General features: G+C 58.8%; 69 protein-coding genes (1 of these 69 running past the window's edge). 34 read left to right on the top strand and 35 right to left on the bottom strand.

All coding sequences use genetic code 11. The features are described 5' to 3' along the window. A protein-coding gene (locus tag ACFQI8_RS14135; RefSeq protein WP_390245847.1) for a DUF7521 family protein crosses the window boundary here: on the top strand, positions 1–16 show its final stretch. It extends 260 nt beyond the left edge of the window; 16 of the gene's 276 nt are visible here — the last part of the coding sequence; its start codon lies beyond the left edge, outside the window; its stop codon occupies positions 14–16. A 90-nt stretch (positions 17–106) separates the two neighbouring features. Here the strand turns inward: ACFQI8_RS14135 and ACFQI8_RS14130 are convergent, their stop codons facing one another. From ACFQI8_RS14130 to ACFQI8_RS14115, 4 genes are all read right to left on the bottom strand, one after another. Beyond that, entirely contained in the window at positions 107–1,225 is a 1,119-nt protein-coding gene (locus ACFQI8_RS14130) for a succinylglutamate desuccinylase/aspartoacylase family protein (RefSeq protein ID WP_390245845.1), read from the bottom strand. A gap of 10 nt (positions 1,226–1,235) precedes the next feature. Further along, positions 1,236–2,342, bottom strand: coding sequence for a saccharopine dehydrogenase family protein (locus ACFQI8_RS14125; protein ID WP_390245844.1), 1,107 nt, complete (start codon positions 2,340–2,342; stop codon positions 1,236–1,238). Next, positions 2,339–4,288: a copper-translocating P-type ATPase gene (locus tag ACFQI8_RS14120; protein WP_390245842.1), complete on the bottom strand. Its 1,950-nt coding sequence runs from the start codon at positions 4,286–4,288 to the stop codon at positions 2,339–2,341. The genes ACFQI8_RS14125 and ACFQI8_RS14120 overlap by 4 nt, the downstream gene beginning before the upstream one ends. 425 nt (positions 4,289–4,713) lie before the next feature. Then, entirely contained in the window at positions 4,714–4,911 is a 198-nt protein-coding gene (locus ACFQI8_RS14115; RefSeq protein WP_390245840.1) for a heavy-metal-associated domain-containing protein, read from the bottom strand. 132 nt (positions 4,912–5,043) lie between these two features. On the opposite strand from ACFQI8_RS14115, the gene ACFQI8_RS14110 reads away from it, so the two are divergent. From ACFQI8_RS14110 to ACFQI8_RS14095, 5 genes are all read left to right on the top strand, one after another. Further along, positions 5,044–5,643: an AsnC family transcriptional regulator gene (locus ACFQI8_RS14110; protein ID WP_390245838.1), complete on the top strand. Its 600-nt coding sequence runs from the start codon at positions 5,044–5,046 to the stop codon at positions 5,641–5,643. 109 nt (positions 5,644–5,752) lie between these two features. Beyond that, on the top strand, positions 5,753–8,359 hold the full coding sequence (locus ACFQI8_RS14105; RefSeq protein WP_390245836.1) for a heavy metal translocating P-type ATPase: 2,607 nt from the start codon (positions 5,753–5,755) through the stop codon (positions 8,357–8,359). A gap of 18 nt (positions 8,360–8,377) precedes the next feature. After that, on the top strand, positions 8,378–8,602 hold the full coding sequence (locus tag ACFQI8_RS19500) for a DUF7123 family protein (RefSeq protein WP_465261716.1): 225 nt from the start codon (positions 8,378–8,380) through the stop codon (positions 8,600–8,602). After that, complete coding sequence (locus ACFQI8_RS14100) at positions 8,599–9,600, top strand: DUF63 family protein (RefSeq protein ID WP_390245834.1); 1,002 nt, start codon at positions 8,599–8,601, stop codon at positions 9,598–9,600. The genes ACFQI8_RS19500 and ACFQI8_RS14100 overlap by 4 nt, the downstream gene beginning before the upstream one ends. Positions 9,601–9,602: 2 nt before the next feature. Next, positions 9,603–10,055 carry a hypothetical protein gene (locus tag ACFQI8_RS14095; RefSeq protein ID WP_390245832.1) on the top strand — a complete coding sequence of 151 codons (453 nt, stop codon included), beginning with the start codon at positions 9,603–9,605 and terminating at the stop codon, positions 10,053–10,055. 197 nt (positions 10,056–10,252) lie between these two features. Here ACFQI8_RS14095 and ACFQI8_RS14090 read toward each other — a convergent pair whose 3' ends face one another. Beyond that, positions 10,253–10,987 carry a S16 family serine protease gene (locus tag ACFQI8_RS14090; RefSeq protein WP_390245830.1) on the bottom strand — a complete coding sequence of 245 codons (735 nt, stop codon included), beginning with the start codon at positions 10,985–10,987 and terminating at the stop codon, positions 10,253–10,255. Positions 10,988–11,181: 194 nt separating this feature from the next. Here ACFQI8_RS14090 and ACFQI8_RS14085 point away from each other — a divergent pair, with 194 nt between their 5' ends. Next, positions 11,182–11,664, top strand: a complete 483-nt coding sequence (locus tag ACFQI8_RS14085) for a hypothetical protein (protein WP_390245828.1) — start codon at positions 11,182–11,184, stop codon at positions 11,662–11,664. On the opposite strand, the gene ACFQI8_RS14080 is transcribed toward ACFQI8_RS14085, so the two are convergent. Next, positions 11,657–12,082: a hypothetical protein gene (locus ACFQI8_RS14080; RefSeq protein WP_390245826.1), complete on the bottom strand. Its 426-nt coding sequence runs from the start codon at positions 12,080–12,082 to the stop codon at positions 11,657–11,659. The genes ACFQI8_RS14085 and ACFQI8_RS14080 overlap by 8 nt on opposite strands. 69 nt (positions 12,083–12,151) lie before the next feature. Beyond that, a complete protein-coding gene (locus ACFQI8_RS14075; RefSeq protein ID WP_390245824.1) occupies positions 12,152–12,826 on the bottom strand; it encodes a plastocyanin/azurin family copper-binding protein in 675 nt (224 codons plus the stop codon). Positions 12,827–12,942: 116 nt separating this feature from the next. Here ACFQI8_RS14075 and ACFQI8_RS14070 point away from each other — a divergent pair, with 116 nt between their 5' ends. The 3 genes from ACFQI8_RS14070 to ACFQI8_RS14060 are packed head-to-tail and all read left to right on the top strand — an operon-like array spanning position 12,943 to position 13,863. Beyond that, on the top strand, positions 12,943–13,293 hold the full coding sequence (locus ACFQI8_RS14070; protein WP_390245822.1) for an ArsR/SmtB family transcription factor: 351 nt from the start codon (positions 12,943–12,945) through the stop codon (positions 13,291–13,293). Positions 13,294–13,295: 2 nt separating this feature from the next. After that, positions 13,296–13,583, top strand: a complete 288-nt coding sequence (locus ACFQI8_RS14065; RefSeq protein ID WP_390245820.1) for a DUF7521 family protein — start codon at positions 13,296–13,298, stop codon at positions 13,581–13,583. A gap of 4 nt (positions 13,584–13,587) precedes the next feature. Further along, positions 13,588–13,863, top strand: a complete 276-nt coding sequence (locus tag ACFQI8_RS14060; protein ID WP_390245818.1) for a DUF7521 family protein — start codon at positions 13,588–13,590, stop codon at positions 13,861–13,863. 12 nt (positions 13,864–13,875) lie between these two features. On the opposite strand, the gene ACFQI8_RS14055 is transcribed toward ACFQI8_RS14060, so the two are convergent. From ACFQI8_RS14055 to ACFQI8_RS14035, 5 genes are all read right to left on the bottom strand, one after another. After that, positions 13,876–14,781, bottom strand: a complete 906-nt coding sequence (locus ACFQI8_RS14055) for a universal stress protein (RefSeq protein WP_390245816.1) — start codon at positions 14,779–14,781, stop codon at positions 13,876–13,878. Positions 14,782–14,809: 28 nt separating this feature from the next. After that, the gene (locus ACFQI8_RS14050) at positions 14,810–15,343 is read right to left on the bottom strand and encodes an SRPBCC family protein (RefSeq protein ID WP_390245814.1); all 534 of its coding nucleotides are present in this window, start codon (positions 15,341–15,343) and stop codon (positions 14,810–14,812) included. Positions 15,344–15,502: 159 nt separating this feature from the next. Then, complete coding sequence (locus tag ACFQI8_RS14045) at positions 15,503–16,246, bottom strand: DUF6796 family protein (protein ID WP_390245812.1); 744 nt, start codon at positions 16,244–16,246, stop codon at positions 15,503–15,505. Then, positions 16,243–16,743 carry an SRPBCC family protein gene (locus ACFQI8_RS14040; protein WP_390245810.1) on the bottom strand — a complete coding sequence of 167 codons (501 nt, stop codon included), beginning with the start codon at positions 16,741–16,743 and terminating at the stop codon, positions 16,243–16,245. The genes ACFQI8_RS14045 and ACFQI8_RS14040 overlap by 4 nt, the downstream gene beginning before the upstream one ends. A gap of 16 nt (positions 16,744–16,759) precedes the next feature. Next, on the bottom strand, positions 16,760–17,059 hold the full coding sequence (locus tag ACFQI8_RS14035; protein WP_390245808.1) for a hypothetical protein: 300 nt from the start codon (positions 17,057–17,059) through the stop codon (positions 16,760–16,762). A 322-nt stretch (positions 17,060–17,381) separates the two neighbouring features. On the opposite strand from ACFQI8_RS14035, the gene ACFQI8_RS14030 reads away from it, so the two are divergent. Continuing rightward, entirely contained in the window at positions 17,382–18,785 is a 1,404-nt protein-coding gene (locus tag ACFQI8_RS14030; protein WP_390245807.1) for a permease, read from the top strand. Between the two features lie 36 nt (positions 18,786–18,821). Here the strand turns inward: ACFQI8_RS14030 and ACFQI8_RS14025 are convergent, their stop codons facing one another. Then, entirely contained in the window at positions 18,822–19,022 is a 201-nt protein-coding gene (locus ACFQI8_RS14025; protein WP_390246053.1) for a DUF411 domain-containing protein, read from the bottom strand. On the opposite strand from ACFQI8_RS14025, the gene ACFQI8_RS14020 reads away from it, so the two are divergent. After that, complete coding sequence (locus ACFQI8_RS14020) at positions 18,990–19,127, top strand: hypothetical protein (protein WP_390246061.1); 138 nt, start codon at positions 18,990–18,992, stop codon at positions 19,125–19,127. The two genes, ACFQI8_RS14025 and ACFQI8_RS14020, sit on opposite strands and share 33 nt — an antisense overlap. A gap of 846 nt (positions 19,128–19,973) precedes the next feature. Beyond that, a complete protein-coding gene (locus ACFQI8_RS14015; RefSeq protein WP_390245805.1) occupies positions 19,974–20,567 on the top strand; it encodes a helix-turn-helix transcriptional regulator in 594 nt (197 codons plus the stop codon). A 300-nt stretch (positions 20,568–20,867) separates the two neighbouring features. Here the strand turns inward: ACFQI8_RS14015 and ACFQI8_RS19495 are convergent, their stop codons facing one another. Then, positions 20,868–21,020 (bottom strand): DUF7972 family membrane protein, encoded by a 153-nt coding sequence (locus ACFQI8_RS19495; protein WP_465261715.1) that lies wholly within the window; start codon positions 21,018–21,020, stop codon positions 20,868–20,870. A gap of 289 nt (positions 21,021–21,309) precedes the next feature. On the opposite strand from ACFQI8_RS19495, the gene ACFQI8_RS14010 reads away from it, so the two are divergent. From ACFQI8_RS14010 to ACFQI8_RS13985, 6 genes are all read left to right on the top strand, one after another. After that, on the top strand, positions 21,310–21,633 hold the full coding sequence (locus tag ACFQI8_RS14010; protein WP_390245803.1) for a hypothetical protein: 324 nt from the start codon (positions 21,310–21,312) through the stop codon (positions 21,631–21,633). Positions 21,634–21,895: 262 nt separating this feature from the next. Then, positions 21,896–22,312, top strand: coding sequence for a DUF302 domain-containing protein (locus ACFQI8_RS14005; RefSeq protein ID WP_390245801.1), 417 nt, complete (start codon positions 21,896–21,898; stop codon positions 22,310–22,312). After that, positions 22,312–22,626: an SHOCT domain-containing protein gene (locus ACFQI8_RS14000; protein WP_390245799.1), complete on the top strand. Its 315-nt coding sequence runs from the start codon at positions 22,312–22,314 to the stop codon at positions 22,624–22,626. The genes ACFQI8_RS14005 and ACFQI8_RS14000 overlap by 1 nt, the downstream gene beginning before the upstream one ends. 29 nt (positions 22,627–22,655) lie before the next feature. Next, on the top strand, positions 22,656–23,372 hold the full coding sequence (locus ACFQI8_RS13995) for a class I SAM-dependent methyltransferase (protein ID WP_390245797.1): 717 nt from the start codon (positions 22,656–22,658) through the stop codon (positions 23,370–23,372). A 101-nt stretch (positions 23,373–23,473) separates the two neighbouring features. Continuing rightward, complete coding sequence (locus ACFQI8_RS13990) at positions 23,474–23,782, top strand: thioredoxin family protein (RefSeq protein ID WP_390245795.1); 309 nt, start codon at positions 23,474–23,476, stop codon at positions 23,780–23,782. Further along, complete coding sequence (locus ACFQI8_RS13985; protein ID WP_390245793.1) at positions 23,775–24,563, top strand: plastocyanin/azurin family copper-binding protein; 789 nt, start codon at positions 23,775–23,777, stop codon at positions 24,561–24,563. Before ACFQI8_RS13990 ends, ACFQI8_RS13985 begins: the two co-directional genes overlap by 8 nt. A 428-nt stretch (positions 24,564–24,991) precedes the next feature. Here ACFQI8_RS13985 and ACFQI8_RS13980 read toward each other — a convergent pair whose 3' ends face one another. Then, positions 24,992–25,780, bottom strand: coding sequence for a hypothetical protein (locus ACFQI8_RS13980; RefSeq protein ID WP_390245791.1), 789 nt, complete (start codon positions 25,778–25,780; stop codon positions 24,992–24,994). 103 nt (positions 25,781–25,883) lie between these two features. Between ACFQI8_RS13980 and ACFQI8_RS13975 the strand changes: the two genes are divergently transcribed. After that, positions 25,884–26,297 (top strand): CopG family ribbon-helix-helix protein, encoded by a 414-nt coding sequence (locus ACFQI8_RS13975; protein ID WP_390245789.1) that lies wholly within the window; start codon positions 25,884–25,886, stop codon positions 26,295–26,297. Between the two features lie 56 nt (positions 26,298–26,353). Here ACFQI8_RS13975 and ACFQI8_RS13970 read toward each other — a convergent pair whose 3' ends face one another. The 5 genes from ACFQI8_RS13970 to ACFQI8_RS13950 form a co-directional block, all read right to left on the bottom strand. Beyond that, the gene (locus ACFQI8_RS13970; RefSeq protein ID WP_390245787.1) at positions 26,354–27,304 is read right to left on the bottom strand and encodes a cation diffusion facilitator family transporter; all 951 of its coding nucleotides are present in this window, start codon (positions 27,302–27,304) and stop codon (positions 26,354–26,356) included. A gap of 157 nt (positions 27,305–27,461) precedes the next feature. After that, on the bottom strand, positions 27,462–28,052 hold the full coding sequence (locus tag ACFQI8_RS13965) for a cupredoxin domain-containing protein (protein ID WP_390245785.1): 591 nt from the start codon (positions 28,050–28,052) through the stop codon (positions 27,462–27,464). Positions 28,053–28,059: 7 nt separating this feature from the next. Next, positions 28,060–28,428, bottom strand: coding sequence for an SHOCT domain-containing protein (locus ACFQI8_RS13960; protein ID WP_390245783.1), 369 nt, complete (start codon positions 28,426–28,428; stop codon positions 28,060–28,062). 129 nt (positions 28,429–28,557) lie between these two features. Then, a complete protein-coding gene (locus tag ACFQI8_RS13955; protein ID WP_390245781.1) occupies positions 28,558–28,779 on the bottom strand; it encodes a hypothetical protein in 222 nt (73 codons plus the stop codon). A gap of 834 nt (positions 28,780–29,613) precedes the next feature. Continuing rightward, positions 29,614–30,108 (bottom strand): CBS domain-containing protein, encoded by a 495-nt coding sequence (locus ACFQI8_RS13950; protein ID WP_390245779.1) that lies wholly within the window; start codon positions 30,106–30,108, stop codon positions 29,614–29,616. 235 nt (positions 30,109–30,343) lie between these two features. Here ACFQI8_RS13950 and ACFQI8_RS13945 point away from each other — a divergent pair, with 235 nt between their 5' ends. Both ACFQI8_RS13945 and ACFQI8_RS13940 read left to right on the top strand, forming a co-directional pair. Continuing rightward, on the top strand, positions 30,344–31,720 hold the full coding sequence (locus ACFQI8_RS13945; RefSeq protein ID WP_390245777.1) for a vitamin K epoxide reductase family protein: 1,377 nt from the start codon (positions 30,344–30,346) through the stop codon (positions 31,718–31,720). Positions 31,721–31,795: 75 nt separating this feature from the next. Further along, positions 31,796–32,725 (top strand): complex I NDUFA9 subunit family protein, encoded by a 930-nt coding sequence (locus ACFQI8_RS13940; protein ID WP_390245775.1) that lies wholly within the window; start codon positions 31,796–31,798, stop codon positions 32,723–32,725. A gap of 22 nt (positions 32,726–32,747) precedes the next feature. On the opposite strand, the gene ACFQI8_RS13935 is transcribed toward ACFQI8_RS13940, so the two are convergent. From ACFQI8_RS13935 to ACFQI8_RS13910, 6 genes are all read right to left on the bottom strand, one after another. After that, a complete protein-coding gene (locus ACFQI8_RS13935; RefSeq protein WP_390245773.1) occupies positions 32,748–33,545 on the bottom strand; it encodes a plastocyanin/azurin family copper-binding protein in 798 nt (265 codons plus the stop codon). After that, positions 33,538–33,846 carry a thioredoxin family protein gene (locus ACFQI8_RS13930; RefSeq protein ID WP_390245771.1) on the bottom strand — a complete coding sequence of 103 codons (309 nt, stop codon included), beginning with the start codon at positions 33,844–33,846 and terminating at the stop codon, positions 33,538–33,540. The genes ACFQI8_RS13935 and ACFQI8_RS13930 overlap by 8 nt, the downstream gene beginning before the upstream one ends. 175 nt (positions 33,847–34,021) lie before the next feature. Then, entirely contained in the window at positions 34,022–34,375 is a 354-nt protein-coding gene (locus ACFQI8_RS13925) for an SHOCT domain-containing protein (RefSeq protein ID WP_390245769.1), read from the bottom strand. 2 nt (positions 34,376–34,377) lie between these two features. Further along, positions 34,378–34,797 carry a DUF302 domain-containing protein gene (locus ACFQI8_RS13920; RefSeq protein WP_390245767.1) on the bottom strand — a complete coding sequence of 140 codons (420 nt, stop codon included), beginning with the start codon at positions 34,795–34,797 and terminating at the stop codon, positions 34,378–34,380. Positions 34,798–35,324: 527 nt separating this feature from the next. Continuing rightward, on the bottom strand, positions 35,325–35,687 hold the full coding sequence (locus ACFQI8_RS13915) for an SHOCT domain-containing protein (protein ID WP_390245765.1): 363 nt from the start codon (positions 35,685–35,687) through the stop codon (positions 35,325–35,327). Positions 35,688–35,745: 58 nt separating this feature from the next. Beyond that, positions 35,746–36,042: a hypothetical protein gene (locus ACFQI8_RS13910; protein ID WP_390245763.1), complete on the bottom strand. Its 297-nt coding sequence runs from the start codon at positions 36,040–36,042 to the stop codon at positions 35,746–35,748. A 325-nt stretch (positions 36,043–36,367) separates the two neighbouring features. Between ACFQI8_RS13910 and ACFQI8_RS13905 the strand changes: the two genes are divergently transcribed. Next, the gene (locus tag ACFQI8_RS13905) at positions 36,368–37,105 is read left to right on the top strand and encodes a DUF4396 domain-containing protein (RefSeq protein WP_390245761.1); all 738 of its coding nucleotides are present in this window, start codon (positions 36,368–36,370) and stop codon (positions 37,103–37,105) included. A 100-nt stretch (positions 37,106–37,205) separates the two neighbouring features. Continuing rightward, complete coding sequence (locus ACFQI8_RS13900; RefSeq protein WP_390245759.1) at positions 37,206–38,204, top strand: potassium channel family protein; 999 nt, start codon at positions 37,206–37,208, stop codon at positions 38,202–38,204. Positions 38,205–38,432: 228 nt separating this feature from the next. Here ACFQI8_RS13900 and ACFQI8_RS13895 read toward each other — a convergent pair whose 3' ends face one another. The 3 genes from ACFQI8_RS13895 to ACFQI8_RS13885 form a co-directional block, all read right to left on the bottom strand. Beyond that, on the bottom strand, positions 38,433–39,857 hold the full coding sequence (locus tag ACFQI8_RS13895) for a multicopper oxidase family protein (RefSeq protein WP_390245757.1): 1,425 nt from the start codon (positions 39,855–39,857) through the stop codon (positions 38,433–38,435). Positions 39,858–39,975: 118 nt separating this feature from the next. Then, complete coding sequence (locus tag ACFQI8_RS13890) at positions 39,976–40,569, bottom strand: helix-turn-helix transcriptional regulator (protein WP_390245755.1); 594 nt, start codon at positions 40,567–40,569, stop codon at positions 39,976–39,978. Between the two features lie 132 nt (positions 40,570–40,701). Beyond that, positions 40,702–42,105 (bottom strand): permease, encoded by a 1,404-nt coding sequence (locus ACFQI8_RS13885; protein ID WP_390245753.1) that lies wholly within the window; start codon positions 42,103–42,105, stop codon positions 40,702–40,704. 322 nt (positions 42,106–42,427) lie between these two features. On the opposite strand from ACFQI8_RS13885, the gene ACFQI8_RS13880 reads away from it, so the two are divergent. The 3 genes from ACFQI8_RS13880 to ACFQI8_RS13870 are packed head-to-tail and all read left to right on the top strand — an operon-like array spanning position 42,428 to position 44,207. Next, positions 42,428–42,727 carry a hypothetical protein gene (locus ACFQI8_RS13880; protein WP_390245751.1) on the top strand — a complete coding sequence of 100 codons (300 nt, stop codon included), beginning with the start codon at positions 42,428–42,430 and terminating at the stop codon, positions 42,725–42,727. A gap of 16 nt (positions 42,728–42,743) precedes the next feature. Next, positions 42,744–43,277, top strand: coding sequence for an SRPBCC family protein (locus ACFQI8_RS13875; RefSeq protein ID WP_390245749.1), 534 nt, complete (start codon positions 42,744–42,746; stop codon positions 43,275–43,277). 24 nt (positions 43,278–43,301) lie between these two features. Then, positions 43,302–44,207, top strand: a complete 906-nt coding sequence (locus tag ACFQI8_RS13870; RefSeq protein ID WP_390245747.1) for a universal stress protein — start codon at positions 43,302–43,304, stop codon at positions 44,205–44,207. Between the two features lie 12 nt (positions 44,208–44,219). On the opposite strand, the gene ACFQI8_RS13865 is transcribed toward ACFQI8_RS13870, so the two are convergent. From ACFQI8_RS13865 to ACFQI8_RS13855, 3 genes are read right to left on the bottom strand one after another with little or no spacing between them, the layout of a single operon-like run. Further along, a complete protein-coding gene (locus tag ACFQI8_RS13865; protein WP_390245745.1) occupies positions 44,220–44,495 on the bottom strand; it encodes a DUF7521 family protein in 276 nt (91 codons plus the stop codon). A 4-nt stretch (positions 44,496–44,499) separates the two neighbouring features. Continuing rightward, a complete protein-coding gene (locus ACFQI8_RS13860; RefSeq protein ID WP_390245744.1) occupies positions 44,500–44,787 on the bottom strand; it encodes a DUF7521 family protein in 288 nt (95 codons plus the stop codon). A gap of 2 nt (positions 44,788–44,789) precedes the next feature. Next, a complete protein-coding gene (locus ACFQI8_RS13855; RefSeq protein WP_058365363.1) occupies positions 44,790–45,140 on the bottom strand; it encodes an ArsR/SmtB family transcription factor in 351 nt (116 codons plus the stop codon). 116 nt (positions 45,141–45,256) lie between these two features. Here ACFQI8_RS13855 and ACFQI8_RS13850 point away from each other — a divergent pair, with 116 nt between their 5' ends. Continuing rightward, complete coding sequence (locus tag ACFQI8_RS13850) at positions 45,257–45,892, top strand: plastocyanin/azurin family copper-binding protein (RefSeq protein ID WP_390245742.1); 636 nt, start codon at positions 45,257–45,259, stop codon at positions 45,890–45,892. Between the two features lie 85 nt (positions 45,893–45,977). Here ACFQI8_RS13850 and ACFQI8_RS13845 read toward each other — a convergent pair whose 3' ends face one another. Beyond that, positions 45,978–46,394 (bottom strand): hypothetical protein, encoded by a 417-nt coding sequence (locus tag ACFQI8_RS13845; protein ID WP_390245741.1) that lies wholly within the window; start codon positions 46,392–46,394, stop codon positions 45,978–45,980. A 264-nt stretch (positions 46,395–46,658) separates the two neighbouring features. Between ACFQI8_RS13845 and ACFQI8_RS13840 the strand changes: the two genes are divergently transcribed. The 6 genes from ACFQI8_RS13840 (at position 46,659) to ACFQI8_RS13815 (ending at position 52,381) form a co-directional block, all read left to right on the top strand. Further along, positions 46,659–47,393 (top strand): hypothetical protein, encoded by a 735-nt coding sequence (locus ACFQI8_RS13840; protein WP_390245739.1) that lies wholly within the window; start codon positions 46,659–46,661, stop codon positions 47,391–47,393. A gap of 66 nt (positions 47,394–47,459) precedes the next feature. Beyond that, entirely contained in the window at positions 47,460–50,237 is a 2,778-nt protein-coding gene (acnA, locus tag ACFQI8_RS13835) for an aconitate hydratase AcnA (protein ID WP_390245737.1), read from the top strand. A gap of 161 nt (positions 50,238–50,398) precedes the next feature. Beyond that, complete coding sequence (locus ACFQI8_RS13830; protein WP_390245735.1) at positions 50,399–50,953, top strand: DoxX family membrane protein; 555 nt, start codon at positions 50,399–50,401, stop codon at positions 50,951–50,953. A 22-nt stretch (positions 50,954–50,975) separates the two neighbouring features. Then, positions 50,976–51,689 carry a methyltransferase family protein gene (locus tag ACFQI8_RS13825; RefSeq protein ID WP_390245733.1) on the top strand — a complete coding sequence of 238 codons (714 nt, stop codon included), beginning with the start codon at positions 50,976–50,978 and terminating at the stop codon, positions 51,687–51,689. A 141-nt stretch (positions 51,690–51,830) separates the two neighbouring features. After that, a complete protein-coding gene (locus tag ACFQI8_RS13820) occupies positions 51,831–52,085 on the top strand; it encodes a hypothetical protein (RefSeq protein ID WP_390245731.1) in 255 nt (84 codons plus the stop codon). Continuing rightward, positions 52,082–52,381, top strand: a complete 300-nt coding sequence (locus ACFQI8_RS13815; RefSeq protein ID WP_390245729.1) for a hypothetical protein — start codon at positions 52,082–52,084, stop codon at positions 52,379–52,381. The genes ACFQI8_RS13820 and ACFQI8_RS13815 overlap by 4 nt, the downstream gene beginning before the upstream one ends. Positions 52,382–52,466: 85 nt before the next feature. Here the strand turns inward: ACFQI8_RS13815 and ACFQI8_RS13810 are convergent, their stop codons facing one another. Together ACFQI8_RS13810 and ACFQI8_RS13805 are read right to left on the bottom strand one after the other, a co-directional pair. Then, positions 52,467–52,916, bottom strand: a complete 450-nt coding sequence (locus ACFQI8_RS13810) for a hypothetical protein (RefSeq protein ID WP_390245727.1) — start codon at positions 52,914–52,916, stop codon at positions 52,467–52,469. 11 nt (positions 52,917–52,927) lie between these two features. Next, positions 52,928–53,429: DUF63 family protein (locus tag ACFQI8_RS13805; RefSeq protein ID WP_390245725.1), on the bottom strand; the 502-nt coding region annotated here is incomplete at its 5' end.

The raw sequence follows: 53,429 nt of genomic DNA, 5'->3' as shown, positions 1-53,429 counted from the left end.
CTCTCTTCGTCAGTAACGACGACCGAATTCGTGGGGCAGTCGGTATACCTCTCCACCGTTGGTTGCGAGGAAAAATCGGATGGGGCGGCCCGTTCAACTGTTCTTCTCAGCCGATGTCGTGGACTTCTCCTGTGTGCTCTGCGTCCGTATCGAGTCCGTGTTCCGTGTACCATCTGGGCTCAGGCCACTGGAACCCGCCCTCGCGGTAGATGTCGAACACGCCCTGCTCGATATCGTCTCGAATTATTTCTGCGGTCGGCTCGTCGATGCTCACGAAGTGACAGAGTGGATGGCCGGGATACGCGACTGCACTCTCGAGGACGCCGACGATGAGACCAGTGGACGGGGCACGAATGACTTCGATGTCGTCCTTGAAATGGTCTGAAATCGTGAACAACGGGTCACCGTCTTCGACGAGCGGGTGCAGTCTCCATTCCATCTCGACGAGGCCACCGGTCTCGGCACGTAACCACGTCTTCTCGCCGTCCCGAGCAACCACGCGCGTCCAGCCGGGCCAAGAAACAGGCCGGTCGGGAAGCACCTCGTATTCTGCGAGGACGCTCGCAACGCAGTGGAGTGCTCGGTCGAGATGTGCCGTCTGGAACCGATGTGCTCGCCCCATCTCTACCGTGACGGTCGGGATGCCGTCCCTGCAAGCAGTCCGCCTGAGTGTTCCGATTGAGCCCTCACCGTCAAGGATGACACTCGTGCCGAACGCCCTGGCGAGTCGTTCGACGGCCGGGTCGCGCATATCGGCGCGGACGTGGTACATCGTCGTACGGTTGCGCGTCGACGTGTGGAAGTCGAGCCCCAGATCGCACTTCGAGATGAACTCCTCGTAGATCGTGTTCGCGAGCCGTTTGGCCATCGTAGTTCGGGCGTTGCCTGGGAACGACCGATTGAGGTCCTCGTCGTAGATTGGGATGTAGCGCTGCTGGGCGAGAAACCCCGGCACGTTCAACACGTGGAGGCAGACGAGTGCCCCGTGAAGGTCTGCGGGCTCGTAGTGATCTGCGACCTCCTGAATGATTTTGACACCGTTGAGTTCGTCACCGTGGACAGCAGCGGTCAGAAAGACGCACGGCCCTGGCGACGTGCCGTTGATGACCGTGACTGGAATTTCGAGCTCATCATCGTGATACGTCTCGCTACAGGCGAAGCGGAACGTTTGCTTCTCTCCCGCATCGATTGTCCGTCCACCGACGGAAACGTGTTGTGTCGTCATTGGTGGCTCTTCATGGTAGTAGGGTGACCGGCTCGCTCGTCTCCCGGACCTGTTCGCTGTTCGTGAGACGATACCCATGTTCTCGCAAGACATCGAGAACCGGAGCGGGTTCGAGAACCTCGTGGACGTGGTGGACCCCATCAGGGACCGTCATATCTCGGGTAGCTAACGACACGGTTGCCGCCACGATGCCAGTCACTCGACTTTGTTCTCGTCCGTCGACTGCCGTCGTCAGCGTCTTCGCGGTCGAATGCTGCTGTCCGTCGACCTCGACCGTCACGGCGAAGCCGTCCCCGCCAACCGAGAGTGTCGAGACGAGTTCCGTCAGTCGGTCGAGCCCAATCGCCTCGACGGCTGGACGGTACAACCCGAGCTGCGAGAGCCCATAGGCAGCCGAGGTGATGGCTCGGGAGTCGAAGCACAGGTACGTTCTGGCTGGCACGTCGAGCGTTCGGTGGAGAACGTGCTGATCCGCGAAGTCGAAGCTGTAGGCCCGCCGGCGGCCATACCGAGGAAACTCAACCGACTCTGGATTCGAAAAGCCACGGACGGATTCGGAGTGTCCCGCTCTGGGGACTGCGAACTCCCGACCAATTCGCTCAAGCGTCCATCGACTTGCCGCGGGACCGAACGCTTCCCCGAGGCCGAGGAGCACACCAATCCGGATCTCTGAGACCGTCGACAGCTGGTCAGCCATGCGTTTCGCGAGCAGGTTCGTGACGCCTGGTGCGAGTCCGACGCTCAGGATCGCTGTCGCACCGTGGTCTCGCGCGACATCGTCGAGTTGTTCGACCGTGCGGAAGAACTCGTCCGAGGCTGTGATGTCGATATAATCGATTCCTCGTTCCAGACACGCCTCGACGAACGCCGTCCCCGACTGATCCACGCACATTACGACTTGGTCAAGACCTTCGAGGACACGAGCGTACGAATCTGTCTCTTGGAAGTCGAACGCGACACCAGAGACGTGGTCTCCGAACTCACTAGCGACGGCGTTCGCTTTGATCCCGTCGCGACCAGCAATGATCACTGCGCTCGGATCGTCAGGCGCAGTGGCCAGTTCTTCCGCTATCGTGCGACCGACCGATCCGTAGCCTCCGACGATCAGCGTCGTCATGGCGAGAGATCGACTCCCCGGAGTCGGCGGGCATTGATCGCGACGATGATGGTCGATAGCGACATGAACACGGCCCCGATGGCCGGTGACAGGAGAATCCCGATGGGTGCGAGGATTCCCGCAGCGAGTGGCAGCGCGAACACGTTATAGCCGGTCGCCCAGACGAGGTTCTCCTGCATCTTCCGGTAGCTCGCCTTCGAGAGCTTGATGAGACGGACCACGTCGAGAGGGTTGTTGTCGACGAGGATGATGTCGCCCGACTCGATGGCCACGTCGGTCCCGGAGCCGATGGCGATGCCCACGTCAGCCCTGGTGAGTGCTGGCGCGTCGTTGACGCCGTCGCCGACCATCGCGACCAGTTTCCCCTCGGACTGGAGCTGTTCGACTTTCGTGTCCTTCTCCTCGGGCAGAACCTCTGCGAAGTACTGGTCTATGCCGAGTTCTTCAGAGACGGCCTTCGCGACGTCTTCGCTGTCGCCGGTCAACATCGCCACCTCGATGCCCATCCCGTGCAGTGCCTCGATGGCCTGCCTGCTCTCTTCGCGGATGACGTCCGCCAGCGCGAACGCCGCGACGACCTCAGATTCGCCGTGAATAAGGTAGATAACCGTCTGTGCGTTCGATCCGGCTTCCTCGGCGAAGGCGGTGATGTCGTCGGATCGCTCGATGCCGAGTTTCTCGATCAGGTTTGGGCCTCCAAGATGAACTGTCTCGCCCTCGACGGTGGCTCTGACGCCGAGCCCGCGGAGGTTCTCGAAGTTCGAGACCCGCGCTCGTTGGACATTACGTTCGGCGGCGGCGTTCCGGATGGCGCGAGCGATCATGTGTTCGGAATCGCCTTCGACGCCCGCAGCGACCTCGAACGCCCGCTGTTCGTCCCAGTCGCCTGCCGTCTCGACGCCCACGACGCCCTGCTCGCCCTTCGTGAGCGTCCCGGTCTTATCGAATATCACCGTATCGAGATTTCGGGCCTCCTCCATGGCGATGCGGTCGCGGATGAGCATTCCGTTCTGTGCAGCCGTGGAGGTGTTGATCGCGACCACGAGCGGGACGGCCAGGCCGAGGGCGTGCGGGCAGGCGATAACGAGGACCGTCACGACGCGTTCGAGCACGCCGATGTTGAACCCAACCGCGACGACCCACGCGACGGCCGTAATCGCCGCGACGCCGAGTGCCACGTAGAACAGCCAGCCGGCCGCGCGGTCGGCCAGCAGTTGCGTCCGTGATTTGGACTTCTGGGCCTCGTCGACGAGTCGCATGATGCCTGCCAGCGTCGTCTCGTCACCGGTCTTCGTGACGCGAACGCGGAGACTGCCGTCCTGGTTGACCGTGCCAGCGACGACTTCCGACCCGGGTTCCTTGTCGACAGAACGAGACTCGCCGGTGATCATCGATTCGTCGACTGAGGACTCTCCTTCGACGACTTCCCCATCCGCAGGTACACTCGCACCCGGACGAACGAGAACGACGTCGTCCTCGCCGAGTTCGGAAACAGGAACCTCTTCCGTGTCTCCACTCTCGGTGACGCGCTCGGCGATGTCGGGCATGAGCTTCGCCAGCTCGTCGAGCGCCCCGGACGCCTGCCGGACCGACCGCATCTCCATCCAGTGGCCCAGCAGCATGATGTCGATCAACGTGACGAGTTCCCAGAAAAAGGGCGTCGTCCCCGGGAGGAACAGGCTCGCAATCGAGTAGACGAACGCGACGGTGATGGCCAGCGAAATAAGCATCATCATCCCCGGCTCACGCTTCTCGAGTTCCGTCCGGGCCATCGAGAGGAACGGCACGCCACCGTACGCGAAGACGACTACCGAAAGAACGGGCGTGATCCAGACGCTCCCGGGGAACGTCGGCGCTGTGTAGCCGAAGACGTTCTGGATAAACTCGCTGAAGAAGATAACTGGCACCGAGAGAACGAGCGACACCCAAAACCGTCGGCGGAACATCTGTTCGTGTCCCGTATGGTCTGTGTGTGCCGTGTGGTCTTCATGTCCGCCTTCGTGGGCGTGTGTCTCGTGATTTGGTTTGTCGGGCGGACGGTGAGGGTCTTCTCCTTCGGGGTGTTGATTGTGCCCGTGCTCTGAATGGTGGGAATGTTCACCCGTGGGAGAGTCGTGAGAGTTCGCTGCACCGTGGTCGTGGTGCGAGTTGTCCTCGGTTTGAGACTCGCCTGCTGGGGCGTGTATCGGATTATTGTCTTCGTCGTCCGGTGAGTCGTCGTGGTTTGGATGCTCGTTCATTGGGTTTGTTAACTTTTGTCACATCACTCCTGAATCCACCTAGTCCCCGACATTCGACGTGATGGACTGGGGAGGAGGAACTCGAGAGTGTGGACGAGTCGTCTTTTCGTTCAATTCAACTACCGATTGGTTCAGGCGTGAGCGGTGTACCCTGCGTCTTTGACCGCCTGGACGAGCGCGTCGACGTCAGTGTCACCATCGATACTCGCTTCGTTAGCGTCGCGGTCAGCAGTCGCACCGGTCACTCCGGCCACGCCAGTGAGAGCTTCTTCGACGGTCTGTTCGCAGTGTTCACAGCTCATCCCTTCGACGGTGATAGTTGTCGACATGTAGTTGTATATTTGTTCGCTACTCTTATGCAAATTTCCCCTTCGATTCAAATCTGTAGGTGTGTGAAAATCTTTGAAACAAAAGTAAAATTGGCTAGTTGGTTTTAGTGGTTTGATCACGTAGGTTAAACCATGCGCGACTTGGACGAGACGGATCTTCAAATCCTCCAGTTATTGATGTCGAATGCCCGTCGCCCCTACAGCGATCTCGCGGACGTCGTGGGCCTCTCGGCACCGGCCGTGTCGGACCGCGTAGCAAGGCTCCAAGAGATGGGAATCATCAGGCGATTCACGCTTGATATCGATCGGTCTCAACTCCGAAAGGGGATTCCAGTGTTGATTACGCTAGACATCGCCTCTGCAGGACCAGATATCTCGTCGATTAAAGAGAAACTCATCGACGAGGGCGCGGTCGAACACGTGTTCACCACGGCCGAAGCCAACCTGGTCGTCTATGCGAGAGTCCCCGACAACGATATCGCTAGCTGGCTTACTGATACTCTTGACGAAGAATCGATAGACGACTTTGGGGTGATGCTCTTGGCAGCCGCTGACTGGTCACCTGATTTAGGCGGGACGGAGTTTGCCCTCGCCTGTGCGCAGTGTGGGAATACAGTCGATAGCGAGGGAACGGCGACCCGCATCGACGGAGAGTTGTACCAGTTCTGTTGTCCATCGTGTGAGTCCCGATTTACGGAGAAATACGAACAGCTGAAACAGGGCGCTGATTGAGGGAGAAGACACATCACAAAATCGCTTTGTATTCGAAACTTTCGTGCCGCGAATGCAGAATACTCGAAAGGGAAAATCGATTGAGTAAGGGGTACGTATGACTATCCACATGAGTCAGCGGAAAAGCCACATCGATATTCAGGGGATGAGTTGCGCAAACTGTTCACAAACTATCTCCGATGCTGTCGGTTCGCTCGGCGGTGTCTCGGAGGCGAGCATCAACTTCGCGACCGACGAGGGGAGCGTCGAGTACGACCCCAACGAAGTCTCGCTGGGGGAAATATACGCCGTGATCGAAGAGGCGGGGTATTCGCCAGTGATCGACTCGGTGACGATAGCCATCACCGATATGTCGTGCGCAAACTGCTCAGAAACAGTGCAGGATATGCTCGAACGAGCCCCCGGAGTCGTCTCGGTGGACGTCAATTTCGCCACCGACGAGGCGCAGGTCACGTTCAACCCTGCTGAAGCGAGCCTCGGGGACTTCTACGACGCCATCGAAGACGCTGGTTACTCACCCGTCCGTGAAGAGAGCGAAAGCGAAGATGGATCGGGAGGTGATGCCCGGGAAGCCGCCCGAAAAGCTGAGATCCGGCGTCAACTGCGGTTGACGCTGTTCGGCGCAGCGCTGTCGGCACCGTTGCTGTTCTTCCTCGTCGAGAAATTTCTGCTCGGTGGCGACGTCCTTCCGGAAACGATTCTCGGGATCGAGTTTGGCTGGGTTGAGTTCCTACTGGCGACGCCCGTACAGCTGGTGCTCGGGTGGCCGTTCTACAAGAACTCCTACAAGGCGCTCGTGAAGAACGGACGCGCCAACATGGACGTGCTGATAGCGCTGGGTTCGACTACTGCGTACGTCTACTCTGTGGCCGTCCTGCTCGGCCTGATTGCCGGTGGGCTGTATTTCGACACGGCGGCGCTCATCCTCGTGTTCATCACCCTTGGGAACTACCTCGAAGCCCGTTCGAAGGGGCAGGCCGGTGAGGCGCTCCGGAAACTCCTCGAGATGGAAGCCGAGACGGCCACTATCGTCGACGAGGACGGGGACGAGCAAGAGATCCCGCTCGAAGATGTCGAAGTCGGTGACCGTATGAAGGTTCGGCCCGGCAAGCAGATTCCGACGGACGGCGTCGTGGTCGATGGCCAGTCCGCGGTCGACGAGTCGATGGTCACCGGCGAGTCCGTTCCCGTCGAGAAGAGCGAAGGCGACGAGGTCGTCGGGTCGACCATCAACGAAAACGGCGTCCTCTTTGTCGAGGCGACGAAGGTCGGGAAGGACACCGCCCTCCAGCAGATCGTCCAGACAGTCAAGGAAGCCCAGTCGCGCCAGCCCGACATCCAGAACCTCGCCGACCGCATCTCGGCGTACTTCGTGCCCGCGGTCATCGCGAACGCCGTCCTCTGGGGAGTCGTCTGGTACCTGTTCCCCGAGGTACTTGCTGGTCTCGTCGACGCGCTTCCGTTTTGGAGCCTCGTTGCTGGCGGTCCCGTCGCCGCCGGCGGCGTATCAGTCTTCGAGTTTTCCATTATCGTCTTCGCGTCGTCGGTGCTCATCGCCTGTCCCTGTGCATTGGGGCTGGCGACGCCCGCGGCCACGATGGTTGGAACGACTATCGGCGCACAGAACGGCGTCCTGTTCAAAGGCGGTGATATCCTCGAACGAGCGAAGGACGTGGACACGGTCGTCTTCGACAAGACCGGAACGCTGACGAAGGGAGAGATGGAGCTAACCGATGTCGTCGTTTTCGACGGTGACGGACAGCCGATCACAGACGGCGGCGACACCGCTGCCGACGGCGGTCAACTAACCGCACGTGACCGTCTCAGTGAGGACGATGTGTTGCGGCTCGCAGCCACGGCCGAGATCGGGAGCGAACACCCGCTTGCTCGCGCTATCGTCGACGGGGCCAGAGAGCGGGGTATCGATGTGACCGACCCGGACAACTTCGAGAACGTCCCCGGTCACGGTATCAAAGCGACCATCGGTGACAGTGAGGTGCTGGTCGGGAATCGGAAGCTGCTCCGGGACAACGGGATCGACCCGTCGCCCGCCCAGTCGACGATGGAGCGCCTAGAGAACGAGGGGAAGACAGCGATGCTTGTCGCCTACGAGGACGAACTCGTGGGTGTGGTCGCCGATGCCGATACGATCAAAGAGAGCGCGAAGGACGCCGTGCGCCAACTGCAGGAACGCGGCGTCGACGTGATGATGATCACCGGCGACAACGAACGCACCGCCCGCGCCGTCGCAGAACAGGTCGGTATCGCCCCCGAGAACGTCCGCGCGGAGGTCCTCCCGGAAGACAAGTCCGACGCGGTCGAGGCCATTCAGGACGAAGGACGCAAGGCGATGATGGTGGGAGACGGTGTCAACGACGCACCCGCGCTCGCTGTCGCGTACGTCGGGACTGCAATCGGCTCGGGCACCGACGTTGCGATTGAAGCGGCGGACGTGACGCTGATGCGCGACGACCCGCTTGACGTGGTGAAGGCCATTCGCATCTCGGACGCGACGCTCGCGAAGATCAAACAGAACCTCGTCTGGGCGCTTGGGTACAACACGGCGATGATCCCGCTGGCGTCGCTCGGATTGCTCCAACCGGTGCTCGCTGCTGGCGCGATGGCGTTCTCCAGCGTGTCGGTGCTGTCGAACAGTCTGCTGTTCCGCCGGTACACCCCTGACCACGACTACAAGCTCCTCGGCCGCCTCCGCTGAACCTCACCCGCTCGACAGATGTCCAATATTTCCCGCCAAACGGTGCACGCGTATCTCGTCAAGACGGCAAGCTCCGAGCCGACGTACCTCCGTGCTCGCGAGATAGCCACTGATTTAGACGCATCACCGAAAGCTGTCGCACAGTATCTCAGTCAACTCCAAGACGACCTCGTCGACGTATCGCTCGAACAGTGGAGTCGCTCGAAGAGCACCACATGGCGACTGGAGGTGAACGAGTCGTGAGCACCGTCAGCAGACGTATAGAAACCGCACTCCCCGACACCGGCACGCGTGAGTGGTGGCTGCTGTATCTCTTCGCCCCAATCGTGCTCGTCGGTTTGGCGATTCTCGCGTTTCCGACGCTCGTCTACGACCAATTCATCTGGCAGTATCTGTGGGGCCCAGTTGTTGCCGACGCCGCTGGACAACCAGCCACACACGAAGGAATACAAGCTGTCCGCGGGTACAACGCAGTGAACACGGTGACGTACCTTGCGGCCGTCGTGTACGGTCTCCCCGGCCTCCGGGCATACCTCGACTCACTGGATGTCTCGTTTGATGCCCGACTCGCGTACGGATTCGCGCCAATCATCGTCGCCGGTGGGGCGATGCGCGCCCTCGAGGACGTCGGCCTACTCGGCGACTACGCGGTGTGGTTCATCACGCCGTCAATCTACTTCGTCGTCACCGCCGTCACCGTCCTCGCGCTCGGTATCGGCGCCCTCGCGCGTGACCGGAATATCGGTTCCATTCCGTCGACAGTCGGAGTTGTCGGGGGTGTCTGGGCTATCGGAGCCGTCGGGTGGGCGTTCTGGCACGGGCTCTCAACGTCGGCTCCTCTCCGCCTGTGGGTGCCGGTCGCGACGGCGGGGATTGCCCTCAGCGTGACCGCGTTCTATTACTGGGGGACGGGCTTCGTCGACGTCGCACATCTCCGTCACCCGCTGTTCCTGTTGGCCGTCTTCGGGCAGCTGTGGGATGCGACGCAGAATATCATCGGCGTCACGTTCCTCGGCTATTCCCCGAAGCTGGTCGTGACGAATCTCGTGTACCAGGCGACCGGATTCTCGGGGTCGACGTTCGTCCTCAAACTCTTCGTGACTGGCGGTATAGTGTGGTACCTCGCAGACGCGAAAGCCGAAATGAATCACACTTGGTGGTGGCTCATGACGTTCTTTATCGGGGCGATCGGACTGCCGATGGGCGTTCGTGGGTCGCTTCGGATGATGCTCGGAGTTTGACAATGGATACGATGAACACAACTGCTACGACACGACAGTACGGCGCGGCAATCGCACTCGTTTCGGGAGTGTACTCGCTGGTCTCAGCGACTGGTGGTACCGGGATGATGGGGTCGAACAGCGGCCTGCTCATGGCGCTCTTAGGCGTGATAGTCGTAGTTCACGGTGTCGTCTTGCTGACGCCCTATGCGAACCGGCTTGGGAAGGCAAGTGGCCCCTTGATGATCGGGTATTCGATCGTGATGTTGCTCAACCAGGCGCTGGTTGGGGTTACCGGCAGCGCTAACTGGGGGATGGGTATGGGGTCCGGAATGGATGGCGGAATGACCGGTGGCATGGGATCGACGATGACCGCCGGTATGGGGTGGGATCTCGGTATGGTCGCACTCGCGGTGCTGATGCTGATTAGCGGTGTCATCATGACGAACCACTCTGGTTCGGAAACGAGGATGTAACCCGCCCATCGGGTGTATGGTGAGATCTGCCATACGGTCGGTATCCCGTCGAACTCGAACTCACGTATCGCGTCGAAGAAATCGATTTCGACCATACTATGAGATACAGCGACCCAGTCTTTGAAGCATAACCGTGCAGCAATCCCAAGAGCTGGGCAACGCACGCACTTGACGTAGTCAATCGTGGGATATTTCGGTCACAGAATCCGATCGAGTGCTTCTGAGATTGAGCGCGCTCTGATGATTCGGAGTCCCTGAACAGCCACCTCCGTCGGTTCGCCCGCCGGAATGATCAGCGCCTGTGCATCGGCAGCTCGTGCTGCACGGGCTTTCGTCTCGGTCTCCCCAACGGGAAGCAACGCTCCCTCGTCGTCGACGATTCCCGTGATGAGCGTCTCCTGTGAGAGTGACCGCTGACGGAGGCTGGCGACGAGTGCGACCGTGAGTCCGGCTTCCCAGCTCTTCCCACGGAGTGCAAGCACACCAGTCCCGGAGGATTCGAACGTGACGTGCGTCGCCGTGTTGGTGAGCGAAGCCCCGGTAAGACGTGTGGCCGTCTCCCTCGCCTCTCGGAGCGCGAGTTGGAGGTCGTGACGGACTTCAATCCCATTCAAATTCACAAACAACTCGCCCTTCCCGTCGGTGAACTCGAATGTCACTGGAATCACGAGGCCGCTATCGGAGCCGTCGACTGCTGGGAGATAGTACCGTGTTGTTGCGGGAAGCGTGGCCCCACCAGCGAGCGTCGCCAGCGACTGAAATCCCTCCCCTGCTCGCGTGAGACCGAATACCGCCCCAGCACCCCCCACGCCCCCCAGACCGAGGCCGACAAGAAACGCCCGGCGTGACAGAATCGTCTCTTCAATCCGGCTGATTATGTCGTCCTCAGTATCGGCCGGTCGAGAAGCAGGAGCGGATTCTTCGGGTGACATAGCAATATTTTGAATGGTTGCGGTTGAACTTCGTGTTATGGGGTAACATGGGACTGCATAATATAGACTCTTCGCAGAACCGGCTTCGAACGGGTACACCTATTTTGGCCGCTCTCCCACGTATTATACGTCCGTCGTCAGTCATGCCACCACGGTATCGGTCACTGGGCGAACTCGTTGTCGTAAGTAGCGCCGTGACCGGTATCGGTGTGTGGTGCGCCTACCAGTTCGAACTCGCCCTGCTCCAGGTAACGACTGTCGCCACGTGGACGCTTCTGGTAGGGCTCGTTGAGGAGGCGTTCGTCCGGTTCATCCCGCTGATACTCGTTTTCTATGGATGGAGCTTCTGGCAAGGCCAGCTCCTCTCGAAAACCGAGGGGTTACTCGCGACTGCGGCCTCCGGTCTGACTGTCGCGCTTCTCGAACTCGTACTCAAGCTCGAATATCTGGCGCGTCTGGAGGCGGCTGTCCGGTTCGATTCGCTCGTGCTCCCGCTGGTGTTCGTCCACCTGCCGTTCGCGTTACTCGCCGGGCGGTTCGCGTACGCGCTCGGCGAGCGGATTCACGGCACCGACGATATTGGGCTGCCGTCGCTCTCCCGGCGAACGCTGGCGGCGCTCGTGCTCGGGTATCTCGCACTTTCGCTCGCCCACGTCGGATACAATCTGCTCATTTGAGAGCCGCTCGAACAGAGGGAAGTACTGAAAGACCGATGATCACCACGCCCTGGACGAGGTGGGGATACTGCAGTCGTTTCCCAAACCCGATGACGGCTCCTTCGACGAGGACCCAGACGACGAGCACGACGCCGACGGCGATAGCTGCCAGCCACGCCCAGCCCGCGCCCCGGTAGAGACCCCACACGACGACCAACGGGAACACGCCAAGAATACTGAACAGAATCAGACCGGGAACTAGATAGCTCTCGAACGGCGAGCCGACCAGAAGCGCCGGCGAAATGCCGATAAGACGCCCCGAGGGAGCGAGGATGAATTGTCCGCCGCCAGCAATCCCCGACACCCCAAGCACACCAATCGTCGCAATGAGAGCCCAGAGCGCGAGTGGTCGTTCTTTGCTCTCCGTGAAGGTCCCCATCTGTCGACGCTCTCCTTTCTGACGAGAGGTGCTCGCACGATATAAACGCTGTGTGGTTCAGTAGCTGCCTTATTCGTGGTCGTCGTCGAGCGCCGTCCGGATCATCCCGTTCAGCTCTTCGAGCTTCTCGCGGACGCGCTCGGGCTTGTCGGCCGGCGGCTCTTCGAGTGCGACCTGCTCGTGGGGGTCCGGCTCGCCCACGATGACGCTGCCGATCATCCCGAGGCTCTCGTGCGGAATGCAGTAGTAGTGATAGACTCCCTCGGTCTCGAAGGTGTGTTCGAACGTGGCGCCACCCTCCGAAAGGATGCCGCTGTCCCAGGACGCTGCGCCGTCGGGGACGAGCTGTGGCTGGTCGTTGTCTGGGTGGTATGCTGTCGTCGAGTGACTGCCGCTCTCGTTGACGAACGTCACGGTACCACCGACGTTGACGCGCACGACGTGCGGCTCGAAGTGGAAGCCGTCGTCGGCGTTCACCATCGCCACTTCAGCAGTGTCGGCAGGCGCGCCGACAGCATCGTCGTGGTCGTCCTCCCCGTCGTCGTGGCCGTCTCCTTCTGTCTCAGCTTCACTCTCGTCGTGCTGATCTTCGGTGGATGAGTCAGACGCTGGCTCGTCCGCCGGGGTGTTGTTCGCTCCCGAATCGTTCGTCGGAGCACCAGTACATCCTGCGAGTCCAACGACCGCCGCACCGCCGGTCAACTGGAGCATCCGTCGGCGCGTGAACAGTGAATCGTTCGTCATGACATCGGTCACCTTACAGATAAACCTACACACCGGAGGTATATAGACCGGAAAGCAGATTTGCTGGGTCAGCAAATCGGCGTTTCTTTATATACCCTTCCACAACAACACGGACTGTGAGTGAGGAGCGAGACATCTCGGGGATCCTCGAAATCCTTGACGACGACTATGCACGCGCAATCCTCGAGGCGACTCGCCGAAAACAGATGTCTGCCAAGGAACTCAGCGAAGTGTGCGATATGTCAGTCTCGACGGTTTCCAGGCGAGTCAATACGTTACTGGAGTACGACCTGCTTATCGAGCGAACGCACATTGATACGGACGGTCACCACTACAGCGAATACGAAGCCCAACTCGACCGTGTTGAGGTACAGCTCCTCGAGTCGGGATTCGACGTCCGTATCGAACTTCGAGAAGACGCTGCCGACCGCTTTACGCGCATTTGGGATACTATGAGGAACGAATAATTATGCACCCTGGACTCATCGTCGCAAAGCTCGTTACAATGGTTCTGGGATTCCTAATCGCCTATCAGGCGTACCGGGGCTACCGCCGGAATCACAGCCGACCGATGCTCTATGTCGCGATTGGCTTCGTCTTAATCAGTTTCGGGGCGGTCATCGAGGGGCTCCTGTTCGACGTGGTCGGACTCACACTCTCTGACTCGGGCACGGTAGCGACCATCATTGTCGCTGTCGGTATGCTCAGTGTCCTGTACGCTCTATACGGACGCGACACTAAGGGAGTGGAGGACTAATCGGATGGTCGAGACAACGACGGCGGTTCTGATCGGCGTTCGATTGCTCGTGCTGGCACTCGGTATCCTGACCACGTACTACAGTTTCGAGGCGTATCGACGAACAGGTACGTACTATATGCGAAACGCTGCAGCTGGATTCGGAATCATCACCCTCGGTGTGTTCATCGAAGGAGTGCTGTTTGAGTTTGTGGGGCTCGATCTCGCTCTTGTCCACATCATCGAATCGATCGCCATCGGGCTTGGATTCGTGGTCCTTCTCACCTCGCTTCGCCGGTAGCTCAAGTCGCGTCTACACTCCTCGAACGGTCAAAACTGGCTCATCCGAGTTCCAGAGAACCCGCTCGGTCACACTTCCGATGAGCCGTCGTGAAAGGCCGGACCGTCCGTGTGTTCCCATCACGACGAAGTCAATCCCGTGTTGATCGCAGTATTCCCCTATAGCCTGATGAGGAACGCCGTGAGTAATTTCAGCAGCGACTGAAACACCGTCGGCAACTGCCCGGGACTGGACATCTTCTACGACAGTCTCTCCGTTTTGCTCCAGGACTTGCTGCAGTTCGTCCCACGTCCATCCCGGGCGAGACGCGTAGGCACCTCTATCCACAACGTAGAGGGCATGAAGTGTCGCATCGTACGTTCGAGCCAAATTAAGAGCGTGAGTGACTGCCTCTCGTGCGGGTATACTCCCGTCAGTCGGGACGAGGATATTCTCAAATCCTCCCCGGATCTCGGATTCTGATACCGACTCCGTCAGCTTCGATTTGACACTGAGCACAGGAATGTCGACAGTTCGAACGATTCGGTTTGTTACACTTCCGAGTAGGACTCGGTCGAGACCCGTGTGTCCCCGTCTCCCCATACAGACGAGGTCAATCCCGGTGTCGGTAATGTAGGACGCAATCTCGCGAGCTGGAATGCCACGGCGAACCTCAGTTACAGCATCAAGGCCATTTTCTGCGGCTCGAGTTGCGATCTGCTGGGTGGCGGCATCACCAGCGTCGTACCACGTGTCCGGGAGCGTCTCTAGGTCGGTTTCCAGCGCGGTTAGTTCCAGCTTCCTTTCGATGGGCGAGCTGTCGACGACGTGAAGTGCGTGGACGGTTGCGTCGTATCGGCGAGTGAGGTCAAGCCCATACTGGATTGCTGGCTCAACGTTATCGCTTCCATCGGTTGGGATGAGGACGTCGGTGTACATGGTTGGATGTGTTTGTGTGTTGATTTTGCTACGGACTCTCGTCCGTCGGTATTGGCGGCTCATGGGCTGGCGACTCGATGCGTTCCTTGAAGAAGACGAGTTCCTTGTTGGTGTGGTCGTAGAGCTTGGCTTTCCCGTCGAGAACAGTGGTGAAGAGCCGCTTTAGCAGCTGCCCCCGACGATTGTTCGGGAAGTCCATCCAGACGGCGTGTGACATCTGGGTCCCGTCCTCGGTTTCTTCGAGCCGAATCGTGCCACCCTCTGGAATGCGAACGGTGACGAGCCCGCGAAGGACCGGATAGTACGCCGTCCCAGTCCAGACCGCTACGTTGGGATGGTCGATGTACTGGAATCGACCGTGCAGGTCTGCGTACATCCCGGCGACCTCTTCGCGCTGCTGGAATGTTGCATCCTCCTGTGGGCGGTTGTCAGGCGTGTCGTATTCGAGTCCGTAGTGCTCCTCCGGGTTCGACGCCGTCCAGTGGATGGGGTCGGTCACGTACTCCCAGATTTCCTCGGGCGATGCGTCGATGACGATGTCGGCTTGATCAGTGACGTACATGGGATTTCCTCCGTGTTGTAGTATAGGTCGGGCAGGATTTTCTCCGTATCTGGTTCAAATCGAAGGTGTTGCACGGTGAAATTCTCCGAATGCAAGGTGGTGCCTCGAGGAGGAGCCCTTGGTATTTACCCAGAACCGGGTGGACCGGTGAGTAGACCATCATGTCCCTTCGTTTCCTCGGGGCGCGACGACCGGGCTATTCCAGAGGAGTGCAGTCGAAACGGCGTAGAATACCAGTAGTGACAGATTATACGCAGTGACGATGAAGAAGATGCGAAGTTCGAGCGGAGAGATCAGCGCGAGGAGGCCGGTCACCGCCTGGATGACCAGGGGATTCGCAAGCGCGAACCAGCGAGGATAGTGGGTCTGCTTGAACGCAATCGCGTAGAATATGAAGGCGAGTGCCACAGCCATCGCCCCCACGAGGAGTACTCCGAGCGGTTCGAAGACGAGTTCGAAGTTGTCGAACATTGTTTGCATCGCGGGTTCTGCCGCCGGTGGTGCTGTATCGGCTGCCTGCACACCGAATGTGATGAACGCGAACGTGCTGTGGAAAACGGTACCAGCGACGTAAGCAAAGACGCCCAGATACCACACATTTCTCGAGAGGCCCCAGCCCGCTGGCTTGATGGCTTGGTATACCTGCCAGAATCCGAAGAGTCCGAGTGGGATCCCGAGGATAGCCAAGTAGTGGCCGAGGACCACCTGCGAGGTCGGCTTCGACAGTAGGAACACAGAGAGGTTCTCCAGCGACAACACGGAGAACGCGGTCGTGATGACGGTCGTACCGTCCAGGGAGTACCCGGAGGCGAGGTCAGCGAGTACGCCCAGTGCCATCCCAACGACGCCGAGGATACCCGCCAAGCGTAGCTCGTTTCGCTTCAGGAACCCCTCTACAGTCATGTCGGAGCGGTCCCCTCGAGTGATCGCTTGATGTATTCGAGTTCTCGCATCGCGTGTCGATAGTCCCGTTCGACACCATGGAGCACGTGTTCGAACGTCCACTCGGTTATCGTGCCCAGGACCGAGTCGGGAAACGACGCCCAGACGCGTGCGGTCAGTTCAGTTCCCCCTCGTGTCGGCGTGATCTTCCACGTGACTCCTTCGTCTACCTCGAGAGGGAAGCCGTAGAACCGATACCGAGCCTTGGGCGCTTCCCAGGTCAGGCGCTCCCCGGGAACGTACTCCGTCACCTCGCCGTCCGCGACGCCGGGGATGCCGGCAATTCGCTCACGGACTCGAATTCGGGTGCCCTCTTCAATTCTTTCTCCGTCGGAGTAGACCTCGAGTGACTCGTGATCGGGGTTGGACGCGACCCACCACTCCTCGACATCTTTCAGGAATTCCCAGACCTGTTCTGGAGATGCGTCGATAGTCACGGTGGGCGAGATTGCGTACATTCCTGTCTCCGTCATCCTATCGGGCGAACAAATTGTACAGCCACGCGACGGCGTACACGAGGACGAAGCTAATGACAGCTGCCTCAACCATGCCCGCCACCGTCCCGACGACGGTCGGCTCGAAGAACAGGTGCCACTGTTCCATCATCGCGACCGCGCCCTCGTAGACACCTATCGCGCCGAATACGCCGAGCAGGAGCATTACGACCGCAGAGACCACTGCGGCAGCGCCCGCGAGTGCCAGTGCGTCGAGATGCATCGCACCGACGGTGGCTTCCGTACCGTACGCGTCTTGGGTGGTGGTAGTCGTGCTCATATGTAGAGATACGCCTGACCCATTTAATCGATTTTCTCTTACAATTCGAAGGTGCCGCTCATCCCGTCGAGTACACACCAGGAACTAGTGCGGTAAAAGCCGGATACAGGAACCCTGTCCGTGGATCTGGTCGTCTGAAGAAGGAGCGGAAATTTTCGGATGAAGAATCAATAACGCTCGGTCGATATTACCGGAAATCCCACGCTAGATCGGGTACCCCGAACCAATAACCGAGTGTACTTTCGAATGCAAGTTTTCGAGCTGCCCCGACACCGGGTTCTTAAGAACAAATGACAAAATAGATGCCTGTGATTGATTAGGTATGCAAGTCGCCCTCCTCGATGGTATTTTCGAGTCGCTACGGATCGGTGTCGGCTTTCTCTGGACAGCCGCGTGGGCGATCATCATGGGGCTGGTAATCACGAGTCTCGTTCAGGTCTACGTCTCGAAGGAACGGATGGCCAACGTTCTCGGAGAAGGTGATCTAAGTGGACTCACAAAGGCGACACTGTTCGGCGCTGCGAGTAGTGGCTGTAGCTTCGGTGCCGTCGCCATCGGGAAGGGACTGTTCAAGAAAGGCGCGCACACGGTGAACTTCCTCGCGTTCATGTTCGCCTCAACGAACCTCATCGTCGAACTCGGGCTGATGATTCTGATTCTCCTCGGGTGGGAGTTCCTCGTCGCGGAGCTCCTCGGTGGCGTCATTCTCATCGCGGTGATGGCGCTTCTCGTCCATCTGACGCTCCCCGAGAACCTCTTCGACCAGGTTCGCCGGGAACTGAACCAGCGTGACGACGAGGGGGGAATCACCGAAGACCCGACCTGTGGGATGGAAGGGAAAGACGAGTACTCGCTCACGACGGACGGAGGCGAGACGCTGAAGTTCTGCTCGAAGGGTTGTATGGAGACCTACGAGCAGGAGGCTGCCAGTAGCGGCGGGTGGCGCGACGAACTCCTCTCGTGGGGTGGGTGGTACAAGATCGGGAATCAGTACCGCAAGGAGTGGTCGATGATCTGGAAGGACATCATCGCCGGCTTTCTGATCTCGGGGTTCGTCATCGTGTTCGTGCCACAGTGGGTGTGGAACTCGCTCTTCCTCCAGGGCGACGGCCTGCTCGTCAGCGCGGAGAACGCGATCATGGGTGTCACAATCGCCGTGCTCAGTTTCGTCGGGAGTATGGGGAACGTCCCCTTCGCCGTCGCGCTGTGGGGTGGCGGCATCAGTTTCGCTGGCGTTATCGCGTTCGTCTACGCCGACCTCATCACGATACCCGTCCTGAACATCTACCGGAAGTACTACGGCTGGAAAGTGATGCTGTACATTCTCGGCGTGTTCTTCGTGACGATGGCGTTCACCGGCTTTCTCATGGAGGAACTGTTCAACGCCCTCGGCATCGTTCCGAATCTCGCCGGCGGACAGACCGCCTCCGAACAGATGTACTTCGAGCTGAATTACACCTTCTACCTCAACATCATCGCGTTCGCCCTCTCCGGATTCCTGCTCTACGTCTACCGAAGGGGACTTGGCGCACCAGGCACGTTCCGTGACCCGGTTTGTGGAATGCGGACCGACGACAGCGGTCCAAGTATCACTCACGACGGTGAGACGTACTACTTCTGTTCGAAGCAGTGCAAACGTGCGTTCGAAAACCAACCATCCGAGTTTTCACACGTCCAACCAACTGTCGTCGAGAGTGACCGAGGGCAGAGTCACGACAATCACTAAACACCGTCACATACGAAGTGAGTCGAATGAATCCGACTACAGCTCAATGAAAACGTCTCCAATTTCCCCACTCGAAAATTCGTAGATGGTGAACGGTTCAGTCTGCTCACCGGGCATCCCCGGCGAACCGGCTGGCATACCGGGTAACGCGATACCCGAAACCGACTGCTGGTCGAGTGCTGTTGCGATAGCTTCGACGGGGACGTGCCCTTCGACGACGAGGTCGTCGAGAACCAGCGTATGACAGCTGAGAAGTCCATCGGGAACGCCATACTGTTGTTTGATACTGTTGACATCGCTCGGGGAACGCTCACCGAGTTCGACATCGAGATACTCCCGTAGGTACGTCGCATACTCTCCACAGCATCTGCACCCCGGCGAACTGAATTGTGTTGCCGTCGTAACTCCGAGTACGCCATCGGACGGTGGCTGTTCTCTCTGTGACTCCAGACATCCAGCTGCACTAACAATTGCAGTGCTCCCAACTATGCTGAGGAACCGTCGTCGGGTCCAGTGTGAGGCCATACTGAAGACTGATCGCCGAGAAATATATCAACGACTCGTTGTTCTCACGTTTCGAGACACCGCATGATCTCAATTCGAGGGAAGAAACAAGGTGAACACCAAGCAGCAACAATCGGTACCGACGCGCCCATTTATATGCTTTCGACTTTCGAACCAGAACAACAGTATTCGGCAGGTAGCCGCCCGTAGGCTGCCGAGACAGGATTTTCGTTCCAGATGGTGTGGAATTTCACTTTTGAATAGGGTGAAATGAGGAGCACAAACTCTTGTGGTAGAGTCATATTACACCCATACGTCTGTAAAGTCAAAGCACGATACAATATAACGGGTGATATCCGTGTGGTTATCGCGAACGTGACGCCTCTCTCATCGTCAATTATTGTTCATCTGCGTGGGGCGAAATGGAGTGACGTTCACGTAACTCTCTGCGAGAAGCACGAACACCGCTTGGCTCCACTGAAGTTTGTCCTTTCACGCCAACTCGGTGGCCATCGAACCGCCAACTCCCCGTCCCAGTTCGTTCCTGGGCGACTGTGAGATATTCTATTGGGTGTGACGGGCCAGTTCCGAAAATCACGAGATAGTACAGACCAAAATACGTACTATGGTGGAAGTCGGATATACGTCCATGAGAATACACCCACGTCGACGGAGGAAACAGACATGAATCAACGTCAAACAGACACCGTCGTCGGATTCACCCTCGTTTCTATCTTGGCAGTGGGAGGGCTACTTAGCTGGCAAGCGTACCAGCAACAGCAATCGTTCGACCAGATGATGGGTTCGATGATGGGGACGTCGATGACAGGTGTCCACGGAACGAGTCCTTTGTGGTACGTCCTCGGGACACTCGTCGTTACGGGCGCACTCGGCGGGATATATCTTAGTCTCCGTCGCTCGCTGGATGAACCCTCCAATGAAAGCCAACGACCAGGAGAGCAGTCAGCACCAGAGAATTTGGAGGAATCTACTTCCACGAACACTGAACCACAATCAGCAGCGGGGGATGACAACTCATCTACCCGTCGAGAACCTATCCTCGACGTCTTACCGGAGGACGAACGGCGGGTTCTCGAACCAGTCCTCACGCCACCGGGAATCACGCAGATCGAACTCCGGGACCGTTCTGATTTCTCGAAGAGCAAGGTGAGCCAGACAGTGAGCGAACTAGAGAAACGAGGGTTGCTGTACCGTGAACGACAGGGTCGAACGTATCGAGTGTACCCAAGTGACGACCTACTTCAACGCCCAACGTGATTTGCGTGTTACCAATTGGCAAAATTCTATGTGGCTCGCCCCCATCTCTTGAGATATGTGCAATCGACACGTCCCACATCTGATCGCCGAATACGAAGCATCGAAACGAGACGATGTCGAAGCCGACGTACTCGGCGACGAAGAGGCACAATCAACCCCAGACTCTACAGCAACCGAACAAAAGCGTCTGTTCGCTTCACTCGTTTCACGCCTCACTCCCTGATGCACATTGACGGTGGGTAGTCAACTCAGCAGGGGTCACAACCCCATATAGACGAGTCCGACGGTGATCGAGTCTGTTCAGAACGGCGTCGGTTCAGTTCCAGTAGAGAACGGGGTGACTGACGTGTTCTGCTGTGCAACCCACGAGAGTCGGAGCACGAATGAAAACAGGACCGCGAGTGGAGCGAACCCGACAGTCACTGCGACAATCGTCAGTGGGAGTACCCTCACGGGTGGTTGCGAGGCTGTTCCTGTGGTCCCGTAGATTGTGAGTACGAGTTTAGGGCTACTACGTTAATTGGATTGTGACAGATATTCCAAACCTCGGCAGTGCCACACAGATCATCGGCTCTCGGCTGGGGGAGAGTAACGAGCGTCCCGAATTCGAAGGCGATGAACGATACTGTGATAGAGAAACGGTTAGAGCGCCCTATAGACGCTCTCGAACGTTCTCCTGTGTCAGTTCACACCCATCGTGATAACTCCAGAGCCGTCCTACGAGTAACCGAGGAGAACAACAATGACTACCTTCAAAATCGGACGCTGGCTGCTCGTGGCACTCGCAATCGTCGGACTCGCGGTTGCTGCCCCAGTAGTCAGTGCACACGGCAACGACACGACCGCTGATGACGCGCCCCCGTACAACGGCACTGCGACCGAGTGGACCGCCTGGATGGAATCGCAGATGACCGACCACATGGGGCCCGGCGCCGTGGAATGGATGGAATCGCACATGGGCGTGACCGTCGACGAGATGGGCCAAGACATGGCCGACGATGGACGGATGGGCGGATACGGCCCGATGCGTGGATACGGGGGGATGGGTGGCGCGAGTCACTGCTAACGGCACCTTCTAGCCCCTCTCGTATCGAACAGCGAAACCGTACACTCAAAGAGAGAACCCGACTGCCTGAAATTGTACACGAGTGGAAATATACTACAAAAGCCTATCGGAGAATTGCTACCCCGGAAATCTGACTTCCCTGTATTTATCCGTGGGGAGCGAATTGAATGTTGTAGAGAAATTCCAATATTGGTGCCGCGCTGGCAGTCGAAACGGCTTCCACACCGAGCGCAGTATCAACCGAACTCATGGAGAACACACAATGACGTATACCATCACCACTACAGTTGACGCACAGTTCGACGACGTCCTCGATGCGGTCGAAACCGAGTTACAGAACGAAGGATTCGGCATCCTTTCCGACATCAACGTGCAGGCAACGCTCAAGAAGAAACTGGACGTCGAAACCGAGCGGTATCGGATTCTCGGCGCCTGCAATCCACCGCTCGCACACGAAGGGCTCACAGAAGAGCCAGACCTCGGGGCACTGCTCCCGTGCAACGTCGTCGTCTACGAGAATGATGACGGTGACGTGGTCGTGAGCGCCGTCGACCCCGAACAGCTCGTCGGTATCACCGAGAACTCTAACTTGGACGATATCGCGGGCGAAGTCAAGGGTAGATTCGAGGACATCCTCTCAGTCGTCGAAGACCGGTTCGCATCAGGAGGTGGCGACTGATGGCGGAAGCGAGCAGAATGAGCACGACGACGATTATCCTCCTCGTCGTCGCAGCACTCGTCGTGATTCCGCTGCTCGCTATGGGTGGCGGAATGATGGGCGGTGGCTTTGGAATGTTCGGCGGAGGAATGTTCCTCTGGCCACTCCTGCTGATTGGACTCGGCGTACTGGTCTTCTATGGACTCAGCGGCCGAGACGGATCGAGGTCATCTGACTCAGCGCTCGAAACGCTTCGCGCGCGGTATGCTCGCGGCGAAATTTCGGACGAAGAGTTCGAGGAACGAAAACAGACCCTCGAATCGAAGGACCGCTGACGCAACCACTCACGACACTACCCCGCACGATGACAAAGCCCACGGATTCACCATCCCACCGGCTCTTCGCAGCCATATACGACCCGGTGACCAAGCCTGCAGAACGCACGCTCCTTCGAGAACATCGTGAGTACCTTACGGAGGACCTGCACGGAGCACTCCTCGATATTGGTGCAGGGACCGGTGCGATGTTTCCGTATTTCAAGCGGGCACAAACACGCGACACAGAACTCGTCGTCCACGCGGTCGAACCCGACCCGCATATGTGTCGACGAGCGGTACAGAAAGCGAGAGACGTCGGCCTCGACGTCGAGATTCGTTCCGAAGGTGCCCAGACGCTGCCGTACGATGACGATTCGTTCGACGTCGTCGTCGGTTCGCTCGTGTTCTGTACCATTCCAGATGTCGATGCAGCACTCAAAGAGGTTGCCCGCGTGCTCAAGCCGGGCGGAGAGCTTCGGTTCTTGGAACACGTTCACGCCGACGGGTGGCTCGGGTCAGTTCAGGACGCCGTGAACCCCGTCTGGCGACGCGGGGCCGCGGGTTGTCACCTCAACCGAGATACCAGAGCGACCTTCGAGAGCGACGACCGCTTCGAGGTGCGAGAAATCGACGAGTTGGCGCTCGGCATCCCGCCAGTCAAGCCATTCATCCGCGGCAAACTCGTCGCCCGCAATCGATCTCAAAACCCGTGGCGTGATGTGTTAAGCGAGGCCCCGGAACAACTTGGATCGGTACTTCGATGAACAGTATGTTCAGGTCGACCTTGAAATCAAAACCAGACACGGTGAAAACCCTTCAATAATGAATAGTAGTTCCAATAACGAACAAGACCATAGAGGAAACCATGACTGAAGTCATCCTCTTCACGCAGGAGACGTGTGGGGCATGTGCGACGCAGCGAGAGAAGAACGAGGGAATCGAAGACAAATTCCCAGACGTGGAGTTTCGGGAAGTCGACATCCAGCGAGACCTCGAGATCGCTGAAGAATACGACGTCCGAAAGACACCTACAACACTCGTCTACGCGGGTGATGAGCGGGTGTCTGAGTTCATCGGTATCGTCGAACGTGACGAACTCGAAGACGCGATCCAGACAGCGACGAACGAGCAGTCTGGACTTGCTCAACGACTATACGACTACGTTCGTGGATAGCCACAGAGACTCAGCAACCATACAATATACGATCATGAAGACTACAAGAAGACAGTTCGTGAGGCTCCTCGGCGCTGGTGCCACCGCAACTGCAGGACTCACACAGACAGCAGCAGCACAGCAGGCCCCCGTCGTGAAGATGGGAAACAACTACTTCGATCCGATTGGGCTATCCGTGGAACCTGGGACTACCGTCCGATTCGAGATTGCTGCCGGAGCCCATTCAGCGACGACCTACGACGAGCGTATTCCAGCTGAGGCGAGCCCGTTCGACAGCGGTGTCATCTCACAGGGGACCTACGAGTACACATTCGAAACGCCGGGAACGTACGACTACTACTGTATCCCTCACAAGTCCCTCGGCATGGTTGGACGAATCGTCGTTGGTGAACCTGGCGGGCCCGCCGAAGAGACCCCGATTCCAGACGGTGACGTGCCATCGAGTGACGACATCGTCCAACAGGGTGCCATCCCTTACGGGTCTGACTCCAGCACTGAGGGCGCAACTGGTGGTTGGATGATGGGGCCGGGCATGGGCCCCGGAATGATGTCTGGCGGTTCGAGAGGGAGGTTATACGGCCTACCACTTGTCGGTGGTGCCCTCGGTATGCTTGGGATCCTCGGTGGTGGACTGTACTGGGCACTCACCCGATCGTCGGCTAAATCTGCCGCAGACGACTCAGCGATGGCAGTTCTCCGGAGCCGATACGCACGGGGAGAGATAGACGACGAAGAGTTTCAGCAGCGACGTCAGCGATTGAAAGACGAACCCGAGAGATAATCCGAAAAGTTCCACAGCTCGAATTTCGATGTCCACTGAGCGTACATCAGATGGACTACTGAGAGTCATCCTCGTAGTGATAGCCACGATCGTCCTGCTCCCGAGGTTAATGATGCTGTTCGCCGTCCCGATGATGGCGAAGATGGGCTGGTGGTGGTGGCGGCATCGCGGGTGGGCTATCACCACTGTGGGGAACCGGGATGATGCCCCTGTGGCTCATCGTCCTCGACGGGACGGCGACGGTGCTGATCGATTCCCTCCCGTAGTGACTCGTCTGTACAGCCAGGCCAAGACCATGAACCCGTTCACGTCCCCACTGGAGATTCAACGAACATTTGCGGCGCTCCAGCTGACGAGGCCGATCCCAATCGGGAAGACTTCCGCCGACAGCAGGTGCGAATCCATGATGAATGTGGAACGCCGGTTTATTAGAAGACGCCCAGAATGAATCCGATACCCATCACGATAAGAATTGCCGCCGTGAACGTTGGCAGATATTCTGCGTAGTCCTCAAGTTGGTCCTCGTAGCGCTGGTAGCCAGCCACGAGCAAAAGCGTCACGCCGACGAGTGACGTAATGACGGCCAACGAATAGAGGAGCATCAGTTCGAGGCAATAGGCCGAGCCGGTACAGATGGCGATGATATCGAACTCCTCGTTGTGCGTAAAACCGAGAGCGAACGCGAGTACTGCCATCCCGAAGAGCCCGCGATCCGATGGCTCCTCAAGGTGGTCGTGGGAGTGTGAATGATTGGACTGACCCACAAACGGGACTACCCGCCGAGCTCGAGCAATCCACCCTCGGCTCTCGTCGCCGCTGTGGGTATGTCCGTGGTCGTGGGTGTGACCGTGATCGTGGTCGATTTGCTCGTGGTGGTCACTATGGTCGTCACCGTGATCCGGTGCGGTGTGATCGTGTCCATTGAAGTATTGCCAGATTCCGAGGGTGATGAGTAGCGTCCCGGCGACGTAGTTCATCCAGGGAATCTGGGTGAGCCCGAAATACGAGAGCGCCCAGAAGTACACGACCACCATCGCGATACTACTGATGAGATGTCCGATACCGAGGATGAGGCTCGATGCGGCGCCGGAGACCCATTTATTCGGTTTGTCGAGCGCGTAACTCGCGGCAATTGCCCATCCGTGGCCCGGGGCGAGACCGTGCGTGAGACCGAGAACACTAGCCCCGAGTGCGAGCCCGAGAACGCCGTTCGCCATGTACCTGAAATGAGAGCGAGATCGCTTATACCGGTTGTTAATACCGAATCGGGGGACCCGTCATACTCGGAACTCTTGTGCGAGGATGACGAACGACTAGTCCATGCGGACGAGTTTCAACATCCCGGATGCGGTCGTCGAGGAGTTCGATCGAGTGTGGCAGGATGAAGGCCTCGACAATCGGTCGCGAGCAGTTCGTGAAGCGATGCAAGAGTACATCGAGGCTCACTCCCGGCTCGAAGAGGTGACTGGGGAGGTGGTTGCGCTCGTCGCCTTCGACTACCGTCACCCGGACGTCATCGAAGAGCTGCACGGCGTGCAGCACGAGCACCAGGACATCATCCTCAATACGAGCCATACCCATCAGGGCGAGTGGTGTCTTGAGTCCCTGTTCTGTCGCGGCCCTGTCGAACGGGTGCGAGAACTGAGCTATCGACTTCGTGATTTCGACGAGGTCAACCGAGTGAAAATTATGGTTATCCGCGACAGCGACACGACCAAACACCACGTCCAGTAGCGACTCGAAGACGTATCGACCTGCCCGCAGTTGTTCCTCGGGGTGGTTTCGTTTCGTCAGTGGACATGGGAGTTGAGATGGGTCTGTCGGTCGCCATATGCCGGGCTCAATTCGATGGTCGCGTGATCAACCCCGTACTCTTCGAGGATGTGATGGATCTCCTTGGTGACTGTTTCTGCTTCACGCATCGTCTCGACCGAGGTCTCGACGTGCGCTGTCGCGACCGTAATCTGGCTACAGATCTGCCACGCGTGCCAATCGTCGACGTGATCGACCCCGTCGATGGCTTCGATCTCGTTCCGGACGTGCTCGGGATCGAACGGCGTTTTCATGAAGAAGATTGCGCCGCTTCCACGCAGAACCTTCCCGGCCGACCACAGGACGATGCCCGCGATGAGCGCCGCGGCAATCGGATCGATGATCGTGATTCCGGTGACTTCGACGACGACCACGGAGACGATGACGGCGACCGACCCGCCGGCGTCGCCTAGTAAATGATAGAACGCCCCCTTCTCGTTGAGACTCATCTCCCCACCCTGGAGGATAAACACGCTGCCGACATTCACTGCTAACCCCCCAAGTGCAATCACAAGTGTTGGTACAGTTCCAATCTCGATGGGAGTGAGAAAACGCTGATAGGATTCCCAGAGGATGTATCCCACCATCGGGATGAGCAAGACACCGTTGAGGAAGGCAGCTAGCGGTTCGAGTCGATGGAGACCGTACGACCACCACTCTGACCCCTCGTATCGGTCCGCGACGTAGGAGGCTGTAAACGCCATCACGTACGCGAGCGCGTCGAACAGCATGTGGACGGCGTCGCTGATGAGCGCGACCGATCCAAAGAGGAGCCCTCCAGCGAGTTCGGCGGCGAACCCCAGGAGGTTGATGCCGGAGACCAGCGCTAGCTTGCGACTGCTCGCTGATCCGCCGTGGTCGTGATCATGCGAGTGCCCGTTCCCATCGCTACCGTGCTCGTGATGGGCGACGCCACCCTTGTTAGACATCCGTGGTACTCCGTATTCGACCACTTCTTATTAAACCCTATATCATAGATGGCGCGGTAATTCTGAAATGAATAACAAAAATCTCGATGTGAGTTAATAATATATCTACTCTAGTTGCGTGGTTCACTTTCGTCAGTGATCAGGTCAGTCAAACCCGTCACGTGACGACGATGCCGCCGTCGATTTCCATGTAGGGGTGGCCGTAGCCACAGTAGGTCAGGCAGCTCAGCGTGTAATCACCACGTCGTGTCGCCCCGAGTTGACGAACGACTGGTCCGGTGGCACTCTGCGGGAGCGGGACCGGGTGCATCATCATGCCACCACCCATGTGAACCGGTCCGGAGGGCATGATCGCGAGGCTGTGATCGGGGTACTGTTCGTTTGCTTCCTCCAGCAGTTCGTGGAAGTCGCCGTCGGCCGGAGGCGGGATACGTTCCTCGTTTCGCTCTTCGAGCGCTTCGTGGTCTGGGAGGGCGTCACGGATCGACGATGGAAGGGACCGGACGGCTTGACTCGAGAGCGTGTTGAACGAAACGACGCGAAGAACATCGTTCCGTTGCAGGCTGACACGTTCCTGTTCCTCGCCCGATTCGTCAACGATGACGAAGCCCCAGTGGTAGGCTCCGACGTAGATCGTCCTGTCGACGCCGCCGCCACTGCCAGGGAGATTCCCGACGCATCCCGAGAGACCGACGATGCCAGCTCCAAGCGCCGTCAGGAACTCCCGTCGCTGTACTGTCGGAGACATGATCGTGCTATCGTGACTCCTCGCGGCTGAGTTTCGCTCGACGTTCCTCGAACTCCTCATCAGAGAGATCACCGCGAGCGTACGCCACACGGAGTTCCTCGAGTGCTCTATCGCCGGTCAGCGACGACCCGACACCGCCGACGAGACCACGATAGAGGAGGTACCCGATGCCGACAAGAACGACGAGCCAGACGAGCATCATCCCGATGCCCCACAGCGGGGAGAGACCGCCGGCCATTCCGCCGCCCCACCACCAGCCCATCATCCCCATCATCGGCATCGCGAACACCATCATCAATAGCGGGAACAGGACGATTACCGCCAGAACGATCAGGACTATGCGGAGCAAGCCGTCGGACGTGCGCTCTGTGGACATGGCGAACCACTAGGGAGATTCGTCGACTGCGTCAATAAGCTTGCTCGGCTGCCAGTACTACTCCAGTAATGGTCCCTGATTTGAGGGCAGCCGACACGTTGCTCCGTGTCTTCACTAAGGTGAGTCCACTCAGCAGCAGTTGTTTTCGTCTGGCGACCACTTGCACGCGTTCCCAGTTGTCAGGCTGTTTTCGTCCACGTAGGTTGAGAGACACGCGTAGTTACAGAAGTACGTTGGCGAGCCACAATCGTCGCTACAGTCACGTACACAGATCGGGTCATGGTCGAAGATACGCGAGCCACAGTACGCACAGGCCTCGTCGGCGTCGGGGAGTTCGACGGTCGTAGACATACATGCGCTACGGGCACGAGTCAAAAACGTATTTCGCCAGTCGAACATCCATATACTTCGATTCCGGGCTGTTCGCGGTGTGGGAGTGACAAGGAGCTACTAGAACTCGATCGCTCCGATCATCGGCTTGCCGACAAACTTCGGGCAGACATCGGTGTCGTATTCCTCCATACAGTGCCGGTGGCAGGAGATCCCGCAGTGCTCGCAGACGAACACCTCGTCGTCGCTGGTACACTGTGACTCACAGATGTAGCACCGGACGATGGTTCGTAGAACGTACGTTGGCTATCGAAATTAATCGCTGTACTCGGAATCTGGCACTCGGCTTCCCGCAAAGCGAGGTACCTATGCGACGTGCTCCCCGTGGTGCTCGCACATCGTTTCCGCGCTATGCTGGTGGTCTGGATGATGCGATGGATGCTCGTCCATGCGGATATCATTCCCGTGGTTCGAGTGGCCGTTCTCCCATCCCTGCTCTGAAACTGTAATTAGCTGCGCATTGCTGGGGTTCCCCGCAGGAACGTGGCAAACCTCGATGTTCTCTGTATCTCCGCTCTGATGCTCCGCGCCTGCTACGGCTCCAATCATACCCGAAGTGAGCGTCGTTGCCACCGCGATGACGATTGCGAAGCGGATAACGGTCCGTGTCATTGTGTTTTTCCTCATCGTATTACGTGGTTTATGGGTCAATTTCGCACCTCAAACGGTGGTGTCTGGTCAGTCGATACTGGTTCATCATTCGTGGTCGGGAGATGGTGCCTAGAGAACATTCTACGGCATCAATATTCAACGTAATCGTGGCTGAGGTATCGCCATCATGTAGGGGGCAATTGTTCAATTGGGCGTTGGTGAGTCGGCGTGAACGACATCGGCGAGGCTTTCGAGTTGCGCGGCTACGTGTGCACTCTCACCTGCCAGATGAACGACGAGGTCGTCGAACGTGATGATCCCGACCACGCTCCCTTCGTCCACGACCGGAACTCGCCGCACGCTCGCCTGGTTCATGTGGTGGAGTAACCGTGGGACGTGTGCCTGAGACTCGACCGTCAGTGGATCCTTGGTCATCACGTCACCAGCGGTGAGGTCTGCTCGTGACTCCTCACTGAGGACGTTCGTCCCATATTCGTCCGTCAGGAGGCGAATCGTGAGATCACGGTCGGTGACGATCCCGACGATCTCGTCATCATCGGTGACGATAACGTCACCCACGTTTTCGTCAGCCATTGTCTGCGCGACATCACCCACAGTCGTATCGCTGGATGCACTCACTACGTCCTTTCGTGCTATTCGTCCCACTCGGAGGTCGACGTCAGAGCGCTCGTTGGACATCATCCCTATAGTACGACAGCGACGTCGAAAAGTGTAGGGACCAACCCGTTACAGTCTCATCGAGCAGCGACAACGACCGGAGAAGCTACCCGACACGCGAGACTTGGCGTGGTTTATCACATTATTGCAATAGGAACAGCTGGTCATGGTAGCCCCGAGACCGTCTTTGCCAGTCCGATGACGCCGGAGATACTTTGGCCTGTGCAGCCGAAGAGAAACTATCGGTCAAGACCCTATGAGTAAGCACCACGACGCCTCATCCGGCGGGATGGCCAGTCACGGGCACAAGCAGTCCCAAGAGCCAGGGACCATGATGCTTGAGCACCCGACGATGGAGTTGTGGCCGCAGTACCCCATCGTCATCCTCGGCCTCTGGCTCATCGCAAGTCCGTTCACCTTCGGGTACGAGAGCGTCCTGATGACGGTCAGCGACATCGCCAGCGGAGCGCTCCTGATCGTATTAGCCGCAGTTGTGCTCGTTCGTCGGAATGGGTGGGCGAACTATGCGAACGGATTCGTCGGACTCTGGTTATTGCTTGCGCCCCTCGTTTTCTGGGCCCCCACGAGTGCAGCCTACCTGAACAACACGCTCGTCGGCGTCTTCGTTATCACGTTCTCGGTGCTCGTCGTCATGCGGATGGAGATGTCAGGACCGGGTGTCCCGCGTGGCTGGACGTACAACCCTTCGACGGCGGCCCAACGTGCGCCGATCATCGTCGGTGGACTCATCGGCTTCTTCTTTTCGACGCACATGGCTGCCTTCCAGCTCGGCTACACGGAGTTCGTCTTCGAGCCGTTCTTCGGACAGGGAACCGTGAATGTACTCACATCTGATGTTTCACGGATGTTTCCGATTTCCGACGCTGGACTCGGTGCCGTGGCCTACGCGCTCGAAGTCCTCATGGGATTCATGGGTGACAAACGGCGCTGGCGGACAATGCCGTGGATGGTGACGCTCTTCGGCATCGTGGTCATCCCACTGGGCTTCGTCACCATCATGCTCATCATCCTCCAGCCCTTGGCCGTCGGGTCGTGGTGTACGCTCTGTCTCCTCTCGGCACTCGCGATGCTGATCATGATCGCAACGACGGTCGACGAGGTGGTGGCGATGGGGCAGTTCCTCTACCGACGAACGCAGGAGGGTAAGTCGCTCTGGCGCGTATTCTGGATGGGGGGAACGTTTCCTGAGGAAGAAGCAGGTGTAGGGAAGGAGACGCGGTCTGACGCCGATTCGTTCTGGTCCATGTTTTGGGGGGTGTCGATTCCGTGGCATCTCGTCGTCGCCACGGGACTTGGCCTCTGGTTGATGGCATCGCCTGCGATCTTCGGGACCACGGGTGGGGCCGCGAACAGCAGCCAGCTTGTTGGCGCGCTCGTCGTCACGTTCTCCGTTATTGCGATGGGCGAACCGGCGCGCGCCGTCCGGTTCGTCAACGTCCCACTGGGGATATGGATCGTCGTAGCACCGTGGATACTCGCCGGCGCCCCGACGGTAGCAACCTGGAACAGCGTCGCTGTCGGAGTCATCCTCATCATCGTCAGCATCCCTCGAGGCTCGATACGTGATCGATACGGCACCTGGGACACCATCGCCGAGTACTCGATCATCTAATGCTACGGTTCCCACTGGCCGCGAAAATCCGGACGGTGATGGGGGTTTAGGTACACTCACAACGTAGTCTATCGTATGGAAACACTGGTAGTAGGCGGTGACGGATTCGTTGGGCGCTACCTGTGTGCAGAGCTTGTCGATCGCGGTCACTCGGTGACCTCGCTCTCGCGCTCACCCGATCCTGAGGTACTGCCCGACGAGGTCGAAACGGTGACCGGCGACGTGACCGACTACGACTCGATCGAGGGGGCGTTCGAAGGAAAAGACGCCGCCGTGAACCTCACGGCGTTACCGCCACTTCATCAACCACGACCGGGGACGTTCCACGACGCGGTCTGTATCGGCGGGGCGATGAATGCCGCGCACGCGGCGAGCGAACACGACGTCGGTCAGTACGTCGAGATGAGTTCGCTGGGCGCTGGCATGGACAGCCCGGTTGCATACTGGCGTACGCAGGGGATCGGCGATATGGTCGTCCAGTACTCAGATCTCGACTGGGTGGTCCTCCGACCATCGTTCATCTTCGGCGAGGGCAGTGAGACGTTTGCGTTCATCAAGAAGTACACGACCCCGTACGTGACTGTCCTCCCCGACGGTGGTAGATACCCGACGTTCCAGCCGATCTGGGTCGAGGACGTGGCTCGGATCACCGCGGACGCACTCGTAGATGCCGAACACGTCGGCGAGATCTATGACCTCGGTGGACCGGAGGTTTTGACGTTCGGCGAGGTAACGCGGATGCTCTATCGCGCGGCGGGGAAGTCGGTCAGGATACTCTCCGTGCCGATGCGACTCGCAGAGATCGGTCTGTACGCGTTCGACCCCATTCCATCGATTCCGTTCGGTATCGACCAGGCGAGAGCGCTGGAGATGTCCAACGTGACGGACCACAATGACATCGACGCGTTCGGACTGGAGCGGTCGGACTTGCTATCCGTAGGGGAGTACCTCGGCGTAGAAGCAGGTCCTCAAAGGACTCGTGAGCGAGTGGCGTCACACGGGTAGATATCTCTGACGACGCTGCACCTTACTGAGACTCGATTTCTCCCCCGGTCTCCAATCGCTCACGTCGTCGCTGGAACTCCGCTTCGTCAATCTCGCCTCGTGCGTATCGGCGTTGGAGGGTTTCCATCGAGGAATCGCCGCTCTCGGGAGAGGCGTCACCTCGACCCAGTGCCCAGTAGAGGAGTCCGCCGACCAGCCCGAGCAGTCCGAGTGCCCCGCCAACGAACGGTAGCCCCTCGAACCAACCACCGTTTCGGCCGTTCATCATTCCGGGGCCAGAACCCATTCCCGGTCCCATCGTTCCGCCACCGGAGCTCCCATCACCGCCGGTGCTGGATCCATACACTATCGCGCCCTGTTCGACGATCGCGTCGCTCTCGGGCACGTCACCGTCCGGAATCGGACTGTCTTCGGCCGGGCCGCCGGGATTGCCGACGACGATGCGACCGACCATCCCGACAGTCTTGTGCGGGATGCAGTAGTAGTCGTACGTGCCTGGCTCTTCGAACGTGTACTCGTACCCTCCCGACGAGATGACCCCACTATCGAATGCGCTGGCGTCGGATGGAATCCGGTTCTGGTAGGCCGTTGCCGAGTGTGCACCGGCTGCTATCTCGAAGCGGACGGTCGTGCCGGGTTCGACGTGCAGCCCGATCGGGTCGAAATAGTTGTTGCCCATCTTCACGACGGGCGTCTCCTGTGCGCTCGCTTGCTGAGAGAGGCCTGTGCTGGCGACTGCGCCGGCACCGAGCACTCCCAGGAACTGACGTCGACTATAGTTCGTCATGTGAGTTGAATCGGTCGCTGGTTCGTTATCCACGCACGACGTCGACGAGGCGCTGGGCGAATCCAGATGACTGCTGGGTCGCGCTCTCGATAGCCGACTCCAGGTCTTCCCGGTCGACGATGCCGATGAACTCGGCGGTCTGTTTACCGCTCGCGTAGATGAGTGTTGTCGGCGTCTTCCGGACGCCGTACTCCTCGGCCGTTTCCAGATCTTTCTGGATATCGACCTCCCGGAACTCCACATCCGGATACGTGTCCTCGAGGCCGTCGTTTTTCTCCCGCTGTGTTGCGCACGCCCCACACGTCTCTTGGGTGAAGAGGATAACTTCGGTCACATAGTATACTACGGTCTTGTGATTTAACCACATTACTATTCAGAATCGTAAGTTGGGAGACCTCCATCTCTTCGATTCGAAGGCACGCTCACACAGTGATGATTGGGAATAGCCTGACGAACGAAATCGAGTACACAGGCTTGGGGTATCCGCATCGTGGTGAATACTCGTTGGTTTACTCCGACCGTTCGAGTTTCTCGCGGCGGGATTCGAACTCTTCGTCGGTGAGGTCGCCGCGAGCGTATGCCGTGCGGAGTTCCTCCACCGCGGGATCTCGAGACGTCTGGCTTTCGTTCGCGCGTCGGAAGACGAGGTAGCCACCACCGAGGAGGATGAGGAGGAAGATGAGCGGGACGAGCATCCCGACGAACGGCCACCACCCGCTGGTGGTTCCGCCATACCCCATCATCCCGCCGTAGCCCATCATGCCTCCGAATCCCATCCCCATCGTGAGCAAGGGGAGGACGATGATCGCCCCGAGGATCAGGAGCACGATGGTCGTGGTGTCGAGTTGATTCGACGAAGACATCGTCACTCCTCCTCCGGCACCGTTCCCAACTCGTCTGAGATCGTTGCGATGACACGCTCGAATCGTTCGTGGACGTCGACCGCGATCTCGTCGAGGTCTGGATTCTCCGTGATGCCGACCAGTTGCTGGGGGTCGACGGCGCTCACGACGACGTCACCGCCATCTGTCTCGTAGACGATGACGTTACACGGGAGCAGGGCCCCCAATTCTGGCTCTTCAACGAGGCCTTTGTGGGCGAGTGGAGGGTTACACGCCCCGAGAATCCGGTATTGGTCTACGTCGACATCGAGTTTTTCCTTCAGGGTCGTTTTGACGTTGATGTCACAGAGGATGCCGAAGCCTTCGTCCTGTAGTGCGGTCGTGACTGCGGTTACGACATCGTCGAACTGTGCATCAATCGTTGTGGTGATGGTATACGTCATTGGTCTATTGGGTGTTTTTGCGTTCCAAGCTCGCGATGAGCTTCGTTGCTTCCTCTTCGGTCAATCCAGCACCGCCAGACGCTTCTGAGGCGGTGAATGCACGGAGTCGTCGGCGCTCGGCAGCCTGTCTGCGTTGTTCTCGTGAGTCGATTCGAGTATTGTGTTGTGAGTGCTTCATTGTGGTGGTTGCTTTTGTCGTGACGCGCATTTCGTCTCGGTCTGTGACTGGAGTCGACGCACGCCGAGGTCTGCTCAGATCGAGTCGTCCCCGACAGAGTCGGAGAGTCCTTGTCGTCAGGTTAGCTCAGTTGCTTTTTCAACATTTTGTGTGCTCGTTCTTTGTCTCCACAATACTATGGACGATTGCACGAGGCATAACCGGCCAAGTCCGTTTGCTGACCCAGCAAATCGCCCCGTCCTTCGGGTCCACTCTCTCGTGGTCGCTGTAGCACCCCCGGAGGTGCCAGCCGGCAATACGAATGTATGTGGACGACGTGGAAGGGTACATGAATGGAGGGAGTTGATACTCACTGGGTGAGCGAGGATCGTCGGCTCTCGAACTCCTCGTCCGAGAGTTCACCCCGCGCGTAGCGCTCGCGGAGTTCGGCGAGTGCAGTATCCGACCCAGAGGTCGATTCCTCGCGGTTAATCCCGTACATGAGGAGCAGGACGAGTCCGATCAGGAGCAACGGCCAGAGGAACATTCCGCCGCCGAGCATCCCGAAGCCGCCGAGTCCGCCCATACCGCCCCAGCCACCACCCATCATACCGCCGCCGTAGCTTCCACTACCGTGGGCAGCAGCCGTTCCAGTCGCCGCGACCAACAGCGGGACAGCGAGTATCGTGAGTCGTCGAGCAGTGCGTCCGATGTGGGTGGTGAATTGCGTCATGATCGTGAGTTTGTGAGTCGTGGTGTTCTGTCGAAGCTCTCGAAACGGTCAGGGGCCGTCAGCAGTGGCCCTGCCCGTACATCCCGCCGTTGTAGCCGTCGTCAGCCATGTCTTGGCCCATCTCGTCGACGGTCACACCCATGTGCGATTCCATCCATTCGACGCTACCAGGACCCATGTGTTCGGTCATCTGCGCCTCCATCCAGGCCGCCCAGTCATCAGCGGTCCCGTCGTACGGGGGCGCGTCGTCTGCGGTCGTTCCGTTGCCGTGTGCGCTGACCACGGGGGCGGCGAACGCGAGTCCGACGATCGCGAGTGCCACGAGCAGCCAGCGGCCGATGGTGAAGTTGGTCATTGTCTTTCTCCTCGGTTAGTCGTAGGACCGCTCGGGAGTTATCACGATGGGTGTGAACCCGCGCAGGAGAACGTCCGAGAACGTGTATAGGGCGTTCTAATCGTTTTTCAGGAATAGAATCGTTCATACCCGTTGAAATCGCGGGGTTGGACTAGCCCTCCGCACTCTGATGTGGCGGCCGGGGGTCGACAAGGGCGACGCGACGCGCTTTGGAATAATAACCACAACTGCAGAAAGTGTCCCTCCCCAATTAGGTGGTGTAACGATCCATCGAGTAGCCCCCGGTAGCGCACAGCTTCGAATCGCTTCAACTATCCCGTAGACTATGCCACTCCAAGAAATCCTCACACAGGTCGAACACGCACTCGCACCGGTTCGCCATGTCATGAAACCGATCCTCTCGGACCCACTCGTAATGGGTGTCTGGGCGCTATTCGTCGTCGCGTCCGTCGGCACCCTCTGGTGGGATATCCGCGGGCGGAATCAGGCGTTGCCGTCGATGATGAAAGGCGTCTGGACGCTCGTTATCCTCTACTCCGGCCCGTTCGGCCTCGCCGTCTACTGGTACTCGGGGCGGACTCAGATCAGCAACGACTCGCTTTGGCGACGCGGCTTTCGCTCGACCGCCCACTGCTATTCGGGGTGTGGGGCCGGTGAAGTCCTCGGCTTCGCGCTCCTCGCTGGTCTGCTCGCCCTCCAGAGTACGCTCCTCGTTGCCGCAGGGACGTTCGCGCTCGCGTATCTATTCGGCTATGCCCTGACGGTCGGCCCGCTGATGCAGGAGGGCGTCGGCTTCGGCGAGGCGATGCTCGACGCGCTTTACAGTGAGGCGCCGAGCATCACCATCATGGAAATTGCCGCCATCGGGACGGACCTGCTGATCGCCAGTCAGGCCCACATCAGCGATCTGTTGTTCTGGGGCGCACTCGCGTTCTCACTATCCGTTGGGTTCGTCTTCGCGTTCCCGGTCAACGCCGTTTTGGTCCGCTTCGGGGTCAAGGAAGGCATGAAGAATCCGGCCGAGATGAGACAGAGCGGCGGACAGGCACAGGCCGCCGACTAGCGCATCTCACAAGAATGGTTCAGTCGTCACCACCATCGATGATGAACTCGCCGCCAGTCCCTGCGCGGTTTAATCCGACTTCGGGGAGAACGACAGACCAGTGAACTATCTCTACTTCGGCCTGGGCGTAGGTCTACTCATCGTGGCCGCGATCGACCTCCTGTGGACGACTCTTTGGGTCGAGGGCGGTTCGGGACCCCTGACCGCACGCCTGATGCGGAGAACGTGGAAGTTGCTACGACGCGCTGGAACCTACAGCCCTCGCATTCGGACCCTCGCCGGCCCGGTGGTTCTCGTCCTCGGGCTTGGGATGTGGATCGCCCTGCTCTGGGGCGGGTGGGTGTTCGTCTTCGCGAGTGCCGAGAACGCTCTGAGAGACACCATCGACGCGGGTCCCATCTCTTGGGCCGAGCGGTTCTATTTTGTGGGGTATTCGTTGTTCACGATGGGGAACGGTGACTTCGCTCCCAGAGATGGCCTCTGGCAGATCCTGACCGCGCTGATGACCGCCAGCGGGATGTTGCTGGTGACCCTGAGCATCACCTACGTCCTCTCCGTCCTCGACGCAGTTACGCAGAAACGCACGTTTGCACGGAACGTAAGTGGGCTTGGAACGGACGGTGAAGCGATCGTCACCACCACCTGGAACGGTGACGGATTCGACGACGTCGCGCTCCCACTCAACAGTATCACCACAGCACTGAACGAACTAACGTCTAACCACAAGGCCTACCCAATCCTGCACTACTTCTACACCGACGACCGCGAGGCCGCCGCCGTGTTGAGCGTTGCCAGTCTCGACGACGCTTTGACTCTCTGGCAGCGGGCGACGCCTGAGGAGAACCGTCCCAACGACTCGGTTCTCGAAAACGCACGGTCGAGTGTTCAGGGCTACCTCGACACGGTCAGCACGTTCGCGACGCAGTCCGACGAGCACCCGCCGCTGCCCGACCTCACCGTCCTACGCAAGGCGGGTGTCCCGACGGTGTCCGACGAGGAGTTCGACGACGTACTGGAAGAGCTGAAAGAGCGACGCCGAACCATGCATGGATTGATTCAGGCGGACGCGCGCCAGTGGCCTGGAACCCGGGAGGAGTAGTACCGACAGTTGAGCACCCACTCTCAATCATCGTTGACACACCGATCTTCATTTCGTCGCTCCACCAAGAGCGTACGTCGAGGTTCAATTGACTACTCCGTGGCAGGTGTTTGAGTATGAGCCCTGTATCAAATGCGGACGTCTTCCAGTCTCCGTAATAGGCGACGAACATGAATTTGAGTATGCGAGCAACAGTGGCTTTCGTTCGACTCGAAACTCGCTACTGAGTTACTCGACGTATCTCACGACTCGCGCCATTCCCGCATCGAGATGGTACAAATTGTGACAGTGGAACAACCACCGGCCGGGATTGTCCGCGTGGAAGTCCAGCGTCACTTGTCCCATATGTCCAGGTACGAGGACGGTGTCTTTGATAGCGTTGCCGACCTGGAAGAAGTGGCCGTGGAGGTGCATCGGATGGACGACTGGACTCTGGTTGGTCATCCGAATCCGAACGTGTTCTCCGGGGCGAATATTTAGCGGATCGGCGTCCGGATACGCCTGTCCATCGATCGTCCACGTGTAGGATTGACCGCCACCACGTGAGAGCGTCAGATCGAACGTCCGGTCGGGACGCCCGCTCACACCGTCGAGCGAGGAGATCGCTCGAAGATCGCCGTACTGCAATCGGTTATTCGAGGACGATGGAGACTGTGGGGTGCCCGAACCACCTGTGGACTCGTACTCGACGACGGCTCTGGCTGGTGGTTCGTTCCCGTCGAGTGCGTCCGCCTGAACGAACCATCTACCCGGATTCGTCGCTTCGACCACGGCGTCGTATCGCTCGCCGGCACCGAAGACGAACGAATCTGCGTCGACGGGTTCGACGGGTCGGCCATCGGCGTGGGTCACCGTCATCTCGTGGCCGGCGATCCGTACACCGAAAACCGTCGCACTGGAAGCGTTCACGAACCGGAAGCGTATCCGCTCGCCCTCGGTTACGTCGAACGTCTGGGGGTCCTCGGGGAGGCGACCGTTGATCAGGAGTCCCTCGTATGGCGGTCGAACATCGCCCATCATCCCGCCTCCCCCACCCATTCCACCGCCGCCCATCCCACCGTCCGACGGGAGGCGTGGCTCTCCGGGGAGGTAATCGTCGACGACGACGACGTACTCGCGGTCGTACTCGACGTGTGGGTCGGGTTCTTCCACGATCAGTGGACCGAGCAATCCCCGGTCGAGCTGGAGGCCGACGTGGCTGTGATAGAAGTACGTCCCGGCGGGTTCGGCACGAAACGTGTAGGTGAACGCGTCGCCGGAAGCGATCGGTTCTTGAGTCACGTTCGGCACGCCGTCGATCGGATTTGGGACGGGAACCCCGTGCCAGTGAACCGTCGTCTCCTCCTGGAGATCATTAGTTAGTTCGACGCGGAGTACGTCACCCTCCTGCACGCGCAGCTCCGGTCCCGGAAATTGCCCTTCGTACATCCAGTTGGTCGTCGATGTATCGGGCGCTGGTCGAATCGTCCCGGACGCCGCGGTAAGGCTGACGGATGTATCTGGCTCGGCCGTGACGGTTGAGCGTGGCGTCACCTCACGACCACCGTCATCGCCGGTGCCCGGTAGCTGACCGGCACAGCCCGCGAGCGCTCCGAGAGTAGATGCGCCCGTCAACTGAAGAAGCCTGCGGCGGGAGAATCCTGTGGAGGTCATTTCCCTTGTTTTCGTGGTCGGCGGGTATAGGCCTCGCGCTGAAGGAGGGTCATACGACCATCGCTCGGTTCAATTTCAGCACCCCGGTGAATGGTTCTGAATCGGCGGAAATGGGCCGCTAGTTCATCTGCTTCTCTTGTAGGTTGTCACTCGGATAGATGCGATACGTCCGCCCTTGGCGCTCGCGGTACAACAGGCCGCGTTTCTCGAGAGCGCTGACCGTCTGGCTCACCTTGCTCTTTGAGAAGTCCGAGCGATCCCGTAATTCGATTTGCGTGATGCCGGGCGAGGAGATGACTGGTTCGAGGATACGGCGTTCATCATCTGGCAAGAGGTCCAACACGCGAACCTGCGGCTGAGACTCTGGATTGATGGCCCCAGTTGGCTGGGTGACCCCCTCCGGTGATTCGGCGCTCTCAGGGCCGGTCGGCTTAGCCATCTCATTCTGTGAGCGGACGGTTACGTCTGTGCTGGTGACCTCATCCCGAATCACGAGATACCCCCCACCGATGACAGCCGAGACGAGGAAGGTTCCGAGGACGTACCAGAGTGGATTCGTTCCGTGAACGGACCCCATCGACGTGCCCATCATCGATCCCATCTGGTCGAAAGCCTGCTGTTGCTGATATGCTTGCCAGCTAAGCACACCGCCGCCAACGAGGACGGCGGCGACCAAGCCACCGACCACTGTATCGGCTCGCCGCCGATTCATGTTCCCCACCTCGATCCACCGAGATACCTGCTCATGCATAAGAGTGTGCGAGACATTGCTGTACCAGTTTTGATTGGCCAACGAAATACCCGGTGCTGCCTCGCCGCGATACTTGGTATCGGGACATAGCGGTCAGTGATGTTCATGGCTCTGGGAAGACCCCGTCTCTGATACCTGTGGGTGATGCTGTGCAAATTCGGAGGGGCGCTTCTCGAACGATCGCTTGCACCGATTCGAACAGAAGTAGTACGTCTCGCCGTCGTGGGTGAGACTCGGCCCGCTCTCCTCGGTTCGCATCCCACAGACCGGATCGCGGTACTGCCCAGGCGCACCGAGTCCCCGCCGGTAGACGTAGAGGAGGAATCCCGAAAGGGCGAAGGCGATTACGTTGAGGTAGAACGTGTAGTTGAGCTCGAAGTACGTCTGGTCGGAGGCCGTCTGCCCGCCAGCGAGGTTCGGGATGATTCCGAGGGTGGCGAACAGCTCCTCCATGAGAAAGCCCGTGAAGGCCATCGTCACGAAGAACACGCCGAGGATGTAGAGCATCACCGTCCAGCCGTAGTACTTGCGGTAGACGTTGAGGACGGGAATCGTGATGAGGTCGGCGTAGACGAACGCGATGACGCCCGCAAAGCTGACGCCACCCCCCCATAACGCGACGGCGAACGGGACGTTGCCAATGCTCCCAACGAAGCTAATGATGGCAATCGTCACGCCCATAATCGCGTTCTCTGCGCTCACGAACAGGCTGTCACCCTTCAGGAAGAGCGTATTCCACACCCACTGTGGAACGAAGACGATGACGAAGCCCGAGATGAGAAAGCCTCCGACGACGTCCTTCCAGATCATCGACCATTCTTTACGGTACTGGTTGCCGACTTTGTACCAGCCGCCCCACGAGAGGAGCTCGTCACGCCAGCCACCGCTACTCGCAATTTCCTGCTCATACGTCTCCCTACAGCCCGCAGAACAGAATTTCAACGATTCACCACCATCGGTCACGATCGAAAATTCGTCTGTACCTTCCATCCCGCAGGTCGGGTCTTCGGTGATGCCCTGTTCCTGATCGTGCTGACTCAGCTCCTCCCGGACCTCTTCGAAGAGGTTCTCCGGAAGCGTCAGGTGGACGATGAGCGCCATCACGGCGATGAGAAGGACGCCACCGAGGAGTTCGGCGACAAGGAACTCCCAGCCGAGGAGAAGCAGGATCATCAGGCCGAGTTCGATGATGAGATTCGTCGAGGCGAACATGAACGCGAGGACGTTCACGACGGCCGCCCCTTTCTTGAACAACCCTTTGCCGATGGCGACCGCGCCGAAGCTACAGCCGCTACTCGCAGCGCCGAAGACCGTCGCCTTCGTGAGGCCACTCAGGCTCTCTTCTCCGAGGACTTTGGCCATCTGTTCCTTCGAGACGTAGACCTGCACGAGACTCGTGATGACGAGCCCCATGATGATCGCCCACGCCGCCGTCCAGAGGAAGCCGACGCCGATCCGCAACGACTCGAGGATTCCGTCGACGAGGGCGGCTTGCATATCTAGACTATCGCAGCCATCTGTTTTGTTAATTGTTCTTAAGAAACCGCGGCAGGGTGCGGAGTAAATCTTGTATTCAAAGGTGATTCTTGCTATCAGTTGTGGTCATTCGTTCGAGGACTGCGTTCGGGCACATCAGTTTTTGCGTGTCACTGATTCCAGTCGGTGGTTGCTCCGTGGTGTTCTGACGGACCGGGCACACAGATATGGGGGTTGTACCGCTGTTTCCCCCACGATATTCTTACTCCGTGTTACCAAGGGATACTCTCTCTTTCGAATTGTAAGAGAAATCCGAATAAAGGAGTAGAGCGTATCTCTAGTCATGAGCACTACTACCACAAACCAAGACGCGCACGAAATGGACTCCACGACCAACGTGATGCATCTCGATTCGTTGGCACTGGCGGGCGCAGCAGCAGTCGTCTCTGCCATCGCGATGCTCCTGCTCGGTGTGTTCGGAGCGATCGGCGTCTACGAGGGCGCAGTCGAAGCGATGGAGCAGTGGCACCTGTTCTTCGAACCGACCGTCGTCGGGACTGTGGCGGGCATGGTCGAGGCAGCGGTGATCAGCTTCGTCTTGCTGTACGCCTTCGCGTGGCTGTACAACGCCTTCGCATCATAAATCAGGGAGTCAATCCATGTACGTCACCGACAAAGCCGAAATCGTCATCGACGCATCGCCCGAGGAGATATGGGAGTACGTAACCGATCCAGTCCATTGGACGGCGTCGAACCCCGAGGAACACTACGGACTTGAGTACGACACGCCCGACAACCGTCCCCGAGAGGGCGCAACGTTCCACCAGGCCGAAGAGGTCGCCGGGATGTACGCCGACCTGCATGGCCGATTCCAGTATATCGACCATCCCAACGTGGCGGTCTGGGCGGGGACGGCGTACTACCCGCTCCTTCGAGGACTCGTCACCGTTCGGATTCCCGAAGGAGGGACCATCCGACTCGAAGAGACTGAAGACGGGACTCGGATGTCGCACGCCGTCTGGATGGACTTCCCGAACAATCGTCGTGGCCAGCTGCTAAAGCAGCTCTTCACCACCGTTCTCGACGGCAAGGCCAAGCTCTACGACCACACCAACAAGGAACTCGTCTTCTTCAAAGAACGCATCGAGTCGACAGCCCCTGAGCCGCCAATACCGACGGACGAGAGTCCGTAGCAAAATCAACGCGCACATCCAACTATGTACTCAGACATCCTCATACCAACCGATGGAAGCGATAACGTCGAGCCCGCAATCCAGTATGGGCTTGACCTCGCTCGCCGATACGACGCAACCGTCCACGCCCTCCACGTTGTCGACAGTTCGCCGATCGAACGGAAGCTGGAACTGACCGCGCTGGAAACCGACCTAGAGACGCTCCCGGATACGTGGTACGACGCTGGTGATACCGCCACTCAAGAGATCGCAACTCGAGCCGCAGAACATGGCCTCGATGCGGTAACTGAGGTGCGCCGTGGTATTCCAGCTCGCGAGATTGTGTCCTACATCACCGACACCGGGATTGACCTCATCTGTATGGGGACACGGGGACATACTGGTCTGGAACGAGTCCTGCTCGGCAGTGTAACGACCCGAATCGTTCGCACTGTCGATATTCCCGTTCTCAGCGTCAAGCCAAAGCCGATGAAGGTGAGGTCGGAATCCGAGATTCGAGATGGTTTTGAGGATATCCTCGTTCCGACTGACGGGAGTAAACCTGCACGAGAGGCCGTCAATCACGCTCTTGGTCTGGCTCGGACCCACGATGCGACACTTCATGCCCTCTACGTCGTCGATAGCGGGGCCTACTCGTCTCGCCCGGGATGGACGTGGGACGAACTGCAGCAAGTCCTGGAGCAAAACGGGGAGACTGTCGTAGAAGACGTCCAATCGCAGGCGGCTGCCAAGGGTGTTTCAGTCACTGCTGAGATTGCCCACGGCGTTCCTCATCAGGCAATAGGGGAGTACTGCGACCAGCACGAGATCGACCTCGTCGTGATGGGGACACACGGACGATCCGGCCTTTCACGACAGCTCATCGGAAGTGTGACCGAACGGGTTCTCCGGAACTCGGATGAGCCAGTTTTGACCATTCGAGGAGTGTAGACGCGGCTTGAGCTACCGGCGAAGCGAGACGAGAAGAACCACGAATCCGAGCCCGATAGCGACCGATTCGATGATGTGGACAAGAGCGAGATCGAGCCCCCCGAACTCAAACAGCACTCCTTCGATGAACACACCGAGGGTGATGATTCCAAATCCAGCTGCAGCGTTTCGCATATAGTACGTACCCGTTCGTCGATACGCCTCGAAACTGTAGTACGTGATCAGAATACCGAGTGCGAGCACGAGCAATCGAACGCCGATCAGAACCGCCGTCGTTGTCGCGACCACCCGATTAGTCCTCCATCTCCTTGGTGTCGCGTCCGTATAGCGCGTACAGGACACTGAGCATACCGACAGCGACGATGATGGTCGCTACCGTGCCCGAGTCGGAGAGTGTGAGTCCGACGATGTCGAACAGGAGACCCTCGATGACTGCACCGAAACTGATGAAGACGAAGCCAATCGCGACATAGAGCATCGGTCGGCTGTGACTCCGGCGGTAGCCCCGGTATGCCTGATAGGCGATCAGGAATCCCAGAACCATTGTAACGAGCTTTGCGACGATGAGTCCAGGGTGCATAGTTATTCGTTCCTCATTGTATCCCAAATGCGCGTAAAGCGGTCGGCGGCGTCTTCTCGAAGTTCGATACGGACGTCGAATCCAGACTCGAGGAGCTGTACCTCAACACGGTCGAGCTGGGCTTCGTATTCGCTGTAGTGGTGACCGTCCGGATCGACGTGCGTTCGCTCGATAAGCAGGTCGTACTCCAGTAGCGTATTGACTCGCCTGGAAACTGTCGAGACTGACATGTCACACTCTTCGCTGAGTTCCTTAGCAGACATCTGTTTTCGGCGAGTCGCCTCGAGGATCGCGCGTGCGTAGTCGTCTTCCAGGATTTCGAGGATCCCCGAGATGTCCCGCTCTTCACTCACAGTCCGTGTTGTTGGTAAAGAGTATATAAAGAAACGCCGATTTGCTGACCCAGCAAATCTGCTTCCCGGACTATATCTCTCGAGTGTGTCTGTTCACGTGTAAGGTGACTGATTCCATGACCGACTCACTCTCGCGTCGACGGATGCTCCAACTGACTGGCGGTGCGGCAGCCGTTGGACTCGCCGGTTGCACTGGAACGCAGAACAACGACGGCGGAGCGGAAAACGGATCGCCAACTGAGAGTGGACACGACGACACCACCACGGAATCCGGACACAGCGACGACGAGGACGACCACGACGAGGCAGTCGGCGCACCCGCGGATACGGCCGAGGTGCGGATGATCACCGAGGACGGCGGATACCACTTCGAGCCGCACGTCGTGCGCGTCAACGTCGGTGGTACCGTCACCTGGAACAACGAGAGCGGTAGTCACTCGACGACTGCCTACCACTCCGACAACGACCAGCCCCAGCTCGTCCCCGACGGCGCAGCCGCGTGGGACAGCGGTATCCTCTCCGAACAGGGCGCAACGTTCGAACACACGTTCGAGACCGAGGGTGTCTACCACTACTACTGCACGCCTCACGAGAGCCTCGGAATGCTCGGGAGCGTCATCGTCGGCGAACCGGATCCCCACGAGCAGGTCGCCTTGGAAGACCCGCCGGCTGACAAGCCCGAGCGCGTTCGCGAGAAGCTCGAAGAATTGAACGGGATGGTCAGCACAGCTCTCGGCGACGACCACGAGTGAACACGCGTCGTTGCGTCCATGGGTAATCGGTAGCTGACACGCGATTTTTGCGCGCTGAATCCTTCTCGTGTTTCTGTTTGTTCGACTAGGCGAGTATATTGTATCCGACGTGTGCAAGTGCGAGGCCGAGATAGCCGAGTACGAGCAGCGTCACGGTTCGCCGAGAGAGCGACGGGATTCCGATCGGTTCGTTTCCGTGAATCCGTTCTCCGAGCGCGTAAACGAACCGCCCGGCGAGCAGCGCAAACGGGAGATGTACGAACACCAGCGGCAGGAACAGCGAATCGAACCGGACCGTCGCCTCCAATTGCGCCAAGTACTCGAGTTTGAGCAGTACCTCGAGTCCGGCGACGGTGAATCCGGACGTCACGGTAGCGAACAGTCCTTCGGTTTTCGAGAGGAGTCGTCCCCGCCAGTAACTCCAGCCGTAGAACGTGAGAATCAGTGGGAGGAAGCGAACGAGTGCTTCCTCGACGAGTCCGACCAGTAGTGTCCACGTCATGTTCGTCGTCGTCTGAAACAGAGCGAGTTCGAGCAAATAGGCGACCCAGACACCGACACCGGTCACGAATGCGCTCACGACTGTGATGCCAACGAGTGACCGATATCGCCGCGTCATATTTCACGAGGGGACGTATACCGATACTCGGAGCGCGGCCGGCATAGGCGTACCCGTTCCGGAGGGACGTCGTCCCTCGAAGAGGCTTTATTACTGTGTGACTGTTAGTCAATACCACGACTTTCGATAGGCCCATAGTACAGTATCATGGCTTCCGACGACCACACCGCGACCCAGCTCCCTTCCGATTCGGAAAGCGATGTCATCAGTCGGATCGAAGATGGTCTCCTGTCACGGCGGGGATTCCTTGTCGGACTCGCCACCGGTAGTGTCGGAGGTGCTGGAGCAGTTCTCGGTCTCACACGCTCCGGCGAGGGGTTTCAATCGCTGGCGACGCTTGCCGGTGGGACGACGCTTCCCGCCAGGGTGCAGTATTATCTTCCAGCAGTCGATTCGTCTGGCGAGGGCCTCATACTCCCCGTCGAGTTTGCGTTTTCGGAGGGAGATGGTGAGTTGTTTGTCGATGTGGGCAACGTTGAGGTTCGTCACGATTTACAGCTCGCACTCCGGGAGACGACGGAGACGGCGACGCGTCTCACTGGCCGTTCGCTCGCCGGAACGTCGATACGAGTCACGTTCGATCCTCCTGACTCAGACACACTCGCACTCGTCGGCAAAAGCTGGGAAGCTGGCCTCACGGTCGCACTAGTCGCTAGCCTTCGGAGACAGTCCCCTCCACGAACGACGCTGATCACGGGCATTGTGAACGACGAAGGCGTGTTGCTTCCCGTCGGTGAAATCGAAGCGAAGGCCCGTGCAGCGCGAGCATTCGGAGCGACGGAACTGATCGTTTCTGAGGGCAGTTCGTCTGACGTGACGGTTCAGGGGATTCGTGTCGTCGAGGTCGCGTCGATCAGGGATGCACTCGATCGTATATTGTGACCGTCCACAACGTCACCCCGTCCATAGGGGAGACAATTCAATAGCCAGGTCACCGTAGGACAAGGTATGAACGAACCGTCTCCATTCGACGCAATCCGCGAATTCGAGTTCGACGGCACGTCCTACAAGATGGCCGATCTCACAGTCCTCGAAGACGAGGGTCTCTGTGAACTCGATCGGCTCCCCGTCAGTATCCGCGTGCTCCTCGAGTCCGTTCTCCGCAACGTCGACGGGGAGACGATAACCGCCGAGGACGTTCGCAATGCCGCCTCGTGGGAACCCGAGGTACCAAACGTCGAACTCCCGTTCACGCCGTCCCGAGTCGTTCTGCAGGACCTCACCGGTGTCCCTGCGGTAGTCGATCTCGCAGCGCTCCGATCGGCGGTCGACCGAAAAGGACGGGATCCCGCGCTCGTCGAACCCGAGGTCCCCATCGACCTCGTGATCGACCACAGCGTGCAGGTCGACTACTTCGGAAGCGAGGATGCCTACGAGAAGAACGTCGAACTCGAGTACGAGCGCAACAGCGAACGGTATCGAGCGCTCAAGTGGGCACAGCAGGCATTCGACGACTTCCGCGTCGTGCCGCCAGGAACGGGCATCGTCCACCAGGTGAATCTCGAATACCTCGGACAGGTCGTCCACGCCCGCGAGCAAGACGGCGAAAACTGGCTGTTGCCGGACACGCTCGTGGGGACGGACAGCCACACGCCGATGATCGGCGGCATCGGCGTCGTCGGCTGGGGTGTCGGCGGCATTGAAGCTGAAGCCGCGATGCTCGGCCAGCCGGTCACAATGAAACTCCCCGAGGTCGTCGGCGTCCGCCTCACGGGCGAACTCCCGGAAGGCGCGACCGCGACCGACCTCGTCCTTCACGTCACTGAGCAGCTCCGGGAGGTCGGCGTCGTCGACCGGTTCGTCGAATTCTTCGGCCCTGGCGTGGCGAACCTGACTGTTCCGGATCGGGCGACCATCGCGAATATGGCGCCCGAACAGGGCTCGACCATCAGTATGTTCCCCGTCGACGAGGCGACGCTCGACTACCTCGAACTCACGGGCCGCGACGAGAAGCACATCGAACTCGTCCGCGAATATCTCGACGCACAGGGACTATTCGGTGAACAGAATCCCGAGTACACCGACACGGTCGAACTCGATCTCTCGACGATCACTCCCAGCCTCGCCGGGCCGAAACGCCCCCAAGATCGCGTCCCGATGGGCGACATGAAGACGCACTTCCGGGGACTGGTCCACGGCGAATTCGAGGACGAACTCGACGACGTTGATGAGGAAGCAATCACCCGATGGCTCGGCGAGAGCAGCGCTTCCGATGATCGACCTGATCCCGATCTTCCGGAGCCGGACGTCGGCGACCTCAATGACCGAGTCAAAGTCGACGTGAACAGCGAGTCGACCGAGATCGGGCACGGCAGTGTCGTCGTCAGCGCCATCACCAGTTGTACGAACACGTCGAACCCGTCTGTGATGCTCGCGGCGGGGCTGCTCGCCCGCAACGCCGTCGAACGTGGGCTCGACGTCCCGGCATACGTCAAAACGAGTCTTGCACCGGGAAGTCGGGTCGTCACCGAATACCTCGAAGAATCGGGACTACTTCCCTATCTGGAAGACCTCGGCTACAACGTCGTCGGCTACGGCTGTACGACCTGCATCGGAAACGCTGGGCCGCTTCCCGAGGCCATCGAACGCGCGATCGACGCCGAGGATCTCTGGACGACGAGCGTCCTCTCTGGCAACCGAAACTTCGAGGCACGCATCCACCCGAAGATCCAGGCAAACTACCTCGCCAGTCCGCCGCTCGTGGTCGCCTACGGTCTCGCAGGGCGCATGGATATCGATCTCGAACACGATCCGCTCGGCACTGACGATGACGGCAATCCGGTCTATCTCTCGGACATCTGGCCCAATACCGACGAGATCCACACGGCAGTCCACGACAGTGTCGATTCCTCGATGTTCAAAGAGAAGTACGCCGAAGTGTTCGAAGGTGACGAGCGCTGGGAGGCACTCAATGCGCCGACCGGTGACGTCTACGAGTGGGACGACGCCTCGACGTACATCCGCGAGCCGCCCTTTTTCAAGGACTTCCCGCTGGAGAAACCGGGCGTCACAGACATTGAGGACGCTCGTACGCTGATGCTGCTCGGTGATACGGTCACGACCGACCACATCAGCCCAGCGGGCCCGTTCTCTCGAGAGCAACCAGCCGGTGAGTGGCTCGTCGAACAGGGCGTCGAACCCCACGAGTTCAACACGTACGGCGCTCGCCGGGGCAACCACGAGGTGATGATGCGCGGCACCTTCGCCAACGTCCGCATCGAGAACGAGATGCTCGACGATGTCGAGGGGGGATACACGGTTCATCAGCCGACGGGCAAACAGACGACCGTCTTCGAAGCGAGTCAGCGCTATCGAGAGGACGATACGCCCCTCGTCGTGTTCGCCGGCGAGGAGCTCGGCACCGGATCGAGCCGCGACTGGGCCGCAAAGGGGACTGATCTCTTGGGCGTTCGCGCAACCATCGCCGAGAGCTACGAACGCATCTTCCGCGATAACCTCGTCGGGATGGGCGTCCTCCCGCTCCAGTTCGCCGACGGCGACTCATGGGAGTCTCTCGATCTCGACGGATCGGAGAATATCCTGATCCACGGCCTCGACGACGGCCTGAGTATGAACGACGAACTTACTGTCGTCGCTGAACGATCTGACGGATCGACCGTTGAATTCCCAGTCACTGCCCAGATTAGTACACCGGCTGCTGTTCGATACGTCGAAAACGGCGGTATTCTCCATCTTGTTCTTCGTCGGCTACTCACCCAAGAGTAGCTGCGACGTTCCATTTCTCTCACTTCAACGTGCGACGGTTCTGTCGCTCTTCGAAGAGTGGCCTTCGCCACGAACTACTGATTGCCGAAGAGCTTGTACGCCCCACCAAAATCGGTAGGGGACGCGTAGCTATATATGACGTTGACGAATCACTCTGTAGTATGTCATCACAGGAAGTCACGCTAGAAAGCACAATTGGCGGCTTCACGGCGAGCGGGAAGATCCACACCTTAAGCGTCTGGTTTATCCTCGCGCTTCGGTTGATGATGGGGATTGCGTTCTTCCAGAGTGGACTTGACAAGGTTCTCTCGGGGAGTTTTAGTGCCGGTGGATATCTCACGGGGGCCGTTCCGAACAGCGGGAGTCCGCTTGCAGATTTGTTCGTCTCGATCGGGAACACGCCGTGGTTCGTCGACTTCGTGAACGTCGCAGTGCCGTGGGGTGAGCTGCTTATCGGCCTCGGTCTGTTATTCGGCGCGCTCACTCGCCTCGCTGCGTTCTGGGGGGCGTTTATGATGCTCATGTTCTACTTCGGGAACTGGGACATCGCACATGGCTACATCAACGGCGATTTCGCATACATGCTCGTGTTCCTCTCTGTCGCTGCGTTCGGGGCCGGGCGGATACTCGGCCTCGATGCATATATCGAACAGTACGAGGTCGGTGGCGTGCCGCTGGTCGAACGGTATCCATGGACTCGATATCTTCTCGGATGAGTAAATGTAGTCTCGTGAGATAATGCCCTATAGAATACCTCGAAGCGTCGGTGGTGCGTCAGCAATAGACGTCTCCCTCACGAACCCTGTTGCCTGGGGCCTCGCATTAATCGTCATCGTCGTGGTGTCCTGGTTCTTCTACCGGTATTTCGCGCCGGACAGCTGGCGTGAGTGGGTCGGGGCGGGCGTCGTTCAAGCGTTCATCATCGCACTGTATGCAGAGATGTACGGATTTCCGCTCACGATCTATCTGCTGGTCCGGTTTTTCGGACTAGATCGCGAGTACGTCAGCACCAATCTCTGGTCTACACTGGTCGGTTTCGGCGAGACGGGTATGTTCGTATCAATGCTACTCGGCTATGCGGTGGCGTTCGTCGGCATCGGCCTGTTTGCTCAAGGGTGGCGGCAGGTCTATCGGGCCCGGCAGGACAATCGACTGGTCACAGACGGGCTATACAGGTACGTTCGCCATCCACAATACACCGGTCTGTTCATTGCCCTGTTCGGCGAGGGGATCATTCACTGGCCGACGATTTTTTCGGTCGGTCTGTTCCCACTTGTGATCGTGGTTTTCACGTGGCTTGCAAGGAGGGAAGAGCGCGACATGATCAATAAATTCGGTGAGGACTACCAAACCTATCAGCGTGAAGTGCCGATGTTTCTCCCTCAAAGAGATCATTGGCGAGATATTGTGACCGAGTCTCGTAGCAGCGGTGATAATATTGAAGACCCTTGACTTAGTTGAGATTTGATTAGAGCCAATCCGCACTCAATGGGGAGCATATCTGACTATGGATAACAGACTTGTGGACGGGTGACGTGGCTCCTCTATATGCCCACCTCCCCTGACGATGTGTTCCTAACCGGACTTATTCTCATGAGTACCGCCTACACAGCTATCAGAACACCCTCAATCTGGCGACAGTATAAGGGTATATACGGTCGACTGATTGTGGGAGTGCCGCTTGCGGGCCTACTGTTCGGAATCGCTCACGTCGCAATTCTCACACCGCTTCCGCACGGCCTTATAGCCACGATTGAAACGGGGGCTATCATCGGTGTCGCGGCCGTGATAGGCGTTCTCGGATACATTCACCCGAGACTGAAACACTCGGGGTGTGGAACGCAATGAACCCACTACTGCCTTCGTTGCTCTCGATACTCGTCGCCGGTGGACTTGCGCTTTGGTGTTACGTACTGCTCTACCGGGACACTGTACTAGTGATTCAGCGCCCGCTGTTTTTCAGGATCGGTCTGGGGGCGCTCTGTGCTGTTGGTGTCGGAGCGAGCACACTGCTGGTGACGTGGATTCCGACGCATCTGGTTCACGCCGTCTTCGCGGTGTCGATCGCTGCAGCGGTTCACAGTGTCCACGAAGGTCTACACCCAGACACCGAGGCATGGTTTTACTCGCTCTTCCGAACCTAAGCGTCTATCCTTGAGACACCAAGAAACGGTGTAGAGCCGAATGAAGATTATCCCAAGAGACGGGTGGTCGGTAGGACTCTCTGGCTTACATTCCCGACCCGCTACTGGAGCGGTTCATCATGATGGTCCCACTGATCAACATCAGGATCGCGAGTGCGACCATTCCGAGGTCCCACCCCATACCGGCGGTCATCGTCGATCCCATGCCACCGGTCATTCCGCCATCCATTCCGGACCCCATACCACTTCCCATTCCCCAGTTTGCGCTGCCGGTAACACCGACCAGCGCCTGGTTGAGCAACATCACGAGCGAGTAGCCGATCATCAGCGGTCCGCTCGCGTTTCCAAGCCGATCCGCGTACGGCGTCAGCAGGACGACGCCGTGGACGACTACGATGATGCCGAGGAGCGCCATGAGGAGTCCGCTGTTCGAGCCCATCATCCCGGTGCCACCAGTCGCTGAGATCAGCGAGTAGACTCCCGAGACGAGTGCGATTGCCGCGCCGTACTGTCGGGTCGTAGCGGTTGTGTTCATCGAATCCATTGTCAGACTCCGAGCATCATCCGAAGTGACCCGCGGACGCCCATCGGGAGTCCGATCGCCCCGATGAAGAACGTCATGAGCCACCACCAGGTGTGGTTCATTTCGTCTTTCGCGTCCGCGAGGTACCACACGATTCCGCCGGTCACGAGGAGTTTGAGGACGAACGTCGATCCGGCGAATCCGGTCGCCTGGTACACGAGATTCGTGACGACCAGCTTGGGGGAATAGCCGAGGAACGTGACGCCAATGAGATTCTGCGCCGCATCCCACAGCTGACCGAAGACGGCCAGCAGGAACAACGGGTGTCGAAGGTGTGCGACATCGATGACGCTCGCTCCCCAGTAGTAGAGCGCGGTCACGCCGAGGGCAATCCCCGTCGTCGCGACCGGCACCCACAGACGGAGAGGAGCCGATGTCGAGAGCCCGTACCAAAATGCCCATCCGATGGCTCCGACAGCCCAGACCGACCCGACGAGTCCGACCGTCGACGGGATGGACCCAATA

It is taken from the genome of Haloferax chudinovii (genome assembly GCF_042663345.1).
In the GTDB taxonomy this organism is placed as follows: Archaea; Halobacteriota; Halobacteria; order Halobacteriales; family Haloferacaceae; genus Haloferax; species Haloferax chudinovii.
This window is presented reverse-complemented; position numbering and strand designations above follow the sequence as displayed.

Coding starts and splice junctions, on each gene's coding strand:
- ACFQI8_RS13915 (WP_390245765.1), bottom strand. CDS start 35,687: ATGACGCAATTCACCACCCACATCGGACGCACTGCTCGACGACTCACG.
- ACFQI8_RS13875 (WP_390245749.1), top strand. CDS start 42,744: ATGTACGTCACCGACAAAGCCGAAATCGTCATCGACGCATCGCCCGAG.
- ACFQI8_RS14015 (WP_390245805.1), top strand. CDS start 19,974: ATGAATCAACGTCAAACAGACACCGTCGTCGGATTCACCCTCGTTTCT.
- ACFQI8_RS14095 (WP_390245832.1), top strand. CDS start 9,603: ATGGATACGATGAACACAACTGCTACGACACGACAGTACGGCGCGGCA.
- ACFQI8_RS13955 (WP_390245781.1), bottom strand. CDS start 28,779: ATGTCTACGACCGTCGAACTCCCCGACGCCGACGAGGCCTGTGCGTAC.
- ACFQI8_RS14110 (WP_390245838.1), top strand. CDS start 5,044: ATGCGCGACTTGGACGAGACGGATCTTCAAATCCTCCAGTTATTGATG.
- ACFQI8_RS13960 (WP_390245783.1), bottom strand. CDS start 28,428: ATGTCCACAGAGCGCACGTCCGACGGCTTGCTCCGCATAGTCCTGATC.
- acnA (WP_390245737.1), top strand. CDS start 47,460: ATGAACGAACCGTCTCCATTCGACGCAATCCGCGAATTCGAGTTCGAC.
- ACFQI8_RS13920 (WP_390245767.1), bottom strand. CDS start 34,797: ATGACGTATACCATCACCACAACGATTGATGCACAGTTCGACGATGTC.
- ACFQI8_RS13845 (WP_390245741.1), bottom strand. CDS start 46,394: ATGACGTGGACACTACTGGTCGGACTCGTCGAGGAAGCACTCGTTCGC.
- ACFQI8_RS14075 (WP_390245824.1), bottom strand. CDS start 12,826: ATGACGAACGATTCACTGTTCACGCGCCGACGGATGCTCCAGTTGACC.
- ACFQI8_RS13885 (WP_390245753.1), bottom strand. CDS start 42,105: ATGCAAGCCGCCCTCGTCGACGGAATCCTCGAGTCGTTGCGGATCGGC.
- ACFQI8_RS14065 (WP_390245820.1), top strand. CDS start 13,296: ATGCACCCTGGACTCATCGTCGCAAAGCTCGTTACAATGGTTCTGGGA.
- ACFQI8_RS13905 (WP_390245761.1), top strand. CDS start 36,368: ATGCCACTCCAAGAAATCCTCACACAGGTCGAACACGCACTCGCACCG.
- ACFQI8_RS14105 (WP_390245836.1), top strand. CDS start 5,753: ATGAGTCAGCGGAAAAGCCACATCGATATTCAGGGGATGAGTTGCGCA.
- ACFQI8_RS14060 (WP_390245818.1), top strand. CDS start 13,588: ATGGTCGAGACAACGACGGCGGTTCTGATCGGCGTTCGATTGCTCGTG.
- ACFQI8_RS13840 (WP_390245739.1), top strand. CDS start 46,659: ATGGCTTCCGACGACCACACCGCGACCCAGCTCCCTTCCGATTCGGAA.
- ACFQI8_RS14010 (WP_390245803.1), top strand. CDS start 21,310: ATGACTACCTTCAAAATCGGACGCTGGCTGCTCGTGGCACTCGCAATC.
- ACFQI8_RS19500 (WP_465261716.1), top strand. CDS start 8,378: ATGTCCAATATTTCCCGCCAAACGGTGCACGCGTATCTCGTCAAGACG.
- ACFQI8_RS14130 (WP_390245845.1), bottom strand. CDS start 1,225: ATGACGACACAACACGTTTCCGTCGGTGGACGGACAATCGATGCGGGA.
- ACFQI8_RS13950 (WP_390245779.1), bottom strand. CDS start 30,108: ATGTCCAACGAGCGCTCTGACGTCGACCTCCGAGTGGGACGAATAGCA.
- ACFQI8_RS13895 (WP_390245757.1), bottom strand. CDS start 39,857: ATGACCTCCACAGGATTCTCCCGCCGCAGGCTTCTTCAGTTGACGGGC.
- ACFQI8_RS13995 (WP_390245797.1), top strand. CDS start 22,656: ATGACAAAGCCCACGGATTCACCATCCCACCGGCTCTTCGCAGCCATA.
- ACFQI8_RS13910 (WP_390245763.1), bottom strand. CDS start 36,042: ATGACCAACTTCACCATCGGCCGCTGGCTGCTCGTGGCACTCGCGATC.
- ACFQI8_RS14055 (WP_390245816.1), bottom strand. CDS start 14,781: ATGTACACCGACGTCCTCATCCCAACCGATGGAAGCGATAACGTTGAG.
- ACFQI8_RS13975 (WP_390245789.1), top strand. CDS start 25,884: ATGCGGACGAGTTTCAACATCCCGGATGCGGTCGTCGAGGAGTTCGAT.
- ACFQI8_RS13815 (WP_390245729.1), top strand. CDS start 52,082: ATGAACCCACTACTGCCTTCGTTGCTCTCGATACTCGTCGCCGGTGGA.
- ACFQI8_RS14080 (WP_390245826.1), bottom strand. CDS start 12,082: ATGGGGACCTTCACGGAGAGCAAAGAACGACCACTCGCGCTCTGGGCT.
- ACFQI8_RS13810 (WP_390245727.1), bottom strand. CDS start 52,916: ATGAACACAACCGCTACGACCCGACAGTACGGCGCGGCAATCGCACTC.
- ACFQI8_RS13830 (WP_390245735.1), top strand. CDS start 50,399: ATGTCATCACAGGAAGTCACGCTAGAAAGCACAATTGGCGGCTTCACG.
- ACFQI8_RS13825 (WP_390245733.1), top strand. CDS start 50,976: ATGCCCTATAGAATACCTCGAAGCGTCGGTGGTGCGTCAGCAATAGAC.
- ACFQI8_RS14050 (WP_390245814.1), bottom strand. CDS start 15,343: ATGTACGTCACTGATCAAGCCGACATCGTCATCGACGCATCGCCCGAG.
- ACFQI8_RS14005 (WP_390245801.1), top strand. CDS start 21,896: ATGACGTATACCATCACCACTACAGTTGACGCACAGTTCGACGACGTC.
- ACFQI8_RS14030 (WP_390245807.1), top strand. CDS start 17,382: ATGCAAGTCGCCCTCCTCGATGGTATTTTCGAGTCGCTACGGATCGGT.
- ACFQI8_RS13925 (WP_390245769.1), bottom strand. CDS start 34,375: ATGTCTTCGTCGAATCAACTCGACACCACGACCATCGTGCTCCTGATC.
- ACFQI8_RS14040 (WP_390245810.1), bottom strand. CDS start 16,743: ATGTACGCAATCTCGCCCACCGTGACTATCGACGCATCTCCAGAACAG.
- ACFQI8_RS13990 (WP_390245795.1), top strand. CDS start 23,474: ATGACTGAAGTCATCCTCTTCACGCAGGAGACGTGTGGGGCATGTGCG.
- ACFQI8_RS13970 (WP_390245787.1), bottom strand. CDS start 27,304: ATGTCTAACAAGGGTGGCGTCGCCCATCACGAGCACGGTAGCGATGGG.
- ACFQI8_RS13820 (WP_390245731.1), top strand. CDS start 51,831: ATGAGTACCGCCTACACAGCTATCAGAACACCCTCAATCTGGCGACAG.
- ACFQI8_RS13860 (WP_390245744.1), bottom strand. CDS start 44,787: ATGCACCCTGGACTCATCGTCGCAAAGCTCGTTACAATGGTTCTGGGA.
- ACFQI8_RS14120 (WP_390245842.1), bottom strand. CDS start 4,288: ATGTTCCGCCGACGGTTTTGGGTGTCGCTCGTTCTCTCGGTGCCAGTT.
- ACFQI8_RS13890 (WP_390245755.1), bottom strand. CDS start 40,569: ATGAATCGGCGGCGAGCCGATACAGTGGTCGGTGGCTTGGTCGCCGCC.
- ACFQI8_RS14000 (WP_390245799.1), top strand. CDS start 22,312: ATGGCGGAAGCGAGCAGAATGAGCACGACGACGATTATCCTCCTCGTC.
- ACFQI8_RS14090 (WP_390245830.1), bottom strand. CDS start 10,987: ATGTCACCCGAAGAATCCGCTCCTGCTTCTCGACCGGCCGATACTGAG.
- ACFQI8_RS14035 (WP_390245808.1), bottom strand. CDS start 17,059: ATGAGCACGACTACCACCACCCAAGACGCGTACGGTACGGAAGCCACC.
- ACFQI8_RS14115 (WP_390245840.1), bottom strand. CDS start 4,911: ATGTCGACAACTATCACCGTCGAAGGGATGAGCTGTGAACACTGCGAA.
- ACFQI8_RS13870 (WP_390245747.1), top strand. CDS start 43,302: ATGTACTCAGACATCCTCATACCAACCGATGGAAGCGATAACGTCGAG.
- ACFQI8_RS14125 (WP_390245844.1), bottom strand. CDS start 2,342: ATGACGACGCTGATCGTCGGAGGCTACGGATCGGTCGGTCGCACGATA.
- ACFQI8_RS13965 (WP_390245785.1), bottom strand. CDS start 28,052: ATGTCTCCGACAGTACAGCGACGGGAGTTCCTGACGGCGCTTGGAGCT.
- ACFQI8_RS14045 (WP_390245812.1), bottom strand. CDS start 16,246: ATGACTGTAGAGGGGTTCCTGAAGCGAAACGAGCTACGCTTGGCGGGT.
- ACFQI8_RS13945 (WP_390245777.1), top strand. CDS start 30,344: ATGAGTAAGCACCACGACGCCTCATCCGGCGGGATGGCCAGTCACGGG.
- ACFQI8_RS13850 (WP_390245742.1), top strand. CDS start 45,257: ATGACCGACTCACTCTCGCGTCGACGGATGCTCCAACTGACTGGCGGT.
- ACFQI8_RS13940 (WP_390245775.1), top strand. CDS start 31,796: ATGGAAACACTGGTAGTAGGCGGTGACGGATTCGTTGGGCGCTACCTG.
- ACFQI8_RS13980 (WP_390245791.1), bottom strand. CDS start 25,780: ATGGCGAACGGCGTTCTCGGGCTCGCACTCGGGGCTAGTGTTCTCGGT.
- ACFQI8_RS13880 (WP_390245751.1), top strand. CDS start 42,428: ATGAGCACTACTACCACAAACCAAGACGCGCACGAAATGGACTCCACG.